Here is a 57,671-nt window from a genome sequence, read left to right as displayed (position 1 = left end):
GTCCCGCTTGCGTATACCTTCTCTGCATTAGACGGCCGCTGTCCCAGTTCAGTTTGGCCACAATGTTAGCGAGAGGCGATCCAAGGTCGGCCTTTGGTCATAATGAGCCTACCTATCCGCTACATGCAGTGCGGCTTTGCGCGTCTAAGCGGAAGTCATCCCGCACACGCGAATACGCTTGCTTGACAGTGACGAAATGACCCCATGTTCCGTATGAGCTCAAATCGATTTTCCGTGAGGTGGGTACGGCCGACTGGTAGACTTCTCAAACAATGCCGATCCGACGCGTGACCTGGCCGTTGCTTTCCCAGTATGTATGTTTCCTGGTAATCCATGGATCATCCATGGCAGGCTGGATTTGTCCCGCCATATCAGTGGCACGCGAGGTGACCGTGTGCTCGCCCTTTGCTGGGTCTTTCCAGTCGAGGTACCACACCTTCCAGGCGAATTCAGCTTCTTCACCATGGTCTATCGTCGCTTCAAGCCATGGGCCGTTATCAACCTTCACTTCGACCTTGGCGATTGGGGCCCCCCACGCTGCGCCGCTGATCCGGTATCCGGCATCGCTACGCGTCACTCTGGCAGGCGCCGACTTCAGCAATGCACGGCCGACCGAGGTCTCGGCCCACACCGTCTCGCCATTGTGCTCTTCCTCTCGGATGGTGACGTAGTCTCGTGCCATCAATTGACTCATGAAGCGCTTGTTGCGTATCTCAATGCGCTTAAGCCACTTGACGTTGGCGATGCCATACCATCCAGGGGCGATGAGCCGCACCGGGGAACCGTTGGGTGGCGGCAGCGCGGCTCCATTCATCTCGTAGCAGAGGATGTTGTTGGGGCTCATCGCATCGGCGAGCGACATGCTGCGGGCGAAATTCTGATGCATCTTGACGTCGCGGTTATTGTCCTTGAGAGCGATGTCACCGACGTCAGTGCCCCAGAAAACAACTTCGATGCCGTTTTCGTTGACCCCTGCCTCCTCAAGTATGGCGCCGAGCGGCGTGCCGGCCCAGCGGGCGTTGCCAATGCCGCCGGTAAAGAATGGAAAACCATGATTGCCCGAACATTCCACCGTGAAAGCCACTTCTTGGCGCGGCCGCGACTTGAGGTCGGCGAGCGACAGGGTCAGAGGCTTCTTCACCAACCCGTCAATTTCCAGCTTCCAGGCATTCACATCGATGCTTGGCCGATCAAAATGAGCGATGCTGAAGAACTTGTCATTTGGCGTCACCCATGAATCCATATCCTCCCAGACAAGCTGGCTCTGGATGACCGCGGGAACAGGATTGGGCTGCGGCTGGTCCAGCCACGGGATCACGGTCTCACCCGCCCGGCTTGGAAAGGCTTGGGCAAACTGTGAATTGAAGACCGCCAGTGCGGCAACGGCCGCGCTACCTTGAACGATGAATTCGCGGCGTGCAAGATGATGCATAATAGTTCCTCCTCCACTGTGAAAAGCTGTTTTCTCCTCCAGGCATAAAAGTGACAGCGGCCCGAATCGCACGAGGGGATGCCGGCCGAGGCGGGCAAATCTTGAGAGCGCTCGGATCTGGCGAGTAGAAGCGCGCCGTGTTTAGGCGGATTCTCCCGCTCTCAGTCGCAGGCTCTATCAGGTCCCAGCCAGCGATCCGCAAATGTACGCCTTATGTGCGTTCGTGGCGAGGGCAAACGTAAGGATCCGCTAATTAAGAAACGATTGGTACAATCAAGAAGGGTCTGTCCGCCGATTGCGCCCATCCTGTTCGGTGAGATCAGCGCTTGTTAGGTTGTAGCACCAGCTATTCTGGAGAGCCTCCTGGTTAATCACCCATCTCGTAGCTGCCACTAGCTCCTGCGCCGCAGTTCAACGCAATATACGCCATCGGCCGACAGGCTCGCACAGGTCGAAAGCGGAATGGCGGCTTCTGGCTGGTTCGCTCCAGAGCCGGATCGTCGGCTTCCGCGAACCAACCCGCCGGACCGCAACGCGCCCCTCATCGCTCGGCAAACTTTACCTTCGCTCGAAAGCGGACGGTCTGCCAAAGGTAAGATGAGTGCATGCTCGACGATGGGCCTGATCCAGCAATGACCCCGATGTTATGTCGATGATCATCGCCGCCGTCTTCCTACTGCTCACATACACCGAAATGCGGCGATGAGTTCTCGGACCGACTGGATCCTATAAAAAGCCGGCCTTTCTGAAGCCGGAGAGGAAGAGCTCGAAGGATGACGGGTCTGCGAAGGGAAGGTGGGCAAGGTAGCCAAGCGAGAGGTCCGGTTGCCGGCTCAGTGTAGCCTTGACTGCGACATGCGCGTTTTCCATCTCGCCAAGATGTGCGTAGGCCGCCGCAAGAAAGGCATGGATGAAGAACTGGTCGCCGGCCTTCCGATAAGCGTCGATTGCCTCGGTATATCGGCCGAGCAGGAAAAGCGCGCTGCCCTTCACCTCCCAGAACCAGACCGGGGGCAATGGGTCGAGCAGTATGGCCCTTTCGAGGACCGCCAAGGACTGCTGAGGCTGGCCGCCGTAGTTGAGCCAGCTTGCATAGTCTCCGGCAATGTTGACGTCGTGCGGATTGAGCGTACGAGCCTGCTGGAAATGCAGTCCGGCATCCCTATGCAGGCGCATATGTACGAGCACGAGACCCATGCTCTGGTTGCATATGCCGTCATTCCGGTCGAGCAGGAGCGCCGTGCGCGCAGACTGCAAGGCACTTTGCAGCGTACGAGGATCGCGGTCGTACCAGAATCGCGCAACCAGGCACTGCGCCAGATAGGCATGACCTTGAGCAAAAGCCGGATCGAGTTCGGCGCTCCGGGCGAACATGGATTCGCCCTTGTCCATTTCATACTGATGGTAGTGCGCGCGACCCTGCAAGTAGTAGTCGTAGGCGGCCCAATCGGCCGGCGGGGTTCGCCGCGAGCGGCTAGTCGCATCTGCCTCGGCAGCGCCTTGGACGGTTGAAGCCACGAGGGCCGCCACCTCCTCCTGAACCGAAAAGATGTCCTCAAGCGCCCTGTCGTAGCGTTGAGCCCATAAATGGAAGCCGCTGGCGCCGTCGATCAGTTGCGCTGTGATCCGGATGCGGTCCCCGAGCCGTCGCACGCTGCCCTCGACGAGGTAGCGCGCGCCGAGTTGCCGGTGGACTTCCGCGGGATCCGGCGCTGGTCCACGAAACTGAAAAGATGAATTGCGCGCGATCATCACGAGCGACCGGTATCGCGCCAGTTCGGTGATGATATCTTCGGTGATGCCGTCGCTCAGATATTGTTGGTCCTGATCGCCGCTCAAATTGGCAAAGGGCAGCACGGCAATGGTGGGTTTGCCGGACGGCGCGATCGGTCGTTGCACTGAACCTTCCACGCGCTCGACAGGAGCGGTGAAGCGGTAGCCGACGCGAGGCACGGTGGCGATCCAGTCGCCACCTTGATCGGTAGGGCCGAGCGCCTTCCTCAGTGTCGCAATCTGGACGGTAAGATTGCTTTCCTCGACCGCCAGGCCCGGCCAGGCGGCTTCCATCAGCTCGGCCTTGGTCAGGATGTCGCCGGGCCGGGCCGCAAGCGTGATGAGCAGCGTGATGCCGCGATGCCCGATGGAGATCGGTATCTCTTGCCGCAGGAGCGTCCCCTTCACAGGGTCGAGCACGAACGGACCAAAGGCGAGGTGATGCATCCCGCCATATTAGACGTTTCGGAATTTTTCGAAACAGTTTCGGCCGCGCTTTAGTACGCAGGTCCGCGCATCCGCCAAAGTAGCGTCATCGATTTAGCAGCACCAGGACGAGCCAAATGAGCACGCAACTTTCTCTTACCTCAAGATTCTACCAGTCTTTCTGGAGCGAACAGCCGACGTGGACGACTGGACCGGCATCGGTCTTGGCGAGACTCATCGCCCTGCGCGGCCTCTGGCGCGAGCGCATATACTATCGCGAGGAGCTGAAGCGACTGGCGGAAGATGGGCCTCAGAGGGTCGACGACGTCGGTCTCACCCTGGCTGCCGTCAAGGCGGAACTGCAAAAGCCGTTCTGGGAGGCGTGATTTGCATCCATAGTCTGAACTATTATCTGCCTGACTGTCGAAGCGCTTGCGGGCTTCAAATTCGGGGTGCCGCACTCGAACTGTAATCATTGCCGCTCAAAATGAGCCGCTGAGCAGCGGCTTTCGGGGAAGTGCGGGTGGGGCTTGGGAAGGTCCGGGATGGCGGTTGCTAGCGGCCATTTGGCTTGCATAGGCTAACGTCTGCTCCGCTACTATAGTCACAGCGGAAGGGCCAGTCCGCACGCGACCCCGCCGCAGTCAGCTCCATCTAGTTACCCCTCCCGCCCAATCAAGGCCGAGTAGAAATGAGATGGGTTACTCTCACTATGGTGCTGCGGCTCGTGGCCGTGCCGCATGGAATGCGGGAAAAGACCGTCGGAACGAAACGCCCTTTGACGCAGAAACAAATATGGGCAACCCGCTTCTTCTTGGATCGAGACGGGAGGGTTGCGACGCATTCTCTGCGCAGAACACAGGCTGCAATGATCTACAAGGCGACGGGCAATTTGCGCGCCATTCAGATCCTGCTCGGGCATACCAAGATCGAGAATATAGTGCGGTATTTGGGCGTCTATATCGAAGACGCTTTGCTCCTGGCAGAACGAACTGGAATCTGATGCCGTTGGGGGGCATCCGTGTACGCGGATGACCTCTTCGCTCGACGGTGTTGTTGTGCTGCGAGTTCGGGCTGGGGAAACGGGCCGCCAGGTTTCGTAATGTCTTCGCGATCCTGACGGACTTGGCCATAGTCGTGTCAGGTGTGGTCAAGAGCTACGAAGTCAACGCATAGCAGTAATAAAAGAACAGAGATGTTTGGGCCAAATGACTGAAAACTCTGATCCAGAACATTGATTGTGGCGGCTTCTAGATGGTCTATTTCTTGGTAAAAGGCCGCGAATTCCAATTTTATTGAGTGTTTTCGCTATCATTAGGTATATGAATATCAACCATTAAAAGGGTTGGATTGACAAAATCCACACCATAGCTGGTTGTCAGCAGTACTGACTTGAATTCGTATCACGGTGGCGTGGGATGGTGGGCGGGGAACCGGACGACGTGCGGGTGAAATCTGCCGGCACCGAGTGGGTAGTCCGCGCCGTCGAAAAGGGGACCGCAACCATTCACCTATTCATCAACAAATTCAGAGACTAGTCTTCATTTTAGTTTATCGAACTTTCTCATATGGTCTGTACCCCAAAATATTTGCCCTGCGCGTCCCCCGCCACCATACCCCCCTCCCTTGTGAACATCACGCAGCAACGTGGCCGAGCAGTCGGCCTCGACTTTACGAATGGTCGAGCCGATTAGTACCCATTGTCAATCGGTGGCTTCAGCACGACGGTCAGCGAAGAAGATCGGCAAGTCTCGATGACGCTCACTCAGGATCACTATGGCTATTTCCTGATTGGCTACTTCACCGGAAGCCCACAGATCTCGGTGAAGTCGGTTGCAAAGCAGACCGGACAGGAAACCATCTGCATCATCGCCCAGGATCCCAAGGGCGCCGGTGTGCTCAAAATCGAGGGGAACGCCAAGGTTACTGCCAACGGCTGCTCGGCCTATTCCGGCTCCTATGACAACAAGGGGCTCTCGGTCAAAGACAATTCGACCCTCATGACGAAGGTCACCTGCACGGTAGGAGGTTACGAAGGTTCCTCGAGGAACTACTCGCCAGCTCCAATCATTGACTGTCCCTGGATTTCTGACCCGCTTGCGGCACGGGCGCAGGAGGTGGACCAAACCTTGCCGAACGGCTGCGACTTTCATAAAACCGAAATCAAGAATGCTCAAGCAACGCTGACGCCGGGAACCTACTGCCAGGGTCTGAAGATTTCCGGAGGTGCAAAGGTTACGTTTTCACCGGGGCTGTACATCATTCGCAATGGCCAATTCAGCGTGGACGGAAAGTCGTCGATCAGCGGCGAGCAGGTGGCCTTCATCTTCATGGGAGAGCAGGCCACGTTGAACTTCGCTCATGACTCGAGCGTATCTCTATCGGCTCCTGAAAGGGGATCATGTCCGGAATCGTGCTCTACGCCCAGCCAGTCGGCATGAAGATCCGCGACTTCAAAATCCAAAGCAGGGACGCCGGTCGGATTATCGGTACAGTCTACCTTCCTAATGACAACCTCACAGTCGGAGGTGATAAGGATGGGGATGGCTTGTGCGACACTGACGAAACGATGACACTTTCGCAGCCTGTAGCGGAGCAGTGCCTTTCAGATGTTGGAACCGTCTCCGCCTGGACCGCGATCGTGACCTACAAATTGCACGTGACTGCTGGTGCTACCCTCGTGATCAACTCGAACTACTCGGCATCGAAAATACCGGCACCGGACGGCATTGGCCCTAACAGTGCGCGAATTGTGCTGGCGCAGTAACGGTGCGGTCCATTTTGTGAATCGAGCCAAGCGGATCGCGCCGGTCGACGTTGGGCAGTGCTGACGTCCGGCGTCCAGTCGCGGTCGGCCCCTTTCGTGCATAGTCTCCGAGCGGCGAGGCCACCCCTGGTCAAACCTCAGTTCCCCTCCTAAGACAGTGCGAGCCTGACTTATTCAGCTTTTCGCCGCAATGCGCGCGAGATCGGCACAGTGATCTGTTAAGGTCAGCTCGAATTCGCCCGGCAAGCCTTGAATGGGCGTCAAATAAGCCCGGTCATATATGGATCAGACGCAAGATCCGCGTGCCGATAGCCAGGACGAATTCACCACCATTGGCGGCCAGGTCCCAGCCGAAAAATGCCGCCCAGCAGGAGAGCAGAATAGTAAAGCGCATTAGACTATTCTAAAATACAGTAATTGATGGATCGTTAAGGTATGGAGAGCCCGGCTCGCGGCATCGAGAAGAGCCTCAATTGCAAGATGGGCGGACCGGGCCGCTTCGTAGTTCGGGTACGGAGGCGCACCGCCACACTTGCCGGGAAGATCCCGCCCTTCAATTTGCACAAATCCGATAACACGGGGATACCGCTGCAGGAGTGTTCCGCTTTGAGGGGGACTGGCTTCTTTCGGACGAGTAATCGTAGCTGCGGACGTTCAGCTCCGCCTGAGGCTGTGAATTGCATGAAGCATCGTCAACGGGGTTGCAACGAGACATTCGGTGTCGCGCGCAATTCATGTCGGTTACATAAATCCGTTGCGACGGTCTCGTACATGATGGGGACGGCTTTGTTTGAAGCCGTCCCTGGAAAAAAGGATGGAAAAATGTCGAAGCTCCCCGGCAAGACCGAAACGATCGAAGACGTCGAATCCCCCACCTTCGACCCGTCCAAAGCTACCGAGCAAGTTCGAGCTGTTGTCGACCAGGGCGTTGAGCAGTCGAAGCAAGCGTTTTCCAAACTGAGTTCGGACGCCGAAACAACACAAAAGGCTCTTGAGTCGACCTTTGAGGTGGCCAAGACCACCGGCAACGAGGTGTCCCTGAAGATGATTACGGCTCTGAGGGACAATGCCGAAGCCGGCTTCACACACCTTGAGGCGCTGGTTGCCGCGAAGTCGCTGTCCGAGTGCATCGAATTGCAGACCGCTTTCCTTCACAAGCAGATCGAAAAATCGGCCGAGCAGGCCAGAGACCTCCAGGCCGTGATGATGAGGGTTAGCGAGGACATGTCCATGCCGATCAAGAATGCCTTTGAGAAGGCTTTGAAGGAACGCAAGGCTGCCTGATTGCCTCAGACATCCGAGACCGAAGGTCGTGCCTAGTCTCTGGGCCCATTCCGCCGGTCTTCTTCCATTTGGTCGGACGGCTTTTGTCCGCCCGACCGCTTCGGCGTGCTATCGCTGGTTTCGAGGTTTCTCAGCCCGTGTCAGCGATAAGTTGCAGAGTGATCGGCAATCATTGGGACGCAAGGCTCGCCTCACTAAGCCTCGCCGCTCACTCGCCCTGCGATGGCGAATGCCTGTAGGTTTTTGACCTTTCCGTGGTCCTGGTCAGCGTTAGCGATAATCGAGAAGAACGCCGCGCGGACGATGTCTTTCTTTGACGCGTCCGGGTGTTCCTTCCTTGCCGCCTTCAACAGTTGTTTCGGCGTCATATCTGGCGTCACAATCCGCATCAGAGTGTCGCTGATCGACTGTAATTCCGTTGCATCCATTGGGAAACTCCGTCCCTGGCTCCCCACCAACAACTTTTGCAGAGCGCCATTGTTAGCTGAAACTAAATTCACGTTATAATGGGAGACGAGCCAGCGCGCGTCCCGGCTGTCTCATAAGGGCGAAAGCGCTTCGCTGCAACGGCGTCAACCAGCCAGCGCGTCCCAGTGCCGCTTGGAAACGGGGAAGCCGTGCCGACAATTCAGTCTTCCTTCAAGTCTTCGGCTTCGTCCCTGAGCTTGGTCCAGTCGGCACCATACTTTCGCAACAATGCGCGTGCCTGTTTCGGCGTGACGTCGGCAATTTCCGTCAGGTGCTCTACCTCCAGCTTTTGCCCCTTCGCCACGCGGCTCGCCTTCTTCTTTTTTTCTTTGGTAGCCATCTCCTATGTCCTTCTCTTGCATCCTCGGATGAACGAGAACTGACAGGTGTGGTTCCGGCTCGCGTATTGTCGTCTGTCGACTTGAGGTCCGGCTACAGTTGGTCGAGGCGAGCGGTTGTTTGTGACAGCTTTATGACGCACCATGCGAGTTGGGGTTCCCTTCGATTGTCGTGAAGTTGCGCGGCGCCGAGGACATCATGCAGGAAACGGAACTGAAGCTCGAGCTTTCGCGAACGGGTGCGGGATCGCTCCTCAAGAAAAATCCGTTCGGATCCTCGCCTACCGTTCTCCAGCAAAGATCGATCTATTTCGACACCCCGGGATGGGACCTGTCCAAGCGCGGCCTGTCGCTTCGCATTCGGCAATCGGGAAATGAACGGATACAAACCGTCAAAGCCAGCGATGACGCCGCGGCCGGATCGTTCGCACGCGAGGAATGGGAGCAACCGGTCGCCGGCGATATACCGATGCTTGACGATCCGGAGATCCGAGACCTGCTCGCCGGGGCTGGCCCCAAACTCGCGCCCCTGTTCGAGGTTCATGTCAAACGGCATCGTTGGAATGTGACGGACAGCGGCGCCACGGTCGAAGTCGCTTTGGATCTTGGCAAGGTCGTTGCAGCCGATCGCGAGGCGCCGGTCTGCGAGATCGAGTTTGAAAAGAAGGCGGGCTCACCGAGAGCGCTGTTTGCACTCGCCCGGAAAGTCGACCTGATCACGCCGGCGCATGTCGGGGTGCTGAGCAAAGCTGAACGGGGCTATCACCTGCTTGGCAGGGCACCCGGTGCTGTGAAGGCGGCTTCGACACTGCTCACCTCCGAGATGAGCGCGGCAACGGCTTTCGCGCGTATCGCCGCTGCCTGTCTCAGACAGTTTCGTCTCAATGAAAAGGTGCTGGGGTGGTCCCGCGATGCCGAGGCCCTGCATCAGGCCCGCGTGTCGCTGCGGCGGCTGCGCTCCCTTTGCTCGATCTGCAAGTCGCTGTTCCATGACAGCCGTTTCGACCACCTGCGAGAAGAATTGAAATGGCTCGCCTCGGAATTTGGCGATGCGCGCAATATCGACGTGATGATCGACCGCGCTTCGAGCGAGGCTCTTTCAAGCCGTCTTCAAAACGCGCGAGACGACGCCTATACGGCGGTCGAAGCATCGCTCTCCTCGGTGCGCGCCCGCTCCTTGATGATCGATGCTACCGAGTGGATCTCCATCAGGGACTGGCCGACCGACCAATCGGACGAAACGTTGCGCGAGCAGTCGTCAAGGGATTTCGCCTCCGGTGTATTTGAGAAATTTTGGAAAAAAGTGGCGAAGGGCGGCAAGAATCTCATCGATGCCGATGACGAGACCCGCCACAAAGTGCGCATCGCCGCAAAGAAACTGCGCTACGCTGCGGAGTTCTTCGAGCCGCTTTACAACAACAAGGCGGAAGCCAAACGCCATCGACGGTTCATCGACGCGATGAAGGGCCTGCAGGATCAGCTCGGTAATCTCAACGATATCGCCACCGCCCCCGATATGCTGGCAGCGCTGGAGCTTTCGGACGTGGCTGGTGCGCAGGATCTCTTCAGCGCCGACGACAAGTCCAAGCTTCTCAAAGAGGCCGCGGAAGCACACGACGCCTTTGTCAATACCAGGCGCTTCTGGCGTTGAGGCAGCATGCGGAGGGAGTGACTCCAGCACCGATATGCCCGCCGCTGGGTTCTCAAATGCAATGCCCGCTTCTCGCGCAAACTAAGCGTATTCCCGGCAATGTCCGCTTTCGGCGAATGGAGAAGTCCACGTAATGACTGACGTTGGGCGCGTTCCTGACTTTCAGTCGGGGAAAAGCGGATAAGGCGAATGGCGGCTGACCTCAAGACGACCCACGACTACCGAGGCGTGGACGACCGCTTTGCGCCCAAAACCGGTCGTTCAGAGGTGTTTGCCGACTACCCGGAAGCGGACATTTGCCCTTGGTGAAATCAACGTCCTCCTTGCCGGATTATCCGCGGTCATTCGTTTTGGACCGCCCGGCGCAACGACCCGAAGCGCAAGCGGTATTGCATCGGTGTAATACCGACCTTGCGGCGGAACAGGCGCCCGAAGAAACTCGTGTCCTCGTAGCCGACCTCATTGGCGATCGCCTCGATGGCCTCGTCGCTCGTTTCCAGCAGCCACTTGGCTTCTTCGAGCCGCAGCGCGTGAACATAGTCCAACGCCTTCATGCCCGTTGCCTTGGCGAAGCGACGCGCGAAGGAGCGTTCGGGCAAACCTGACAGGCGCGCCATGACGGCGACCGGTGCCGGCTTGCGGAAATTCGATTCCGCCCATTGCTGACTTTGCTTGATCACTGCGTCGCTGGTCTGCCGCGAGCGCGCCAGCGTGGCGAAGGGCTGCTGGCCGAGGTCGTGCCATTGCAGCATGTAGACCCTCGCCACCTCGATCGCCTCACGAAGACCGACGAAGCGCGCGATCAGATACAGAGCCAGATCCTGCCAACTCGATCCGCCGCCAGCCATGACGATGCGCTGCGCCTCGCCGCTCAGCACCAGCGACTGCTCCACTTTCACCTTTACGCCGGGATAGTTGTTCGTCAGCGTGTCGACATAGCCCCAGTGGATTGTCGCCTCGCGGTTCGCGATAAGCCCGGCTTCGCCCAGCAGCACCGCGCCTGAACAGGCGCTCGCCAGCAGCGCGCCTTCCTCATGCACGCGCTTCAGCCAGCGCGCTTCAGGGTCATACTGCCCGGCGACGCTTTCGCCCGGATTGACGAAGAAATCGGGGATGCAGACGATATCAGGACGCGGACAGTCGGCAATCGTGTGATCAGGGTGTACCCAGACGCCGTTCGCAGCGCGAAACCGGTCTGCTCCGCGCGCCACGACGTAGGGCCGCATCCGCTGGTCACCAGCCATGCCCTGCGTGATGAAGCGAAAGTCCCGCCCCGGCGAGGAGAACAGGTCGACCATCCCATAGAGCGCCGAAGCCGTGACCTCGGGCACGGCGAGGATCGCCACATTGAACGGAGCCACCTGTTCAGGCATGGCAGAAATGACCGTTTCGTTGCGTTTTCGACTTTAGCCGGCGCATTCGTTCCGCGCTAGCATTCTGGAAACGGAGGATGGGACGATGAACGCGACGACCACGCCTTCGCTTTCGCCAGCCAGCATCGAAAACCTTCGCTCCAGAATGCGCGGCGAGGTGCTGGTTCCGACGAGCGAGGCCTACGATGCCACCCGGGTCGTTTGGAACGGCATGATCAACCGAAGCCCAGCCCTCATCGCCCGCTGCCGGAACGCCGCCGATGTCATGGTCTCAGTAAATTTCGCGCGCGAGCACAGACTCGCCATCGCCATCCGTTCTGGCGGCCACAATGTCGCGGGTTATGCGGTCTGCGACGGCGGATTGATGATCGACATGTCGCCGATGAACGCGGTGCGCGTCGTGCCCGGCCTCGACCGCGCCATCGTCGGTGGCGGTGCGACCTGGGCGGATGTCGACGCCGCGACGACGCCTTTCGGCCGTGCCACGCCGGGGGGCCTCATCTCCGCGACCGGCGTTGCGGGCCTGACATTGTCCGGCGGCATCGGGTGGCTCCGCGGCACTCATGGCCTCTGCGTCGACAATCTCGTCGCGGCCGATGTCGTCACCGCCGAGGGCAAGCTGATCCGCGCCGACGAGACGGAAAACCGCGATCTTCTCTGGGCGCTCCGCGGCGGCGGCGGCAATTTCGGTGTCGTGGTGAGCTTCGAGTTCAAGCTGCACCCGATCGAATCTGAGCTGATGTTCTGTGGCCCCGCCTATCCCGAGGAACGCGCGGACGAGGTCATTGCGCGCTGGCGCGACTTCATGGAAACGGCACCGGACCGGCTGAGCGGACTCGCTGAATTCTCGACGCTGACTGACGATCCTTCCCTCCCCGAGCCCGCGCGCGGCCGGCGCGTAGTGTCACTTGCGCATGTGTATGACGGCCCGGCGGATAAAGGCGAACGGATCGTAGCGCCGCTCCGCGGTTTTGGCGAACCGCTGGTCGATTTCAGCGGCCGCATGCCCTATCGCACCATTCAGTCACTGTACGACGCGCTGTTTCCGAAGGGGCGCGACCGCTGCTACTGGAAATCAACCTATCTCTCCCGCCTCGACGACGGCGTCATTGCGGATATCGTGCGGCAGATGGCGAAACGTCCGTCCGAGATGACCTTCGCCTCGATCTGGAAATTCGGCGGCCACGTGCAGCGCGTGCCGGAAGACGCGACCGCCTTCGGCGACCGGTCCATGCCCTACATGCTGAGCCTCGACGCGATCTGGTCGAGGGCTTCGGACGACGACGCGAATATCGGCTGGGTGCGCACCTTCTGGCAGCACATGCAGCGACACTCGACCGGCCGGCTCTATCTCAATTTCCCAGGCCATGGCGAAGGCGCCGACCTCGTCCGCGATGCGTTTGGCCCTCAGGCTTACGGACGTCTTCAACAGGTAAAGCGGCGCTATGATCCCGAGAACATCTTCCGGATGAACCAGAACATCGATCCTGGAGCCGCATAGTGACCCTGGAGGCTGAATTTCCTCGACCGACGATCCTTCAAAACAAACTCTCCTGCGCCTTTTGGGGCTTCGATCAGCTCATCTAGCCGGAGGCCAAACGGCAGCTGTCCGCTAAACGCGCTCTGATAGCGGACCGACGGCTCTCGGCGCAAAACGCGACATCAGAACATCTGCTCTGCAAAGACCGCTTCTGGCGCATTTGCGACGTTCGTTGGCACCATAAGGTAGCTGGCTCGGCCCGGAAATGATTTGAAGATTTTTCGGACAGGGCGCTACCAAGGCTCATGTTTTTATTGTGATTTCAATAGCTTATAAGTAGGTTGGTAGCGGGAGAGCTACCGCCTTTCCCCCCACTCGGAGAGCATGCGATCTTTTACAGTGTCGGGCATGATGGCCTGTCTCGGTGCTGCAAAGACCGGTAGGGAACGGGAGAGTCTGACCCGAAAGCTATCCAGGACGCGAACGGCAGCTCTGCGCCTCATGTCGGTCATCGAGACCCATTTCTGCGGTCCCCGAAAGCGGACATTGCGAGTGCCAAGCGGCAGATCGCTCTCCAGAAGCTGCTAGTCCGCTTTCGTGAAGAGTTTCGGGCGCCGGCAGGCGTACGAAAGTCCCCGAGGAAGGAACCCGCGTTCCGTCATGGGGCGCTGCAGCCTTGCTCGTTACTCGGCATCGCCCGGGTACGTCGCGTCGAGCGTCACGATCTGCCGCCCTCTCCAACCACGTGCTCGAGCTGACGGCGGGCGGCGACGGGCAGTATCAGTCGAGCCCGGCTAGGCGCAATCCTTCGATATAGCGCGCGCGATCCTTTTCGTGGATGATGGGGTGGTATTTCTCGACCCAATCCACGGACACGGATGGATGTAGGCGCCGCGTTTGTGACAGCGCGTGGGTGGCGGCCGCGTGATCGCCCGCCATGCCTGCGGAGGCGGCGTAGGTGCGCCAGGCCGTCCCGAAATTCTGCCTGAGATCCACAGCCCGCCGCTCGAACTCGGCTGCCTCGACATAACGCCCGGCCATGAAATGACAGAGCCCGATGACGGAAAGGCTTCCCGCCTGCGTGAAGTCGCGCGGGCTGAGCCGGTCGGCAAGCGCGACATGGTGCAGGCCGTCGTCGGGCATGCCGGCATAGGCATAGGTCGATCCAAGGATCATGTGCGCGTAGGCGAGGCTCGGATTGAGGGTGATCGCCTCAGATAGGGCTTTCACGGCGGGATCGAAACGGCGCGAGGCCATATGCACGAAGCCCGCGGCGAAGTGCGTCCAAGGGTCTTCCGGATCGCTGCGGATCGCCCGTTGCGCCATGTCGTGGGCGGTCGGCAAGGTGGCTTCGGCATCAGCCAGTCCAAGCATCACCTTTGCGCCGAGGCCCCAGGCTACCAGGCAGTTGGCGCGTGGATAGTCGGGGTCGATGTCGATAGCTTTTTTCAGCAGCCGCTCGGCGATCTCGAAATCCGGCATCGAACCCCAGGTCCAGACATAGGGCATCGCCTTCATCACGAACCCCCAGGCGTCTAGGCTGCCGGGCGACCGGCTCTGGAAACGCTCCTGCTCGGCCACGTAGAGTCTGGGCTCGATGGCACCGATCACGCTTTGGGCGATCTCGTCCTGCAGCGCGAAGAAATCGGCGATTTCGGCATCATAACGCTCCGCCCATATCTGGCGCCCGGTGTTGGCATCGCTCAACCTGGCATTAATCCTGAGCCGCTGTCCGGAACGGCGCACGCTCCCATCGAGCACATAGCGCACGCCAAGTTCGCGCCCGATATGCTTCACGTCGACCGCTTTACCGCCATAGGTGAAGGAAGAGTTGCGGGCCGAAACGAAGAGCCAGCGCAGCCGCGCAAGGCGAGTGATGATGTCTTCGGCGAGACCGTCGCCGAAATATTGCTGCTCGGTGTCGTCACTGAGATTCGCAAAGGGCAGCACGGCAATGGAGGGCCCGGCCTCCTCCTTGTCGGATGGGGTCGAGGTCGCGTCGAGGGACTCTACCGCGCCGCCGAAGCGGTACCCGATCCGTGGGACGGTTGCGATCCACTCGGTATCGTCGGACGCCGGCCCAAGCAGTTTGCGCAGCAATGCGATTTGGACGGAGAGGTTGCTTTCCTCCACCGCCGCGCGCGGCCATGCCGCGTCCATGAGCTCTGCCTTGGACAGAACCTCGCCGGCTCGCATCACCAGCGCTGCCAGCAGCAACACACCGCGATAGCCGACGGGAACGGGAAGGCCTTGCCGGAGCAGCGTCCCTGCCTCCGGATTGAGCTCGAACGGGCCGAAGGCAAAACGCTTCCCCATCATGGAACAAACTAACATCTTTTTGGAGCTTCTCGGAACTATTCGGCCATGCGCCCGCGACCTTGCCGCGCGCCGGGCTCACCCTGTCGCAGTGTTTCGAGACAGGAGAGCCGAGATGTCCGCTGTTGTTTTCTACCGTATCGGGTTTGAGACCGAGACCACCCAGGTAACCCCGGTGAGCACTCCGCGCCCCCGCGTCGAAGAGTTTCGCGCAGCCCTTGATCACTATATGGCGGCCTACATCGCCTGTCAGAAGCGCCGCACGAAGGCCAGGAATGCCGCGTCTGTCGGCGGCCGCCGCGACCGTTCTTTCGCATGTCACCTGCGCAGCAATGGCCATCAAGATTGATATTGATCCGGTGACGGCTTTCGCCTGCTCGGCTTGGCTCCAAAAGGTTTTGCGTCTTTACGCGCGCCTGTCGAGCATTTGTCTCAACATATGAAGGACCAGCCGCAGGATAGGGCAGTGACGTCCCTCCTATGCCGAGGCGGGATGGCGCCCGGGCGTTCCGACCATGACGACGAGATGGAAAGGGGATGGCTTTTGCCATCCCCCACCAGTGGTCTCTATCTGTGGCCACGCTGCCCTATTCGAGCAGATCGGGTCGTTGCCTGAGGATGCGGTGGCAGAGCGGCTGGCATTGAAACCAGCCCGCTGTGGGCGTTCCGTTCACCGCGCGAGCGGCTCGGGCGTTGGCCGGATCGACCTGCAGCGGCGTCCCCACGCTCTCGGCGAGGAACTGCGCCTGGCAACAGCGTTCCATTGAAATGAACCACCAGACTGCTTCGTCGACACTCTCACCGACCGTAAGCAGACCGTGATTGCGCAGGATCGCCGCTTTGTGAGCACCAAGGCACTCGGCGATCCGCGCCGCCTCGATTGCCTCGGTGATCAGCACCCGCGTGTCATCGAAAAAGACGTGATCCTCATAGAACGCGCAGGCGTCTTGCGTGATCGGATCGAGCAGCCGGCCCACCGCCGACCACGCCTTGCCATAGATGGAGTGGGCGTGCGCGGCCGCGACGACATCCGGCCGCGCCGTATGGATCTGATGGTGAATGGCGAATGCGGCTACATTGACCGGCATCGTGCCCTCGACCACATCGCCGGAGCCGTCGACGCGAATGAGGTCCGAGACGGTGATATGTGCGAAATGCATGCCGAACGGATTGACCCAGAATGTATCGGCGAATTCCGGATCACGTGCCGTGATATGTCCGGCAACGCCTTCGCTGAAGCCCAACTCCGCGAATATGCGGAAGCCAGCAGCGAGCCGCTCCTTTCGGTGTTGCCGCTCCTGCTCCAGAGTTTCGAAGCGCGGCGGCCCCCGCCGTTTGAAAAACGGTTCATAGGCCTGCTGTTTGCGGATGGCTAAATCGCTTTCAGTGTCTGGAATTGACTTGACGACGTTCATGGCGCGCCCTCCTTGGGGTCTGCACCGTCGGCGTGACGGCACGCCTCAGATTGGGGAAGCTTCTTGCGCGCGTCTCGAAGGCTGCATCAAGTGTTCCGAATTCTTCCGAATGGATACCGAAAAGAGTTGAGTGTCGCGGCAATGATCTGAATTTCACCTTGCGCCGGATCGAAGCCACGCTTGCCGGCACCGGACTGTCGCGACGCGACATTGTCTCCTGCACCTGTTATCTCGTGCGCAAGGAAGACCTCCCCGGCTTCAACCAGGCGTATCACGCCTTCTTCAGTGAAGACACCCTGCCGGTCCGCACGACTGTGGTAGCCGATCTGGTTCTCGATGCGTTGCTCGAAATTTCGATTATCGCACAGTGCTCAGACAAGTGATTGCGCATGGGCGAGTTTGTCATCCTTGGCGCCGGCATGATCGGTATGACGACCGCGCTTGCACTGCAAGAATGGGGGAACGAGGTCATTGTCAGCGACCGTCGGCAACCCGGCGGTGGGGCAAGCTACGGAAATGCCGGGATTGTTCAGGTCGAGGTGATGGAGCCCTATGCATTTCTGCGGGCCCCGCTTGATGTACTGCGTTTGGCACTAGGGTTCGGCAACGATGTCAGGTACCATCTTGCGGCTTTGCCATCCGCGGCACTGCCGCTCGCCCTGTACTATCTCAACTCTGCCCCCCGAAGGTATCGGACAATTTCCGCAATCTATCGGCAATTGATTGGCCGCTGCGGCGCGGATCACGACAAGCTGATCGCGGAAGCCGGCGCAGAACACTTTTTCAGCAGGCGCGGCTATATCCAGATGCATCGCGACGCCCGTGAGCTCGATGCGGATGCCGCGCAGGCGGAACGCTACACCAAGGACTTTGGTGTTCAGTCGCACATCTTGAACAATCAGGCGTTGAGACGCGAGGAGCCCTGCTTGAAAAAGGATCTTGCGGGCGCTGTGCATTGGCAAGAAAGCCGAAGTTGCGCTGATCCGGGCGGGCTCGTCGCGGCGTATGCAGCGCTTTTTCGCCATCGCGGTGGCAACCTGCTGGAAGAAGAAGTGCAGTCACTGACGCAGCCTGCTTCCGGCTGGCACGCTCACTTGCGGAATGGGCGTCGCCTGTCCTCCGAAAACGTCGTCATTGCGCTCGGAGCTTGGTCGCCGTCGCTACTCAAGCCGTTGGCAGTTTCCATACCCATGGTTCGCAAGCGCGGTTACCACAGTCACTACCAGGCCGATCGCCTTCCAGGCAGGCCGTTGTTCGATGTCGCGGCCTCTGCCCTCTACTTCCCGATGAGACAAGGGCGCCGGTTGACGACGGGCGCCGAGATCGCGCGCTTCCCCTCGGCAAAGACGCCCCGACAACTGGCCCATGCCGAACCCATGGCGCGCGAGGCGATCGATTTCGGTGAAGCCGTCGAGCCTGAGCCTTGGGCAGGCTGGCGACCATGCATGCCGGACATGCTTCCGGTCGCTGGCGCCGTCTCGGAAAAGCCCGGCCTATGGTGTAATTTTGGCCACGGCCATCAGGAATTTACGCTGGGACCCACAAGCGCCCGGCTGTTATCGGAACTGGTACACGGCAGAGCCCAAGATAAGGTTTCTCAAGCTTTGTCACCTGGCCGATACCTCTGAACCACGGGCATGCCTGCGACAGGCATCCCGTCACTTTTGACTGTGTGCTTATATCTCTGATATCGCAGCGTCGGCTTGCTCTGAACAAGAACTAGATTAAACCTGACAGGGTTTTGGATGGTGCGCATTCTCTAGTCGTCGTGTAAATCTCCGGTCCGTGAAATCTCCTTCGACTGCTTTGGCGCGCTTCAAGCCCCGGCGAATCGCGGGTACCGTTGCTTTGAAGCTGCCGCGCGCCGAGGTGCGAGCTGGAGAGGGGAGCTCCGACTGGGGCACGTGGCCTCATCAACGCTGTGGATGTTCTCCGATGTGTCTGCGCCAATCCTCGATGAATGTACTTCGCTGGATTTCGTCCTGTGCGGCAAGAAGCGCCGGGCCGATGCGGATGGGGCGACCGATCCCCGAGTCAATCAATGCCTCGGGTCCGTCGACGCCGACGGGCAGGGGGGCGTCCTCGGCAAAGAAGAATGAAGCGTCCATCGCGACCTGCCGGCCGCGAGCCGACAGGAGATAGTTAAGGAAACGCTTCCCGAGATCTGGGTGGGCCGCAGCAGCGGGAATCAAGGCACCCCGCGACAGGATGAGCGCGTAGTCCCGGGGCAGCACGATGCGCAGATCTGGATTGGCGAGCACCGCCGCATAGGCGTAGGAGCCGAGCACGTTGTAGGCGATGCTGATCCGCCCCGCTGCAAGCTCGCCAAGCACTTCATTGTTGCAGCAGCGCACGATGGTTTCCACGCGGCTCAGAGCTTCGAGCAGTCGCCCGTTTGCTGTAGGCGCCTGGCGGGAATCGTAGAATGCCAAAAGATAGCCGATGCCGGAAGCTTGGATATCGTAGGTTCCTATGCGTGTGCGGTAGGCTTCGGGCTTTCGGCGCAGGAGTTCCAAAAGCGCGTCGTGACTTCTCGGCACATCCTCGGGCGGAACCCAGCGCCGGTCGTAAACGAACACGACGGGTTCGAACGTGAAACCGAAAACCTCGTCCCGCCAATTCGCCCAGTCTCGCACCCCCCGTGTTTCAGGCGAGTCGTGCCGTTGGGCGCAGCCATCGTTGGCGAGCCGAACCAACTGGTCGACCGACGAGGAGAGGAGGATGTCCGCCTCGGAGGTCCCCGCTCTGCATGCGTCCCGTGCCTCGCGGAAAAGATCGTTGGTGACGTAGTCTACGTAGTCGATCCGGATGTTAGGGTCGAGTGCCTGGAAATCGCGCAGCAGCGGTCGCATGGCCTCGAGATCCGTCGCCGCGTGGATCACCAGGTGGCCCGTCTCCTTCGCTCTCGCGGGGAAAGTCTCGCGTTCACCTTCCAGGGCGCCGGCAAGGGTGGGGACCACCAGCCAGGCGAGCCCGACGAGCGCGAGGGTGCGAATGCGCGCTGTCATGGCTGTCCTCCCACTAGCGGCAACTCCAGGTAGACACAAAACGGCTCGTTTTCAGATCGCTTACGGAAACCGAGCTGGCCACGCAAGACCGTCGCGACTTCCGACGCGATGGCGAAACCGAGCCCTGAGGACCCGCGCGCATCGGGGCTTCGCGAATAGAAGCGGCTGATGACATTCGGCCAATCGTCCTCCTTGATCCCCGGTCCATCGTCGATCACCTCGATTCGGCCGAAATTTTCTCGCTGACGCACACGCACCTCCAATTTGGCGATCGCGCCATGACGCAGCGCATTATCGATGACGTTGACGACCGCCTCCCGAAGGCTGAGGACGTCGCCCATCGCCATGAGGTCTTCATCTGCCGGCTCGAAGGAGACGATAATGTCGGGATCCACAGTGATCGGGACGGCGTTACGAAATGCCATGCGCGCGACATCGTTCAGCGAGACGGGCGCGAGCTGGACTGAGTCGAAGCGGTGGATGACCATTGCATGGTTGAGAAGCTGATTGGTGAAGCCCGCCAATTCGAGAGTGCGGCTTTGAACGCGCTTCAGATGGCGGCGATCTTCCGGCGCAAGCTTCTGTTCGTCGATCAGGCTCACCTGGGCGGAAAGCGCCGTCAGCGGCGTGCGGATCTGGTGGGCGCTGTCGGCGATGTAGCGCTGTAGCAGTTTAATGCGCTCGTCGAGGCGGATGATGAAGTAGTTGATGGACGTCACGAAGGGGGACAGTTCGTCGGGCACCGCGACCGTGAGAGGTGTAAGATCCTGCGGGTCGCGCTGCCGCAGCGCGGCGGCAAGGTCATCGACCGGTCGCAGCGAGTAACGCACCGCCAGCGCTGTCCCGGCGACGGCGAAGAGGCTCATCAGCGCGACCAGCATCGTCGCCCGCGCCGTCAGCTCCGAGGCGAGCGCATGGCGGGCCTCGACAGTCTGCGCCACGACGACATAGGCCCAGCCCGGCCCTTCGGGCATGCTCATGGCGTGCGACACGGTTACAGTGCGCACCGGGGCGCCCAGATAGGCGTCATCGCCGAAGATGGGGGCGGCACGGCTCGCGGAAAGGTCCGCCTTGGCTGCCAGATCGGCATAGCCGGTAAGGGTCGCGCCGGAAGGGTCGATGACCCGGTAGAAGATGCGGTCGTCATTGGCGAGCCCGAGAAGTTCGAACGCCGAGGGCGGAAGGATGAACCGGAGATTTCCGTCGGCGACGCTGAGGCTTTCGCTCATCTGGAAGGCGGCGCCGAGGAGCAGTCGGTCATAGGCATCGTCCGCGGCGGCGCGCGCGTAAATCCAGGCGGCGGTGATGAGTGTTCCCGCACCCAGCGCCAGAACGACGCCGACGCGCCCCATGAGGCGGGAGAACAACGAACTTCTATGCGGCATCGTCGGAGACCAGTTGATAGCCGCTGCCCCTGAGTGTGACGATCCGCGCGCGCGCGCCCTCCAGTTTCTTGCGCAGGCGCCCTATATAGAGTTCGATTGCGTTCTCGCCCGCAGCCTCCTCGAAGCCGAACAACTGGTCCAGCAGTTCATCCTTGCTGAAGACCTTGCCGGGGCGCGAAGCGAGGATCTCGAGCAAGACGATCTCGCGGCGCTTAAGCTGGATCTCGCGCTTGCCTACCATCACATTGCGGTTGGCGCGATCGAGGCTGATATCGCCGCAAACGATCACGTTGGTCGGCTCGCCGCCGCTTCGCCGTCGCAGAAGGACGCGCGCCCTCGCCTCCAACTCGCGAAAATCGAAAGGTTTGACCAGATAGTCGTCGGCGCCGAGATCGAGCGCACTGACCCGGTCGTCCACCTCGGAGCGGGCCGTCAGCACGAGGACGGGGACGCCGCTCCCGGACTGGCGCAGCTTCCTGAGGATGGAGAAGCCGTCGACGCCGGGGAGCATGACGTCGAGGATGACGAGGTCGTATTCGGTGAAGTTCAGGATTTCGGATGCGGCAACCCCATCGGTCTCCCAGTCGACGGTGTGGCCCGTCTGCTGAAAGCGCCGGCTAATGGCTTCGCCCACGTCATGAGTGTCTTCGACCAAGAGAATACGCACGTCTCATGATTGCACGCGTCCGGGCCTCCAACAAGTTGATGAAGGACCCGTTCGCACCTTCGGCAGGAGCGTGACAGGATGGTGACAGGAACGCGGGTTACTTCTGATCCTGCCGGCCCGGTGGAGAGCGAAGGGGCCGGTCCGGGAGGAAATCAGACATGTCCACTGACATGCCAGGCCAAATGGTCTGATGCAGTCAGCGGCGTGCGGAATTCTCTCGTTACCGCTCAAGATTCCGTGGGAGGAACCCTATGAAACAAGTTTTCAGCAGTGCCCTTTTTGGCGCGGCGATGGCCGCTCTGGCATTTGCAGCATCCGCAAAGGCGGAACCGACGAAGCCGGAATGCCTTGCCGGCGCTAAGCCCGGCGGCGGCTTCGACTTGACCTGCCGACTTGCGGCTAATGCTCTGCTCGAGACGAAGCAGATTTCCAAGCCCATGGCCGTCACCTACATGGAAGGCGGAGTTGGCGCCGTCGCTTACAATCACGTCATCGGCAAGCGCGGCAAGGACGGCAACGTGATCACCGCGGCGTCTTCCGGATCAGCGCTGCTTCTCGCCCAGGGCAAGTTCGGCCAGTATGATGAGAACGCCGTGCGCTGGCTCGGTGCGCTCGGCGCCGACTATGGCGTGCTCGTCGTCGCGGCGGATTCGCCCTACAAGTCACTCGGCGAACTGGTCGAGGCCTACAAGGCCGATCCGGCTAGCTTTGCAATTGCCGGTGGCGGCGCCGTGGGCTCGCAGGACTGGATGAAGGGTTCGCTGCTCGCCAAGGCGGCCGGCCAAGAGCCCAAATCCATGCGCTATGTCGCGCTTGAAGGCGGTGGCGCGGTTCTGACCGCCCTCGAAGGCGGCCATGTGAAAGTCGGTTCGGGCGATGCGGCTGAGATGGTCAAGCACCATGTTGCCGGCAAGATCCGCATCCTTGCGGTCATGTCGCCGGAACGTCTGCCGGGTGACCTTGCGGATGTTCCAACAGCGCATGAACAAGGCTTCGACATCGATTGGCCGGTCTGGCGCGGTTACTATGTCGGCAAGGACGTCTCGGATGCGGATTACGACTGGTGGGTGGATGCTTTCAAGAAAGCTTCCGAAACGTCGGAATTCGCCAAGGAGCGTGAAGCGCGGGGCCTGTTCGAGTTCACCCTGCTTGGCAAGGACTTCGAGGAGCGCGTGAAGACGGATGTCGCCCGCTTCAAGATCCTCGCCAAGGAAGCCGGCATGTAATGCGATGCCCTCGCATACTCCCGTCAAGACACAAGGCGGAGGACCCTCGCCATCGGCATGCCGATGGCGCGGGTCGGAAAGCGAGGAAGGCAGCGGACATCGGCCGCGGTCTCGGAAATAAAGGAATGCCCATGTCTGATGAATCGCATCCCTCTCCGCGGGCTGTGCAGGTGATCGGCCGCGGCGCAGCCACATGTCTGCTCGCGCTTGCCGTCGCCTACGGCATTGGCGGAGGCGTCATCGAATACTCCTTCTCCTCCGATCCCCTCGGCCCGCGGGTCTTTCCAATAGCGCTTGCCGTGGTGCTCGGCCTGCTTGCTGTCTGGTATTTCTTCTCGCCTGGCCCTGCGGAGGGTTTTCCGTCCGGCGCTCTGCTTGCCCGCGTGCTTGCGCTGCCGGTTCTCCTGGTCGTTTCCGTCGTCCTGTTCGAATCGGTAGGCTTTGCTGTTTCCATTTTCATCCTAACGCTCGGCTCCGCAGTTATCTTCGGTGCGCCGCCGGGTAAGGCGCTTATCGGAGCGGCCGGCCATGCCACCCTCTGGTGGGTCATCTTCTCCTACCTGCTGGAAGTCTACCTGCCGGTCGGCACGCTATTCAGAGGCTGAGACAGGTCGGAATCGGAAAGGTCAATTCCATGAACCTCGAATATCTCTGGCAGGGCTTTGGGGTCGCTCTGACCGGACAGAATCTGCTCATCGGCTTAATCGGCTGCTTCATCGGTACGCTCGTCGGCGCAATGCCAGCCATTGGCCCCATAAACGGTATAGCGCTGCTGCTTCCCATTGCCTATACGATGGGCCTGCCAGCGGAGAGCACCATGATCCTGCTCGCGGCAATCTATTGCGGCGCCGAATATGGCGGCCGCATTTCCTCGATCTTGCTGAATGTGCCAGGGGATGCCGGCGCCGTCATGACGGCAATGGACGGCTATCCCATGGCACGCCAGGGGCGTGCAGGAGAAGCACTCGCCCTCTCCGGCCTCGCCTCCTTTCTGGGCGGCATACTCGGTTCCATTGGCCTCGCGCTGTTCGCGCCCCTGCTGGCGGGTCTGGCGATCGGTTTTGGCCCCGCCGAATACTTTGTGCTGATGATGTTTGCCTTTGCGACACTGGGTTCGATGGTCGGCAGCTATCCTGCGAAGACGCTCATCGGCTGCACGCTCGGCCTGATGCTGGCAACGGTCGGTCTTGACGCAACGTCTGGCGCCTACCGCTTCACCTTCAGTGAGCCGGAGCTTGGCGATGGCATCGAGTTCGTCGTGCTCGTCATCGGCTTGTTCTCGATCTCCGAAGCGCTGATCATCCTGGAAAACCAGGGCCGCGGCATGACTGTAATCCGTGAACTGGGTCGGATGACCGCACGCATGAGCGACATCGTGAAATGCACCGGCACGACCCTGCGCAGCTCACTCATCGGCTTCGTCATCGGTGTTCTGCCGGGTACGGGCGCCTCGGTCTCCAGCGCCATCTCCTACACGACAGCCAAGCGCTTATCCGATACTGAAGGAACCTTCGGCAAGGGCGACGTGCGTGGCCTCGCCGCGCCCGAAGCCGCCAACAACGCGACGGCCTGCGGCGCCTTCGTGCCCATGTTGACGCTCGGTGTTCCCGGTTCGGGCACCACCGCCGTCATGCTTGGCGCGCTGATGCTCTACAACATCCAGCCGGGCCCGATGCTACTCACCGAACGGCCCGAGATCGTGGGCGGTCTCGTCGCCTCGCTATTTGTAGGCAACCTGATCCTGCTGGCGCTCAACCTCCCGCTCGTCCAGATATTCGCTCGCGTCCTGACCGTGCCGAACTGGCTGCTCGTACCGGGCATCCTGGTCCTGTCGGTGGTCGGCGTCTATTCCACTCACTCGTCGGTCTTCTCTATCTTCCTGATGATGAGCATCGGCATGGTGGGGTGGCTGCTGCGTAAGGCGGGCTTCGAGATGGCGCCGATCATCCTCGGCTTCGTACTGGGCCGGCTGATGGAGGTGAACCTGCGCAATGCTTTGGCGATCAGCGGCGGTGATCCGTCTATCCTCTTCAGCAGTACCATCTGCAACCTGCTCTGGGTTCTGGCCGCGGCCGTCGCCATCTTGCCTTTCTACCTGTCGCGGCGCTCCCGCCGGCGCAAGATGCTGATGGCCACCGAATGATGGGGCCGCCAGGCGAGCAGCGCCTTCCGTCAGCTCAAGTGGTCGATGCGCTGCGGTCGATCTGTCCAAGTTCGGGTTGGGTGCCGATTGGGCGGATCGGGATCGAGCAACTGCTTGCTCTCGTCAACGACGACAATGACAAGCATACCGGCTAGCGCGCGGGTGGGAATCTGTCATGTGTCAACCTTTGGTCTCCAGATATTCCAGAGATACCCCGTTGCCAATCAGCGGTTTCATCATTCATCAAGTCCAACCAGCGAGCGCATCAGCGTTGCTCTTGCCGAAGCCAGATGCGCTTCGCAGGCTCGCTCAATCCGCTCGCAGTCGCGGCTTTCAAGGGCGTCGATATAGGAGAGATGCTCAAGGATCGCCGCTTGGTTGCGCTGCTTCTCGTCCCGCTTGTTCCACTGATAGTGATAGTGAAAAATGAAGGTAATGATGTCATAGAAATCGTCGATAAAGCGGTTCGGCGAAGCTTCGTTTATGAGGCGATGAAACCGGTTGTCGAGACCCGAGAAGTCCTGAAAGCGGCTTTCAATCCGCTTTAGTAGTTCGGTATGGGCGCTCTTGAGCGCTGCGAGTTTTCCCCAAAGTGGCGAGTTGTCAGGCTGCCTTGAGAACAAATGCGCCGACCGCAACTCGAACATCACCCGAATCTCGAACAGTTCGAGGGCGAAGTCTTCTGTGAACCCCTTGAAGAGCCAGCCGGTATTCGGCCTTTTTTCCAGCAATCCAAATCGGCTGAAGCGGATGAGGAACTCGCGAATGCCGTTGGTCGCAACGCCGAATTGCCGCGCGAGCTCGAGTTCGTTGATGCTGGTGCCGGGTCTGGTGTCACCCCGCAGCATCCATTCCATGAACTGCTCTTCGACATGCTTGGCACGTGACGTGGTTTCGGCGTCGGGATAGTAGTCGCTATCCTCCACCGCACGGCCTGCCATCCTGACGCCGCTGCGCTCGGCGATAAGTTCGCGGTGAGCAAGTTCCTGCAGGACCTTTCGGACCGTCGTGCGGCTTACTCCCACTCGCCGTCTGAGCTCATTTTCTGAGGGCAGTTCGCCAGTCAATTGTCCATCGCGCAGCATGGTGGCGGCGCGGTTGAAAGCCTTCTTGTAGACAGTGTCTGTTCGCATCGGACTTGCCTCTCACCAACCTTGTTCTTTTTGCATGAACTTTATCCATAAAAAACAACTTGACCAAGTGGGGGTTGATTGTTTTTTATCGATAAGAGGAAGCTGAAATACAGTCTTGGTTCTGACGCTCCAAGCTTAGGTAAGCCTGGGCGGGGAGGGGGTTTTGCCCAAAACGGAAAACACCGGCACCGCTGTCAGCGAAGCCTCAATGCTGAGGCCGAAGAAGGCGGGCGCCCTCCCTGGCCTGGCGCTCGGCCTAGCATTGCTGAGCGCTGGTCCGGTCGTCATCTTGGTGTTGCTGATAATCGTCCTCAGCTTCCTGTCCCCGTATTTCCTGACAGGGCGCAATCTCAGCAACATCCTCGCCCAGACCGCCGTCATCTCGGTGGTTGCGATGGGACAGCATCTGGTCATCCTGACCCGCGGCATTGATCTTTCCGTTGGCTCGAACCTGGCACTAGCCTCCGTCGTGGGCGCCCTCAGCTTTCATGCCGGCGCCCCTGCTTTCGTGGTGATCGCGGTAATGATCGCCTCGGGTGCTGCGGTCGGCGCCATCAACGGGCTCTTCTACGTCTTCGGGCGGCTGCCGCATCCTTTCATCATTACGCTGGCGACATTGAGCATCGCCAAAGGCTTGGCGCTTCAACTGGCCGATGGGCGCGCCATTCCTGGAATGCCGGATTCGATAGATGCGCTTGGGCGCGATGCGGTCTGGGGTCTGCCCGGATCGGTTTTTGTCGTTGCAGGCGTTGCCGCGGTCCTTTTCGCCGTGGCCAAGACGATGGTCTGGGGGCGGTGGATTTACGCCGTCGGCGGTCGACCCGACGCCGCCTTGCGCATGGGCATTCCTGTGTCCTGGGTCCTGGTTTCGGTCTATGTAATCTCAGGGCTGTGCGCCGGCATCGGCGCGGTCCTACTCGCCGGTCGCACCGATGCCGGTTCCCCTTTGTTCGGCAATTTGCTCGAACTGGATACGATTGCGGCGGTGATCATCGGCGGCGCCAGTTTTCTTGGCGGCCGCGGCCATCTCGGCCATGCCTTGATCGGCGCCATCATGATTGGCGTCATCCGCAACGCACTCAACCTGCTCAACGTGAACGTCTTCTTCCAGCTCATTGTCATCGGCGTGGTCATCGTCATCGCGGTCGAGTCCGACGTGCTGCGCAACTATCTCGAAGGGCGTGTGCGTGTCATGCAGGCTGGGAGGCAGCCATGACCGCCGTTGCGGCCAACGCCGATCGTGCCGCCACTGCCGACCAACCCGTGCTGGCCGTACGCAGTGCTACCAAGCGTTTCGGTTCGGTTCTGGCCCTGGACGATGTCAATATCGAAGTGCGCCAAGGCGAGATCGTCGGCCTGCTCGGCGACAATGGCGCGGGCAAGTCGACGCTGACCAAATGCATCAGTGGTGTGCACCAACTCGATGCCGGCGCGATCCTTCTGGACGGTGCGCTAACGCAGATACGCTCCCCTGCGGATGCGCGCTTCGCCGGCATCGAGACCGTCTATCAAGACCTGGCGCTGTTCGACAATCTGACGCCGGGACAAAACTTCTTTGCCGGTCGCGAGTTGGCCTGGCCGCAATGGCTTCCTCGCGGCCTGCGATTTCTGCAGCAGCGCAGGATGGATGCCGAGACCCGCGTTCTGTTGGCAAACCTCAAGGTTTCGCTACCTCGATTGGATGCCGTCGTCGCCATGATGTCGGGTGGACAAAGGCAAGCCATCGCCGTGGCCCGGTCCACCGTATTTGCCCGCAAGGTGGTCATCCTGGATGAGCCGACCGCTGCACTGGGTCTGCGTGAATCACGCCAAGTGCTCAATCTGGTTGCAGCGCTCCGCGACCAGGGCAATGCCGTGATCATGATAACTCACAATATGGAGCATGTCGTCGAACTCGCCGATCGCGCCGTGGTGCTTCGCCAGGGCCGCAAGGTCGGCGAGCTGGTGCCGACAAGGCACAACAAACAAGAGCTGGTTTCCATGATCGTTGGAGCCTGATCCGTTCGAGATTTTGGGGACCGCTGCGGCCCTCAAATGCCTGAAGCGTTTCCCGCCGGGAGGCGTCTCAATTCAAGGGAGGAATGGAATGCCAATCAACTCAAAACTGTTCGCTGGGCTGGCGATCGCCATTGCGGTTGCGGTGCCGGCTTCGGCGGCCGACAAGATCAAGGTCGGCCTGATTACGAAATTTCCTGTGCCTTTCTACTCGACGATGGAGGATGCCGCCAAGAAATACGCGGCCGCTCATCCGGAGATCGAACTGGTCACCGGCCAGGGTCAGGCCGCGACCGACATCGAGGGCCAGATTGCGCTGATCGAGTCCATGATCACGCAAGGCGTCAAGGGCCTGGCTGTCACTCCGGTCGATCCGACGGTTGCGCCGGCGCTCGACAAGGCGGTCGCCGCCGGCATCAAGGTGGTTCTCGTCGACAACAGCATTCCCAACTGGAAAGGTCAGACGGCACTGGTCTCGACCAACAATCTCAACGGCGGCAAGATCGCCGGGGAGTACCTCAAGACCGTGCTGAAGAGTGGCGACAAGATCGGTATCCTGCAGGGCGTTCCCGGGGTGCCGGCACTGGACGACCGCGTCACCGGCATGATGCAGGGGTTGGGCGACGTCAAGGTCGACGTTGTCGGCAAGGGCGCAACCAACTGCACGCTCGAACTTGGCACGTCGGTGACCGAAGACATCCTCACCGCCAATCCCGATCTCAAGGCGATCTACTCGGCCTGTGGCCCGCCAATCCCAGGCGCCGTCAAGTCGATCAGCAATGCGGGCATGGCCAATCATAAGATCATACTGGTCGGCTTCGACGCCTGCTGCGGCGAGATCGAAGCGATCAAGTCGGGTGCGGAAGACGCCAGCGTAGCACAATTTCCGGCGAAGATGGGCGAGCTGGGCATCGACACTGTGGTCAAGGCGATCCGTGGAGAGGCCGTCGACGCCGATGTGGACACTGGCGCTGGCCTCGTAACGCCGCAGAACGTCAAGGACTTCGAATAGGCTCCCACACCTTGGCCCGGCGGTCTTCTCAACCGCCGGGTTCGTTTTGGAACACTCCAAGGAAGGTGATCCGCATGAAAGCGCTCGTTTGCCGACGACCCGGCGAACTGATCTTCGAAGATCGCTCCCCACCCGGCCCGCCGGAGGCAGGATGGGCGCTGGTCAGCATCAGCCATGTCGGAATATGTGGCACCGATTATCACATCTTCGAAGGCAAGCATCCCTATCTGGCCTATCCCCGTGTCATGGGGCATGAACTTGCAGGCACGGTGACAGCGATCGGGGAAGGCGCCCCTATCCGCATCGGCGAACGCGTCGTCGTAAATCCCTATTTTGCTTGCGGCAGATGCATAGCCTGCCGTCATGACAAGCCGAATTGCTGCACGGGGATCGAGGTGTTGGGCGTTCATCGCGACGGCGGTATGTGCGAAGAGTTGCTCGTGCCTGCCGACAATCTCTATCCGATCGGAGGATTGTCGCTCGACCATGCGGCAGCGATCGAATTCCTGGCCATCGGTGCCCACGCCGTGAGGCGCTCCAGGCTTGCTGCCGGTACACGTGCTCTGGTCATCGGTGCCGGCCCTATCGGACTCGGCACGGCTTTGTTTGCACGTATTGCCGGCCAGATAGTGACGATCATGGACGTCCGCCGGGAAAGGCTCGATTTCGCCGAAGGTCAACTCGGTTTTCCCGTTATCGATGGACTTTCGTTGTCACCCATCGACCTGGTGCGAGAGCGAACCGATGGCGAGTGTTTTGACCTCGTTTTCGATGCGACCGGCAATAAGGCGTCGATAGAGGCTGCTTTCGCTTATGTGGCGCATGGCGGCGCCTTGGTCATGGTCAGCGTCATCAAGGACGAGATCAGCTTTTCCGACCCCGAGTTCCACAAACGCGAGATGATGTTGATCGGCAGCCGCAACGCGCTTCGTGTCGACTTTGACCACGTCATGGCGGCAATGCACAATGACACCGTTCCCGTGGCCAAGCTTATAACGGACCGCACGACCCTGCGCGATAGCGTCCGCGATATCCCGCATTGGGTCAACCAAAAGTCGGGACTTATCAAGGCCGTGATAGCCGTTTAGCTGTTCACAGACGCTGCCTCCATCACAGATCCTCAAACCATTTGGCCTCGCCTGTCGAAGAAGTCACAGCCTCAAGAAAAACCCGCGCACGCCGTTGTGCGAGGCGAGCCAAGACGGGGCGCCTCTCAAGAGGCAGCCCCTGATTTATTTTCATGGGTGATGGTCAGAGCCGGCCTTGCGCGACTAGCTCGCGGGTGCGCTTCAGCGTCGACAGAAGGGCAGCCTTGTAGCCTTGGTCGCTGTCGAACTGCGCCTGTTCGGCCTGCTCCTCCGGGCCATCAGGCTCTTTGCCGCGCAGGCCGAGATAGCAGTAGAAGCGCAGATGGAGCGTGCCGTCGGCTTCCTCGAACAGTTCGTTGATGATCGCGCCCTCGCGCGGCCCGGTGGCTTGGAAGAATGTGACTTTGCTCTCCGGTTCCAGCGTGATGATCTCGCGCAGATCCGCACCCGCGATGGTCGCCTCGCGCACGAAATGCGTCGCGCTTTCTTCCACGACGTCGCAGCGCGTGCAGAGGCCGGGCGGCAGGAATTCGCGGGCGTCGCGAGCCTTGAGTTCCAGGCCGGCCCATGCTTGCGCACGGCTCAGCCTGGTCGCGCCTTCGGGATTCACCGGGACAGTGGCGGTTGAATAGATCATGGTCGTATCCTCTTTGTCGGGGTTGATGTCGGGTGGCAGGCTGCCCTTGGCGTCAGGCCGAGGCAGCGATTTCCGCAGCGAAGTCGCGATAGGTGCGCAGCGGACGGCCGAGCAACTTGGTCAGGCGGTCGACATCGCCGGCATCCGGCACCATGCCCTCGCTGATGAAGCGCTCGCCCATCAGGCGCATGTCGAGCGCCAGCCAGCCCGGCATGGACTGCCGCAGGTTCTGTTCGAAGCCTGCAAGGTCGTCGCCGGGGTAGGCGATCGGGCGACCCAGCACATCCGACCAGATCGCCGCGACGTCCGGGCCGGTCAGCGTGTCGGGACCGACGACGTTGATCCGTGTGAGCGGGAGGGCAATTTCGGCCTGCTCGCGGCGAAGCAGCTCGATCGCCGCGACCCCGGCTATGTCGCGCGCGTCGACCATTGCCAAGCCTTTGCTGCCGATCGGCATCGGATAGACGCCGTGGCCGAGGATCACGTCCTTGATCATGAACTCGTTGTTCATGAAGTAGGCGGGGCGAAGGATGGTGGCGTTGAGGCCCATCTGCTCGATCATGCGCTCGACCGCGAGCTTGCCGGCAAAGTGCGGCACGTTCACGTAAAGCTCGCCGTGCATCACCGACAGGTAGACGATCCGTTCGATGCCTGCCTCGCGGGCCAGGTTGAGCGCAACCAGCGCCTGGGTGAATTCATCCGCCACCACGGCGTTGAGCAGGAACAGGGTGGAAACGCCCGAGAAGGCGCTGCGCAGGGAATCGACGTCGAGCAGGTCGCCCTGCACGACGGCGGCGTCCGCAGGGAAGCTCGCCTTCGAGGGATCGCGGACAAGAGCACGGACGTCGGCGCCACGCTTGACGAGTTGGTCGACGACATGGCTGCCGACATTGCCGGTCGCGCCGGTAACGAGAATGGTCATGGGGTTCACTCCGGGTTGGGTCAAAAGACACCCTGTAAATGAGTGATCCACATTCGAACCGATAGACGCTATATCTGGACATGGCGTCTCAATGGTGGAACAGATGGATCTTCTCGCCCTCGCTGATTTCAACCTGGTTGCGCGGCACGGAGGGTTCGGCAAGGCGGCGCGCGCCGCGGGGCGCCCGAAAGCGACCCTGTCCCGCCGGGTCGCGGAACTGGAGGCCGCCCTCGAGTTGCGTCTGTTCGAGCGCGGGGCGCGCGCGCTGAAGCTCACCGAGGAAGGACGCGCGCTCTTCGAGCGGACGGGAGCGCTGCTGACCGAACTCGACGAAACCGCGACGGCGATAGCTTCGGGCGGACACACGCCGCGCGGCAGGCTGCGGATCAGCGCGCCGCTGCTCTTCTCCCAAACCGCCATGGGGAGGCTGGCCTCCGGGTTCGCGCTGAAATATCCTGAAGTCCGGCTCGAGGTCACGACGGAAGACCGGTCCGTCGATATGATCGAGGAGGGATATGACCTGGTGATCCGGGTAAATCCCGAGCCCGATGAAAGCCTTGTCGGACGGATTTTCCTGCGCGATCGGCTGGTCGTGGTCGCGAGCCCGGGCCTCGCCAGACCGCCCGACGATCTCGCCGTTCCGGCCATCGTGCGGGGGGCCGGCGACCGTATTGCAGCCTGGGACATCGTGGCGCCAGCCGGACGGTCACGCATCGCGATCGAGCCCGTCCTTCGCCTTTCGTCGCTCCTCATGATCCGCGATGCCGTGCGGACGGGAGTCGGCGCAGGACGTCTCCCGATCTCGCTTGTAAGTCACGATCTGGCAGCCGGAACGTTGATGCATTGGGGCGATGTCGACGGCCCAGACATCGCATTATGGACGCTCTATCCGTCCCGGCGCTTGCTGAGCGCCCGCGTGTCTGCGTTCCTCGGCCATTTGAAGGAAGCCTTTCCCAGGGGGACACCTGATGAATTGGCGGCCTACATCGGCGGATGAGACAGGATGATCGAAACGCCGTCTGGCGCTTCCGCCGGCGACCCTGTGTGGTTGGGAGCGGCAGCTTGTTGGTGGCCGGCCTAAAAGCAGACTGGCCGTTCCCGTCCAAAGGCGACATTAGAACATCTGCTCAGCAAAGACCGCTTCCGGCGCATTTGCGACGTACGTTGGACCACAAGGTAGCAGGCTCGGCCCTGAAATCATTGAAGATTTTTCGGACAGGGCGCTACCAAAGGCTAATGTTTTTACTGTGATTTCAATAGCTTATAAGTAGGTTGGTAGCGGGAGAGCGCTACCGCCTTTCCCCCCACTCATCCAGCTGCCAGTTCCGGCTTCGCTGCAACGGGTGAGTGGTTGAGGCTAGCGTATTTGGCTTTTAGATGCCATCAGCATCCAGAAATTGGCTTTGCGACGCACGACTCCGCGGCATTTCTCACCCGGTTTCATTTGGTATCGATCACATCGAAACCAGTATTGCTGGAACCGGACTGGTCGTCATCATATGGCGCCCTTCGCCGGGGGCTGTCGGTCCCGCATCCGCCTTACGGCGGCGCTATGCTGATGCTCCTTCGGCCGCCCCTGTTGAACCGGTCTCAGGGCCACGAACCTGCTCCAGCACCGAACTGACTTGTTTGCGCTTACGGACATTTCGGTGCCTCCACTTTGTACGCCCTTTTCACATTGGTCAGGAGAGCAGTGGGCTCTCCCGACGGAGAGTCCGAGAAGGGCCGGATTTTCAGCGACCGGTTGATAACGGAAAGAGAGGAGCAAAGCCTTTGCTCTCCTGCCGAAGAATTCCAGTACGGATCGCACCTACAGCGGAACCAACGTGCTTATCGTGGGGGGGTGCCGTCGTCGAAAGCGGATTTCCAACTCAAAGGTGTCTAACCTATCGACAGGGTCTCGCGCTCAGGAGGCGTACGGGGTGGCGATCTCGGCGCGAAAAATCATAGCTAGAGACCTTAGGTCGCTTCGGCCCGGCGAAGCAGAAGCTGCGCCGCCAGCCTGTCGAGGAAGGAGGCGATTGATTTAGCATCGGGGCCGCAGGCGCATCTGGCCGGCGCGCTAGCTGCCGGCGTTCAGGGCCTTTTCGATCTGTCGGGCCGAGGCCAGAGCATCATCAAAGCTCGGTGCCGCGCCGAAAATCATGGCGGTCGTGTTGGCGTAGTCGCGGGCGAGCGCATCCGCCATTTTTTTCGCAGGCTCGATCGCGAAGGTTCCGGGGACGGCGGAGGCCAGGTCGAAGTCCGGGCGATCGAAGAACATGCGGGCATGCCGCACGCAATCGGCGCCGAGATCGAGGTCGGCGAGCGCAGCCTTGCCGGTGTCCGATTGCACAAGGCAGTGCAGGTCGTAATAGTGGCGCGACACCCGCTGGCCCTCCTGTCGAAGTTCCCCGCGCTGCTCAAACCAGCGGCGCAACCCATGAGCAATGACCACCTTGTCCCAGAAGGTCCGCGCCGCCTCGATCGTCGTCACTTCGTGCACGGCCAGATCTGTGCCGGCCGCTTCCTCGGCGACATAGGGTGTGATCGTCAGCGGCCCGTGGGGATCGAGCGCCGATTTTGCGCCCGACTCGAGGCGTATGGCCGGTCGAACATATGCCCTGTCACGCGGCTCCACCTCTGGGTACCACAGCAGCAAGGTCTGTCCGTCGGGATCGGCGTCATCGACCTCCACGCGTCCTGCCCCATTGGTGACGTCGGCCAATTGAGCGGCGAGGAACGCGTTGAGCGGCCCGGTGATATAGGCGCGGCATGCGTTTCGAATGGCGTCGAGTTTGGCGCGGCGCTTTTTATTGGACAGCGCTTCGAGTTCTTCGACTGAGGCTGGCTCCTCGAGGTCGCCGCGGAACACGGTAACGTCGATGTCCTCGGAAAACCGCTTGATGAGGTCATAGCCTTTCGACAGCGAGGTGCCGCCCTTGAAGAGCAGCCGCGGCTCGCTCGCGGGCCGCTCGTGATAGAGCGCATTGAGTGTCCAGCAGACCCAGAAGTCTTTTTCCACATTGCCCACCGGAGCGCCAATGCGATTGGCCGTGGCGAGGAACAGGTCGAGCCTGTCGCGTGGTGGCGCGGCAATGATTTGGCGGTAAGCGTCAGTGCTCATGGCTTGCCTCGACCGAAGCATTGGGTACGAGCAACTCGCGCAAGAACTCCTGCATCCAGATCGGCACCGCGGAAAGCCCGCCGCGCAGGTCCTCGCGGATAGCCTCACCATGCTTCGGATCGTCAAGCAGGCGGCGCAACTCCGTGCGGATGCGTTCTCGTTCGCTCTCCTGGGCGAGCATGTCCTGCATCCAATGCAATGCCTGGACGACCCGCATCCCCGGCCGCCCAGACCAATAGAGGCGACTTGGCGCCGCGTATTTGAAGTGAATTTCCTGGGTGCCCAGCTTAATCGGTTTCAATCGCGCGTCGACCAGCACCTCGATCTTTGCCGGCACGGCCGTGGTGAGGCCCAAATCGTTGGCTGCCGTCATGCCATCGATGACGGCCCGCGCATTGTCGCGCCGGGTCACAGCCCGGATCACGGCCCGATAGTCGGGCACAGTCGCTCGCCCGGTCAGGCTGTTCGTCCGGGGTCGATCGTAGAGGCCACGATCGATCCGGCGCAGCTCATGGGCCGCCGCCAGCCGCTGCAGCGTCTTGTCGATCGCCGCACGCGCGCCCAGATCGGCGAAGTCCCCCGGCGTCCACACCTCGTCGGGCTTGGACTGGATGCGTGCAAGCACGCGCCTGCGAGTGTCGGTCTCAGGTGTCACCGTGATCATGTCCGAAATATGCCACAAGTTTCGGACAGCAGCAAGGGTTCAAAGTCCGAACAATGCAACAAGTTTCGGACAACGCTCGCGCAACGCCACGCTGCCCTGCCCGTGCCGAGTTCTACCACTGGGCCAAAGGTGGGCTGCGAGGTCGCCCGGTTCGCTCCGTTTGCGGAAATGGACATCGACGCGATGCGTGCAGTGGTCGCCGAGGGGGAGCGTCACCGAGACTGACGGTGGCGCGCCGTGCCGCTTGCGTGCCGCGCCCGGCAAGGGAAGCTGCGCCGCGGCGCAACCCGTCACTATCGCCGCGTTGCATGCCGCGCCCTTGCCCGCCTTGCTCTTCGCGGCCTCCTGTTCCTGCCCGAGTGTTTGGGCGAGAACCGAATAGAAGGGAAGCGCTGCAAAGGTGCGCGGGCGAAAATGGAAAAAGCAGAACTTGAAAGGCTGAAGGACAAGGTGCCCTGCGCTGCGGTGCTGGAGCGCGCGGGGTTCGCCCTCGACGTCAAGGAGAGCACGCGCAAGGCGATGAAGTATCGCCGTGAGGCGTCGATCATCATCGTCATCCATGACGGCAAGGGCTGGTTCGACCCGCTTGGCGACGACAAAGGCGATGTCTTTCGCCTGGTCGAACATCTCGAGAGGGTGCCGTTCGTCGAAGCAATGAACGACGTCGCCAGCCTCGTCGGGTTCGTGCCGTCCGCGCCGGTCTGGCAGCGGGTATCCCGCGAGCGGGAGCCTGACCTGTCGATACCGGAGCGCTGGCACGCACGGCGCAGGCCATGGCGCGGATCGGCGACCTGGCGCTATCTCACCGACGCTCGCCATCTTCCCGACTGCATCGTCCGCGCCGCAATCAGCGCCGGCATTCTGCGCGAAGGCCCGCACGGCTCGATGTGGGCTGCCCATGTCGACACCGACGGCACCGTTACCGGCTGGGAAGAACGCGGACCGGACTGGCGCGGCTTTGCCGCCGGCGGCGCCAAGGTGCTGTGCCGCCTCGGCCGTCCTGATGCGCTGCGCCTTTGCGTGACCGAAGCGGCGATCGATGCCATGAGCCTTGCCGCGCTTGAGGGCCTTCGCGCCGACACGCTCTATCTCAGCACCGGCGGCGGCTGGTCGCCGGCAACCGATGCGGCGCTCCGCGCGCTTGCCGCCAAGCCGGGTGTTGAGCTCGTCGCGGCTACCGACAACAACAAACAGGGCGACATCTATGCCGACCGCCTGCTCGGACTGGGGGAGGAAGCTGGGTGCGGCGGTGATCGCCTTCGACCTGTGGCGGACGACTGGAACGCCGATCTGAGAATGAAAGCGGAAGCAGAAGGGGAGGAAGGAGGGAGCTGCCGCATGCCCGCCGGTCGCCTCAAGGGTGAAGCTTCGCCCGGCTCGCGCCGGCCCTTGACCCGCCCGGGCGGAGAGGCGGCCGCGGGGGAGGGGTCCGGAAGAGCCGAAGAAGATGGTGATCCATAGGGGATGAACCGCGCTCCGGCCCGCACAAGGCCAGGAGCCTCCCCATGACCCAATCCTCCATCCGCAAGATCTACTTCGGCGTCGCCGATCGCCGGCAGATGTTCCGCCTCTTCGACCGCCACGCCCGGCGGCCCAATCGCTGGGAGAATGACGACAGCGGCCTGTTCGCCGGCGAGTGGTTCGAGATCGCGCGAGCCGAGCACGACTACATGCTCGACCTGCTGCCGCCGCTCCGGATGCGCGGCGAGATGTTCGCCCTGCGCGAGTTCCTGTCCGAGAGCGTGACCAGCGTCTTCTACACACTGCGCATCGACGGCAAGACGCGCTACTTTCACGCCTATTGCGACCTCGCGCGGCCGCGCTCGCCGGTCGAGATACGCGACGCCATCGTCGAGCGCGAGTCCTGGCCAGTGAAGGCGATGACGCGTGCGGAGCGCCTCGAGCATGTCTGGAGCGCGACCCATGACGAGTACCGCGGCTACGCCGGGGAGCGCTTCGGAGCCGAGCATCGCGGCAAACGCACCATCCTCGTCTACGGCCTGGGGACGACCGAGCAGAAGTTGCTCGATGACCTGACCGATGACGAGATCGCGGCCAAGCTGCCGGTGCATCTCAGGCACCTCCCCGTCCGCGCAGCGGCGTGAGGGAGGCGGCGATGTTTACCTTCCCGATCGTAGCGGTGCGCAAGGTCATAGAGCACGGAATTGAGGATGCCGCGGCCAATGGCGGCTTCCGCAATCCCTACCACGGCACCCGCCCCGGGGAGGGCGAGAGGCCGGGTCTGTGGCTGGTCGGCGACGAGGGCGTCTACATCATGTCCAACGGCAGGCTCGTCGAAGGGACACGCGCGCTCGTCATCTATGCCGAGCAATGCCACCCCAGGGGCGACATTGACTGGTGGGACTACAAGCGCCGCCACTTCGGCGCCGATGACGGCATCGAGTTCATCGAGGCCGAGCGTCTGCTTCCGCTGTTCGACCGCAACCTGCGGGCTACTCACCTCAACATCGAACTCACCGAGACCGAAATCGCGCTCTCGCTGATCACCCGCTGACTTCCCAACCCGCGACGTCGATCGCCTGGCCGACCCGCTCGGCCGGGGGCTCGCGCGCGCCTTCACGACGAGGATTTCTCCAGATGTCCAACGACGATCCATTCACGCTCGATCTGTTCAACACCGCCACGCTCTCGTCGGGCCTCGGTCTCGGCGTCACCGCCTTCGGCAACGACTTCGGCGCTGGCGAGCCCAAAACTAAAGAGACTCCGACGCCCGCCGTGCCGGAGCCACAGCCGGCCTCCCCGCCAGTCCACTCGCCGCGCCGCGCGGCCGGGCTCGGTGGCGATGACTTCGTCCTCCAGACCGATCGCGGTCTTGGCCGGGGCTGGAAGCAGCGAGCCCGCGATAATCTCGATGCGATGCGGCTCGCCGCCGAAATCGAGAGCGCCGATCGGCCGGCGACGCGCGAGGAACAGGCGCGGCTGATCCGCTTCACCGGCTTCGGTGCCTCCGAGCTCGCCAATGCCGTGTTTCGCCGTCCCGGCGACGATGGTTTCCGCGCCGGCTGGGACGCGATGGGCACCGAGCTCGAGGAGATGGTGTCGAGCACCGACTACGCCTCGCTCGCGCGCTGCACGCAGTATGCGCACTTCACGCCAGAGTTCATCGTCCGCGCGATGTGGGCAGGCCTCGTGCGTCTCGGCTGGCGTGGGGGCAGGGTGCTTGAGCCGGGTATCGGCACGGGATTGTTTCCGGCCCTGATGCCGGCAAAGCTGCGCGACCAGGTGCACGTCACCGGCGTCGAGCTCGATCCGGTGACCGTGCGAATTGCCAGGCTACTCCAGCCTCGGGCACGCATTCTCAACGCCGACTTCGCCCGCACCGACTTGCCGGCTGGCTTCGATCTCGCCATCGGCAACCCACCCTTCTCAAACCGTATCGTCCGCTCGGATCGTGCCTATAGGTCGATGGGGCTGCGCCTGCATGATTACTTCATCGCCCGCTCGATCGACCTGTTGAAGCCCGGCGGTCTCGCGGCGTTCGTCACCAGCTCGGGCACCATGGACAAGACGGATTGTTCGGTACGCGAGCACATCGGCAAGACCGCCGATCTCGTCGCCGCCATCCGCCTTCCCGAGGGCAGCTTCCGGGCCGACGCCGGCACCGATGTGGCGGTGGACGTCCTCTTCTTCCGCAAGCGAGGGCACGGCGAGGCCGAAGGCGATCTGTCGTGGCTCGATACCGACGAGGTCCGTCCAGCCCATGGCGACGATGGCGCGATCCGCATCAACCGCTGGCTCGCCCGGCAACCGGATTTCGTGCTCGGTACGCACGCAACGGCGTCGGGACCGTTCGGCGAGGCCTACACCTGCCTCCCCCGTTCTGGCGCCGACCTCGCGCGGGCGCTGTCGGACGCGGTCTCCCTTCTCCCGGAAGCCATCTATGACGGCGAGCCTGAGGAAATCGATCCAGATGCCGTCTGCGTAAGCGATACCCGGGATGGCCTCGGTGCCGACGGCGGCGGCATCCGTGAGGGCAGCTACTTCATCGCGGCCAACACCGCGCTGACGCAGATGGTCGACGGCGCGCCCGTGACCATCACCGTGCGCAAGGGCCGCGCCGCCGACGGCGTGCCCGACAAGCACGCCCATATCATCCGCAAGCTGATCCCGATCCGCGACGCGGTGCGCGAGGTCCTCAAGGCCCAGGAGCTCGATCGGCCGTGGAAGCCGGCGCAGGTGAAGCTGCGCATCGCCTGGTCCAACTTCGTCCGCGCCTTCGGCCCGATCAACACCACGGTCGTCTCGACCAGCGAGGACCCGGAGACCGGCGAGGTGCGCGAGACGCATCGCCGCCCAAACCTCGCCCCGTTCCTTGACGATCCCGATTGCTGGCTCGTCGCGTCCATCGAGGACTATGACCTCGAGACCGACACGGCGCGGCCGGGCCCGATCTTCACCGAACGGGTGATCGCCCCGCCCTCGGCGCCGATCATCACGTGCGCCGCCGATGCTCTGGCCGTCGTGCTCAACGAGCGCGGTCATGTCGATGTCGATCACATCGGCGAGCTGCTGCATGACGATGCGGATGCCGTCATCGCCGAGCTGGGCGAGGCGATCTTCCGCGATCCGGAAAGCGGCGCCTGGCGGACCGCCGACGCCTATCTCTCCGGCCAGGTCCGCGGCAAGCTCAAGGCCGCTGAAGCTGCCGCGGCTCTCGATCCCGCCTTCGAGCGCAACGTTAGCGCCCTCGTCGCTGTCCAGCCTGCCGATCTCGGCCCATCCGACATTACCGCGCGTCTCGGCGCGCCCTGGATTCCCGCCGCCGATGTGGTCGCCTTCGTCAAGGACACGATGGGCGCCGAGATCCGCATCCACCACATGCCTGAGCTCGCTTCGTGGACGGTCGACGCGCGCCAGCTCGGCTACATGGCGGCCGGCACGTCCGAATGGGGCACCGAGCGCCGGCATGCCGGCGAGCTCGTCACCGACGCGCTCAACAGCCGCATGCCGCAGATCTTCGACACCGTCAAGGACGGCGACAGCGAACGGCGCGTGCTCAATGTCGTCGACACCGAGGCGGCCAAGGAGAAGCTCACCAAGATCAAAACGGCCTTCCAAACCTGGATCTGGTCCGATCCCGACCGCACCGACCGGCTGGCGCGGGTCTATAATGACCGGTTCAACAACATCGCCCCGCGAAAGTTCAACGGGGACCATCTGCAACTTGCGGGCGCCTCACGCGCCTTTTCTCTTTATGGGCACCAGAAGCGCGGTATCTGGCGCATCATCTCGGCCGGCTCGACCTATCTCGCGCACGCTGTCGGCGCCGGCAAGACCATGACCATGGCGGCCGCCGTCATGGAGCAGAAGCGGCTCGGGCTGATCGCTAAGGCCATGATAGTCGTCCCAGGACATTGCCTGGCGCAGGCCGCGCGCGAGTTCCTGGCGCTCTATCCGACGGCCCGCATCCTCGTCGCCGACGAGACCAATTTCACCTTGGCCAAGCGGCGCCGCTTCCTCAGCCGCGCCGCCATGGCGAATTGGGACGCCATCATCATTACTCATTCCGCCTTCCGCTTCATCGGCGTTGCGTCCGCGTTCGAACAGCAGATGATTCAGGACGAGCTCGAGCTCTATGAGGTCCTGCTCACCAAGGTCGAAAACGGCGATCGCGTGTCGCGCAAGCGCCTCGAGCGGCTGAAGGAAGGCCTCAAGGAACGTCTGGAGGCCCTCGCCACCCGCAAGGACGACCTGCTTACCATCTCCGAGATCGGCGTCGACCAGATCATCGTCGACGAGGCGCACGAGTTCAGGAAGCTCAGCTTCGCGACCAATATGTCAACCTTGAAGGGGATCGATCCGAACGGCTCGCAGCGCGCCTGGGACCTATATGTAAAATCCCGCTTCATCGAGACCAGGAACCCGGGCCGGGCGCTCGTCCTCGCCTCCGGCACACCGATCACCAACACGCTGGGCGAGATGTTCTCGGTGCAGCGCTACCTCGGCTACGCGGCTTTGTCCGAGCGTGGCCTCCACGAGTTCGATGCCTGGGCTTCGACCTTCGGCGACGTCACTACCGACCTCGAGCTGCAGCCCAACGGCAAATACAAGCCGGTCACCCGCTTCGCCACCTTCGTCAATGTCCCTGAGCTGATCGCCATGTTCCGCACCTTCGCGGATGTGGTCATGCCCGAGGATCTGCGCGACTATGTCAAGGTGCCGACTCTCTCGACCGGCACGCGGCAGATCAGAACCTCCAAACCATCGGTCGCGTTCAAGCGCTACCAGGCTCTCCTCGATGCCCGCATCAAGGCGATCGAACAGCGCGAAGCGCCACCCGAGCCCGGCGACGATATCCTGCTCTCGGTCATCACCGATGGTCGCCATGCCGCGATCGACCTCCGCCTCGTCGATCCGGACAATGACAATGAGCCGGGCAACAAGCTCAACGACCTCATCGTCAATGCCTACCGCATCTGGCGCGACACCGCAGACGCAGCCTATGTCCGGCCGGACGGCAAGCCGTTCGAGCTGACTGGCGCCGCGCAGATGATCTTTTCCGATCTTGGCACGCTCAATGTTGAGCGGACGCGGGGCTTCTCGGCCTATCGTTGGATCCGCGACGAGCTGGTGCGCATGGGCGTGCCGGCGGCCGAAATCGCCTTCATGCAGGATTTCAGGAAGTCGGAGGCCAAGCAGCGGCTGTTCGGCGATGTCCGCGCGGGTAAAGTCCGCTTCCTCATCGGCTCGTCCGACACGATGGGCACCGGCGTCAATACCCAGCTCCGGCTCAAGGCGCTGCATCATCTCGACGTGCCCTGGCTCCCCTCGCAGATCGAGCAGCGCGAGGGGCGCATCCTGCGGCAGGGCAACCAGCACGACATCGTCGACATTTTCGCCTATGCCACCGAAGGCTCGATGGATGCCCAGATGTGGCAGAACAACGAGCGCAAGGCTCGCTTCATCGCCGCGGCACTTTCTGGCGACACCTCGGTGCGCCGGCTTGACGACGTCGGCGAAGGGCAGGCCAGCCAGTTCGCCATGGCCAAGGCGATTGCCTCGGGCGACCCGCGCCTGATGCAGAAGGCCGGCCTCGAAGCTGATATCGCGCGGCTCGAGCGGCTCCGGTCCGCGCATCAGGACGACCAGTTCGCCATTCGCCGGCAGATCCGCGATGCCGAGCGCCACATCGAACACTCGACACGCGGCATTGGCGAGATCGGCCAGGACCTCGCGCGGCTGGTTCCAACGACGGGCGGGGCGTTCCGCATGAGCGTGGGCGACGCGACATACGTCGAGCGCAAGCTCGCCGGCCGCGCCCTGATGACCGAGATCCTGACCAAGGTGCAGCTCCAGCATGCTGGCACCCGCGCCATCGCCGCGATCGGCGGGTTCGAACTCGAATATTGCGGCGAGCGCTTTGGCCAGGACGGCTATCGTTACGCCACCATGTTGCTGCGCACCGGCGCGGCGACGGAAGTCGAGTTGCCCGTCACCACCACGCCGCTCGGCGCGATCGCAAAGCTCGAACATATCCTTGGCAATCTGGAGGCAGAACAGGAGCGCGCACGCCACCGGCTCGCGGAGGCCGAGCGGCGGCTCGCGTCCTATCGCTCTCGCGAGGGCAGCACCTTCGCCTTCTCGGACGAGTTGGCCGACAAGCGCCGCCAGCTCTCCGAAATCGAAAGTTCGCTGTCGCAAGACATCGACGGCGTACGGCCCGCTGAGGTGCGGGCGGCGTAACCTGTCCCCAAGGTTCTGAGCGGCCTTCGCCGGCTCGGTGGAGGGCGTTCCAGAAGGGAGCAGGGAAGCGAAAAAGCAAGGAGGACCGCTCGCAGATCGGGTGGTCCGCCGACGCTGACGCTCAATCGCGCCCGTCGCAATCCCGGCCCGTCATTCTGCGCAGGGCTGAAGAAGCCCCGCTTGGCCAGCCGGGCAGGGATGCTCCAGCGCAATTGCCCCGTCCCGCCCGCTCCGCGGGCCGGGGGATGTCTTCGGAAAGAAGACGAGAAAGGACCGGCGACGGGCCTGTCCATAACCCTCCAAGGAGCATTCCCATGGAACTGAAGTTTGTCGATCCGCGCTCGCTCAAGGACAATCCTGACAAGGCGCGGCGCGCCAAGTCCAGCCCTCAGGCCGACGCCTTGCTGCTGGCGACGATCAAGGCCATCGGCGTTGTCGAGCCGCTGATCGTCTTCGCTGAAGCCGATGGCGGCAATGGCTTCGTCATCGATCAGGGTCATCGGCGCGCGAAGCAGGCGGTCGCTGCAGGTCTCGAAGAGATCGCCGTTCTGGTCGTGCCTCGTGCCGAGGACGGCGGCGCGATGCGCTCGCTGGCCACGTCGATCACGCACGAGCAGCTCAACCCGGTCGATCTGTGGCGCGCCATTGAGCGTCTCGTCGCGCTGAACTGGACCGAAGAGTCCATTGCGATCGCCCTCGCGCAGTCGGTACGCCAGGTCAAGAAGCTGCGGCTGCTCGCCAATGTGCTGCCGGCGATGCTCGACGCCATGGCCAAGGGGGATATGCCGAACGAGCAGCAGCTCCGCACTATAGCGGCCGCTTCGCTTGAGGAGCAGAAGGAGGTCTGGAAAGCCAGAAAGCCCAATAAGGGCGATCCGCAGGTCTCGTGGTGGAACATCGCTAACGGTCTCACCAAGCGACGCATGTACGCGCGCGACGCAAGCTTTGGCGACGAGCTGCGCGAGGCCTACGGCATCGCCTGGGTGGAGGATCTGTTCGCACCGGCCGACCAAGACAGCCGGTACACCACCGACGTCGACGCCTTCCTCGGCGCCCAGCAGGAATGGATGACGCAGAACCTGCCCAAGAAGGGCGTCATCACCGAGTCGAACACCTATGGCGAGGTGAAGCTGCCGCCAAAGGCGGAACGCGTCTATGGCACGCCGAAGAAGTCGGATCACGCCGCGATGTATCTCGACCGCGAGGGAAAGGTGAAGACCGTCCACTTCCGCTTGCCCGAGGCCAAGAAGAAGGCCAACGCGACGGAAGCCGCCGAGGCGGTGGTCATGCCGAAGTCGCGTCCCGATGTGACCCGTAAGGGGATCGAGATGATCGGCGACCTGCGCACCGATGCTCTCCATGAGGCGCTGTCGCGGGCGCCGATTGAGGACAATACGCTGTTGGCGTTGCTCGTTCTCGCCTTCGCTGGCCAGAACGTGCGCGTCGATTCCGGCGCCGGCGGCGATCATAGCTTCGGTCGCCGTATGCCTCGGCACGCCGCCACCCTCTTCGATGCCGAGGGCAAGTTCGCCTTCGACCCCGAGACTTTGCGCATCGCGGCCCGGGGCGTCCTGATCGATGCGCTGTCCTGCCGCGAGGGCATGAGCAAGTCGGGCGTGGTGGCGCTCGTCGCCGGCGGCGCGATCGGGGCAGACGGCTTCCTCGCCAATATGGGCACCGAGGACTTCCTCTCCTGTCTGTCGCGTCCGGCGCTTGAGGGCTCCTGCGCCGACACGCCGGTTCTGCCGCGGGCGCGCGTAAAGGACACGCGCGCCGCGCTCGTCGAGCACTTCAAGGAGGGCCATTTCGTCCACCCGGCCGCGCTGTTTGCTCACGACGCGACGAGCCTGACCGAATGGCTGTCCAAGAGCACCATCACCGAGGCCGAGGATGATGCTGGGCCTGAGGTCGACGGCCTGAGTGGAGAGGACCAGCCTTCCGAGAAAGACGGGTCCGAGGAGGGCTATCGCGAGGCCGCCGAATAGACCTCGCCTGCCTCTTAATCGCTTCGCCGCCGTCAGGTTCGCCTGGCGGCGGCATCGTTTTCAACCTTGACCGTGGTGTGCGTGCCGAGACACCTCCGGTCGGTGAATCGGCAGGTGGTCATGATCACCTGTCCTTCGTTTCCAATGTCGAGGTCGAGGCCCCGTGCCGGTCCTCACTCGGGCTTCATGCGGTCCTGAACCGGCGGCCATCCGCTTCAAGGTCGCGTTCCGCGCCGCGGGGCGGCCGGATCGGTCCGGTCTCGACATGGCAGGCCCGCGTCCCGCGCGAGGGCTGAAGAAAGCCCTGCTTGGCCGCAAACCTTCCATGCTCGTCTCGGCCCGCCCGTACCCTGAAGCGCCCGTCATTCCGCCGGTTCTTTTGGTCCGCGCCCGAAGGAGGGCCGGCACGGAGCCGGTCCTGGCCGGAGAACCTGAAGAAAGGACATGCAATGACCAAGAAAGCCGTCAATACCCGCGCAACCGCCCGCGTCGCTCCGCTCCGCAAGGGCACTACCCTCCAAATGATCCGGCTCGTGTGTCCCGACGCCGCACAGTGCTCGCTCATCTCGGAGAGTTTTGGCCTCCCGGTGCTCGACAGCGACGGCATTCGCGACTTGCACGAAAAGCTCATCGTGGACACGGCCGCAGCGCTCGACGAGGGGCTTGGGGAACGCGCCATGCAGATACACCTGCAACGCATCGTCGGTGCCTTTGTCGGGTCCGCCTACGGGGCCGGCCAGTTCTACAGCCGGGCGGTGTCCGACGCACGGGACGCGACGGCCAAGTCGGCCTGCGACGATCGGGATGAAGACGTCGCAGGTCCGGTCGGCTTCGACAGTGCTGCCCAGCGCAAGCGTGAGTTCGCCGCCGATATGGCACTACAGGCCCATGCGCTGCGCGTGGCGGCGGAGGGAGCGACCGCAGCCTACGAGCAGGTTGTAGGCGAGGTCTGGAAGCCGTTCGAGCGCCCGGTCGAAAACCCCGGCCAATCCGTCGACCGCAAGGCAGCCGAATTGCAGATGGCGGCTCTCGGGTGAACGCCGAGGGCGGGGCTCCGGTCCCGCCCTCCTTCATGGCGAGCACGCCCGGCTCATTCGTCCGTCGCATCAACTGCGCGGGGCCTAGCCGTCGCGAGTGCCGTCTCCTGGCGGACGAAGGGAGAGACGACCTGCTGCCATGCGGTGCGCCCGAGCAAATATGGCCGCATCGTCTGCCAATTTTCCGCCCGTGGCGGCCACCTCGACACGGCAAGTCTTGTTCCAGCGATTTCATGTGCGCGACTTTTGCACCGGGGTTCGGACGTCGCTTCCGGCGCATGATGCTTCAAGGACGGCCGCCGATACCAGCTCCTTTCGCCAGCCTCGGCCCGATCGGTAGGCCGGGCTCCTTCACGCCCAATCCCGCTCTCTCGTGATGGCTTTCCTGGTGCGGCTTCGGATCTTTCCGATCAACCCGCAAGGGGTCCGCTAGCATGCTGCGGCCGCTCGGCTGACGCCTTCGGGTGATCGCGCCCGCCTCCGCACACTGACGGAGCCATCAAGCGGGAATTGGCCCGCTCCAAGATGGAGCCCTCAGATGTCACACGATCTCATACTCGCCCAAAAGGCCGCCTGGTCCCTCGCCCGCACTCTCATGGTCCCGGTTATCCTCTTCCAGGTCGACAACGAATTTGGTGTCATGCCAGCCGATGAGCTCGACGACGCCGATGTCGAAATCCTCTTCGAATACGATCCCTATAGTGGTGGCCGGTCGGTTCATTGAACCGACCTTCTCCCGACTGCATTCAGGTGGCGGCCAGCGCCGCCTTGCTAGTTTATGACGCCCGCTCGCGCCCCGTCCTGCCCCGAGGTCCTGGCGGAGCCAGGCAGTCAGCGCAACGGCTTCGCCGTCCTCCGCTGTCGCTGCGGCCCATGACCACCCCATCGTGCGAGCACGACGGGACCCCGGTCGGGTGCGCGGCCCGCCTTCCTGCTCCGCCCAAGCGGACCCCGTGACGGGGCCGCGATCGGCGCGGCCTCCAACTGGAGGTTCATGAAATGACCAGGAAAGAAAATGCAGATCGCATCGATATCTATGCGCGCATCACCGAACGCATCGTAGCCGAGCTGGAGAAGGGCATCCGTCCCTGGATGCAGCCGTGGCAATCGAGCAATGCCTCCGGCCGCGTCACCCGGCCGCTCAGGCATAATGGTCTGCCCTATAACGGCATGAATGTGCTGCTGCTTTGGTCGGAGGCTGTCGTCCGCGGCTTTTCCAGCCCGATGTGGATGACATTCAAGCAGGCGCTGGAACTTGGCGGCGGGGTTCGCAAGGGTGAGACTGGCTCGATGGTGGTCTTCGCCAGCCGCTTCACCAGGACGGAGACGGACACCCAGGGCGAGGAAATCGACCGCGAGATCCCGTTTCTCAAGGCGTATTCCGTTTTCAACATAGCGCAAATCGATGGCCTGCCGGACCAGTTTTATCGACGGCAGGCGGAGCCGGTGCGCGATCCGGTCGCCCGGATCGAGCATGCCGACCAGTTCTTTGCCAATACTGGGGCGCTAATCCGGCATGGCGGGGATCGCGCCTACTTCGCCCCGGTGACCGACCATATCCAGATGCCGCCGTTCCAGACGTTCCGGGACGCCGCGTCATACGTTGCCACGCTCAGTCACGAGGCCACCCACTGGACCTCGGCGCCGCATCGCGTGAACCGCGACCTTAGCCGCTACGCCAAGGATCGCAGCGAGCGAGCGCGCGAGGAACTGATCGCCGAGCTCGGAAGCTGCTTCCTCTGCGCCGATCTTGGTATCGCGCCGGAGCTCGAGCCCCGGCCGGACCATGCGAGCTACCTCGGCTCATGGTTGAAAGTCCTCGCCGACGACAAGCGCGCGATCTTTTCGGCCGCTGCCCATGCGCAACGCGCCGTCGCTTTCCTGCATGGTCTTCAGCCCGAGGCCGCAGAAGAACGCGAGGCCGCCTGATGTTCACGCATCAACATTCGGAGAGGGGAGGCCATGTGTCTCCCCCTCTGTTTCGCTCGGCCGTGCCGGCCGATGACTATGCCGGAGAAGCTTTCAGATAAATCGCGAAATCGATCCCCACACGGGCTGATCCAGAGCCGGCGGCCGATTTCCTTTCCGCGGCCATCCTAAAGTTCCAGCCGAAGTTGCCGTTGTTCCGGCGGCAACACATCGCCTAGCGACGAAAGCGTGACGCCCAACAGCCGGATTCCCTTCTGTACTGGAAACACCGAACTCAGGAGATCGGCTGCGAGACGGTCGAAGTCAGAGAACTCGAGTGGCACCGACACGGTACGACTGCGCGTGATCTGCTGGAAATCGGCAAATTTGACCTTCAGCGTGATCGTCCGGCCCCGGATGCCCTTGCCTTCACAGTGTCCCCAGACCTTGGCTGTCAGCGGCTTAAGTTCGGCGATTGCTGCAGCGAGCTCCAGGATGTCGGCAGCGAACGTGTCCTCGGCGCCGATCGATTTGCGCGGCCGATCCGGCTCGACCGCGCGTTCGTCAATGGCGCGCGCGATCTGATGGTACCAGAGCCCTGACTTTCCGAAATGCTGCTGCAGGAAGGGAAGCGAGCGGTCCTTGAGATCGGCGCCGGTCTCGATGCCCAGCGCCTCCATCTTGGCGGCCGTCGCGGGACCGACACCATGAAATTTCTTGACTGGCAACGTCTCCACGAAGCCTGGGCCCATGGCGGGGCGTGATGACGAACTGGCCGTTTGGCTTGTTCTGGTCGGACGCCATCTTGGCGAGGAATTTGTTGTATGAGATGCCGGCGGAAGCGGTGAGACCGGTCACCAGCAGGATCTTCGCCCTGATCATCTCGGCGATCGTCGTGGCAGACGAAATGTTGAGCCTGTTCTGCGTCACGTCGAGATAGGCCTCGTCAAGCGAGAGCGGTTCGATGAGATCGGTATGTTCGGCGAACACCTCGCGGATCTGGGCCGAGACGGAACGGTAGACGTCGAAGCGGGGCGGCACGAAGACCAGCTCGGGGCATTTGCGCTTTGCCGTGACGGAAGGCATCGCGGAGCGAACGCCGAAGGCGCGGGCCTCGTAGCTTGCGGCAGCCACCACGCCGCGCGCAGCGGCCCCGCCAACGGCAAGCGGCTTGCCGCGCAGGGCCGGATTGTCGCGCTGTTCGACCGACGCGTAAAACGCATCCATGTCGACATGGATGATCTTACGCTGGTCGGCGCTGCGGTCAGGGGCCATATGCCTGCAATGCACTTCGCAAGGATATGAGCTTGTGCTACCGGATATACAGCTCTCAGATCGCAAATTCAGCCTGCGCGCGCCCCTGATGGAGGCAGGAAATCCGAAAACTGCCCCCGGAAAGGGGACGAAGCACTTCGTGCTCGGGACGCGTCATGTCCAGCCACGCCGAGCGCTGGTCTCGGCGCAGCACTGCCATCTGGCGATCATGGTAAGGCGCGATGTCGTCATTGGCCTGGATCGTGAGGATTGCGTAGGCTTCCGGCCAATCGCGCGTCGCCGGTCGCCAGATGCCGGCGAAATAGAACCAGTCATCGTTGGCGAGGCGAAAACTGTAGTTCTTCCCCTGGCTGCGGTGCCGGAATTCGGACGCCGGCACGAGGCAGCGATGGCTCGGGAATAATCGATCCTCTGCGCGCACCACAGTAAAGGGGCGCCCGCCTGGTTCCTTCGGTTGAAGTCCCCACGGCAGCTTGAGCATCTCAACATCGCCGCCGTAGCGTCTTATGATGACGCGGGGTTCATCGAGCGGGGTGTCGGAATCGAAAACTGTTGCGCGCATCGCCAAAAGAACATAACAGGAACACAGCCGCCGCGCAATGCCGCAGAGACAGGTGAGACATGTGCAATGATTATCGGCTGATGGTGGACGTCGCCTCGATCGTGGAGGATTTCGCCGATCTCAAGATCAAGATCCGCTTCAGTGAAGGAGCGCCGAACATCCAGGCGCGCGAGGACATCAAGATAACGGATATCGGGCCGATTATCCGCCCCGTCGACGGCGCGAGCGGCGAGGGCGACCTTGTTCAGCGCCGGTGGAGCTGGCCCGGACAGAACAAGAGGCCGGTCTACAACTTCCGCTCGGACGGTCGCGAGTTCGCCTCGAACCGCTGCCTGATACCAGCCGACGGCTTTTACGAATTCACCGAACCGACAGAGAAGGGCAAGAAGCGCAAGGACAAGTGGCTCTTCACCAAGCGCGACGAGCCGATCTTCTGCATTGCCGGGATCTGGCGCGAGACCAATGATGTCGGGGAGGCGTTCACCATGCTCACGATGGAACCCGGTCCGGACATCGCCCCGTATCACGATCGGCAGATCGTGATCCTGGAGCGCAAGGATTGGGCGAGCTGGCTTGATCCCTCGGTGTCCGCCAAATCGCTGATCAAGCCGCTTCAGGCGGGGACGCTGGTCGTGGAGCAGGTCGGGTGATGCGAGGTGCGCGCTGCTGAATGCCGTCGCGATTTGGGGTAGGCCCGTCGGCGCCGCAGCTATGCGGCGGAAGGTTTCATCATTGGCGAGCAACCAACGCCCTGGGCTGCTTCGTTCGTTAGGCCTTCGAACGGCCGCGAGGCGCTGCCTTTTCCGAGAGCTCGATCCAGACCGGCGCGTGATCACTGCTCTTTTCCCAGCCGCGCACCTCGACGTCGACCTGGGCGTCGATCAGCCGCTTCTTGAGTGACGAGCTCAGCAGAAGGTGGTCGATACGCAGACCTGCGTTGCGGCCGAAGGCGTTGCGGAAATAATCCCAGAACGTGTAGATCTTCTCACCGGGATGACGCACGCGCAGCGCGTCGGTCCAGCCTTGTTTGAGCAGCGTCGCGTAGGCGGCGCGCGCCTCCGGCGCGAACAGAGCATCGTCCAGCCAGCGCTCCGGCTTGTAGACATCGAGTTCGGTAGGCATGACGTTGAAATCGCCTGCCAGCACCACCGGCTGTTTGGACGCGACGAGTTCGGCTGCATGGTCGATGAGGCGGTCGAACCAGCGCAGCTTGTAGTCGAATTTCGGGCCGGACCTTGGATTTCCATTGGGAAGATAAAGGCATCCGATCAGGATGCCGTTGACTGCTGCTTCGATGTAGCGGCTATGGCTGTCGTCGGGGTCGTCGGGGTCGTCGGGGTCGTCGGGGTCGCCGGGGAGGCCGCGCCGCGTTTCGTGGATGTTGCCGACCCGGCTCAGGATCGCGACGCCGTTCCAGCTTTTCTGGCCATGCCAGACCACGTCATAGCCGAGGTCGCGGATCGGCCCTTCCGGGAACTTCTCCTGCAGCGCCTTGAGTTCCTGGAGACAGGCAATGTCCGGCGCTGCCTCTTTAAGCCAGCGCAGCAGCACTGGCAGGCGGCCATTGACGCCGTTGACGTTGTAGGTGGCGATCCTCATGGCTTCATGAGGTCCGGCAGGAACTGATCGGCCCGGCCCCAGCCCGCGAGGGCCTTCGATGCGGCGCGCTTCTTCAGCTCGGGCGCATCGCCGACATGGAAATGCGAGGGCGCATAGATCGTCTTCATTTCCGCCCAGGTGACAGGTGCCGCGACCGGGGCGTCCGGCCGCGACCTGGCGCTATATGGCATGACTGCCGTGGCGCCGCGCTGGTTGCGCAGATAGTCGACGAAGATCCGCCCCTTGCGTTTGGCCTTCGACAACACGGCCGTGAAGTGGCTGGGGTCGCTCTGCGCGACCGCCTGAGCAAGCCCGGAGGCGAAGGCCTTCACCTCGGGCCATTCAGCGCGCGGCGTGAGCGGCGCGATCACATGCACGCCCTTGCCGCCCGTCAGCATCGGGAAGGAGGTCAACCCAATGGATTTCAGAATATCCCGGAACTGGAATGCGGCAGCGCGGACCGCCTCGAAATCCAGTCCCTCGTCGGGGTCGAGGTCGAACACAAGGCGGTCGGCCTTCTCGACGTCTTCGATGCGCGCTCCCCATCCGTGGAATTCGATCGTTCCCATCTGGACACAGGTTAAAAGCCCCTCGGCATCGTCGACGTAAAGGTAGGGCTCCTCATGGCCATCCTTTTCGGTGATCCCGACGTGATGGACCTTATCGCCGAAGCTACCGGCGTCATGCTTCTGAAAAAAGCATTTCTTGGCGCGCCCCTGCGGGCAGCGGACCAGGCTGATCGGCCTGCTGCCGGCCCAGGGAAGCATGATCGCGGCAATGTCGGAATAATAATCGGCAAGCTGTCCCTTGGTGATGTTGGATTCGGGGTAGATGACGCGAGCGCGATTGCTGATCGCGACCGCGTTTGTCGCCGGCGGCGGCAGGGTCGCTGTGCGGTGTTCCGTCTCGAGCACAACCGCTTCCGGCTTCTTGTCCTCGCGCAGGCCGAGATAGCTTGGATGGCGCAGTGTTCCTTCATTGGTCATCTCGGTGAAGGCGATCTCGGCCACAAGCCTGGGACGCAGCCAGTGCGCGCCGCGGACCTCCGCACGCGGCGCCTCGACCGTGGCCGCCTTCTGCTCGAGCGGCGCCATGGTCTTCATGAGCCGGGCCATCCCGGCGGCATCGAAACCGGTCCCGACCTTGCCGGCATAGCGCAGCTTTCCGCCGTCATGGACGCCGAGGATCAGCGATCGAAACGCGCGATCCTTGTCTGACGGCGTCCAGCCGACAAGCACGAATTCCTGACGCTTGATGCACTTGATCTTCAGCCAGCTTCCATCGCGGGCGCCCACATAGTCCGAATCCGCCAGCTTCGAGATAACCCCCTCGAGCCCGGCGTCGCAGAAGCGGTTCAGCAATTCTTCGCCGCGGCCCTGAATATGATCGGAGTAGCGGAGGACGGGGTGCTTCGCCGGCAGGATTTTCTGCAGTTTCCCCTTGCGCTGCAGGAGCGGCAGCCTCGTCAGGTCTTCCCCATCAAGCTGGAGCAGGTCGAAGGCATAAAAATCGATGCTCGCGGGAGCGCCCTTCAACGCGTTCTGCAGCGCCTGGAAACTGGATCGGCCCTCGGTGTCCATGACAACCGCCTCTCCGTCGATGAGGGCGGAGCCGACCTTGAGCTTGCGCGCCTCCGCCAAAATGGACGGAAATCGGTCGGACCAGTCCAGCCCGGAGCGCGTATAGGCGCGCGCCTCGCCGCCGCCCACAGCGACAAGAATGCGGTAGCCATCGTATTTCATTTCGTGGATCCAGCGGTCGCCAGGGGGAACCGTGTCCACCAGTTTTGCAAGCTGGACCGGCCGGAACGCGGGTGGCGCGAGTTTGGCTGCGCCGCGCGAGGCTGGCTTCGCAAGGGTAGTTGAAGATCCTTTGATCGTGGGCCGACGCAAAGCTGACTTGCTCACCTGACCTGACTCAAACAAAACCCAACTGCTCGATACGCCATTCGCAATCCGCAGCCTATTTCTTCAGTTTCTCCGCGGCGGCATTGAGCTTGTCGCGGTCGTTGCCGACCCGCTTGATCAGGGCTTCGGCCTGCTCTCTGCTGATACCGTGCTTGCGGGCGAAATAATTGACCTCGTAGCCTTCACCGCCGGAGACCTGCCGACGGTCTGCGGCGCCTCGCTTCGATTTGTTGTCTGCCATTATCGTCTCCTGTCCCATGGCCGCGCGGTTACGACGTTCGATCTGTAACGCTTTGGGTCGTCCTGCGATCCTGAGCCGGGCCAGAAATTCGGCGTTTCACCTGAAATCCCGCGTCTTGACCTTGATGTTGTCGATGTGGAGGTCGGGTATGTAGATGTCGCGGCTGCGCAGCCCCTTGGGCGGCAGCTCGCGCGGATCGGGTGCCGAGCCGCCATTGCGCACCTGGTCGCCGCGGGCGTGCGGCACGGGAAAGCTGCCCTCGCGTTCGCCGACGCCGGCGAGCTCGGCTGATAGATCGCTGATCTTGCGGCCCACGAGGTGGACCACTTCGCCCTCACGCTGGATGCGGCCCCTTACCGCGATCATGCCCGCCGACAGAACCGTGCGCCGGTGCTGCTCGAACACTTTGGCCCAGACGACGAGGTTCGCGATGCCGGTCTCGTCCTCAAGGGTGATGAACATCACGCCCTTGGCCGAGCCCGGCCGCTGCCGGACGAGCACTATGCCTGCCGCTTCCAGCCAGCGGCCGTCGCGCGCCTCCATCGCCTCTGCGCAAGAAACGATGCGGCGGCGACGAAGATCTTCGCGCAGGAAAGAGATCGGATGGCTGCGCAGCGTCAAGCCTATGTGGCGGTAGTCTTCCACGACCTCGCCGCCCGCCGTCATCGGCCGAAGCGCCACCGCCGGTTCGTTGATCTCGGGCACCAACTCCGCTTCACGAGCCGATGCGGCCGCAAACAGGGGCAGGGGCTCGTCGCGCAGGGCCTTGATCGCCCACAGCGCCTCGCGCCGGGCGAGACCAAGCGCTGGCCGGAACGCGTCCGCCTCGGCGAGATGGACAAGTGCTGCCTGCGGCACGCCGGCGCGGCGCCACAGATCGTCAATGGAGGCGAACGGCTGGTCGGCGCGCGTGGCGACGATCATGCTTGCGTGGGCATTTGCCAGACCGCGCACCATGCGCAACCCAAGCCGGACGGCGAAGCGGCCGTCGTCGGCGACGGGCTCGAGCGTGCAGTCCCAACGCGAGGCGTTGACGCAGGCCGGCCGGATCTCGATCCCGTGCGCGGCAGCGTCGCGCACGATCTGCGCCGGCGCGTAGAAGCCCATCGGCTGGCTGTTCAGCAGCGCCGCGCAGAAGACGTCGGGGTGCCAGCATTTGAGCCAGGCCGAGGCATAGGCGATCAGCGCGAAGGAAGCCGCGTGGCTCTCCGGAAAACCGTAGGAGCCGAAGCCTTCGAGCTGCTTGAAGGTCTGCTCGGCGAAGGCGCGCTCGTATCCATTGTCCACCATCCCGTCGATCAGCTTCGCCTTGAAGGACGAAACGCCGCCGGTGAACTTGAAGGTGGCCATCGACTTGCGAAGCATGTCCGCTTCGCCCGGCGTGAAGCCCGCGCATTCGATGGCAACCCGCATCGCCTGCTCCTGGAACAGCGGCACGCCCAGCGTCTTGCCAAGCACCTTCTCGAGTTCGGGCTTCGGGTAATGCACCGGCTCGATGCCTTCCCGGCGGCGAAGATAGGGGTGGACCATGTCGCCCTGGATCGGCCCGGGGCGCACGATCGCGACCTGCACCACGAGATCGTAAAAGGTCCTTGGCTTCAGCCGCGGCAGCATCGACATCTGCGCACGGCTCTCGATCTGGAAGGTGCCGAGCGTATCGGCCTTCCTGATCATGGCGTAGGTGCGCGGGTCCTCCGCCGGGATGGTGGCAAGGTCGAGCCGGATGTCCTTGCAGTCGGCGAGCAGATCGAAGCCTTTCTTCATGCAGGTCAGCATGCCGAGCGCCAGCACGTCGACCTTCATGAATTTGAGCGCGTCGATATCGTCCTTGTCCCATTCGATCACCTGCCGGTCCTTCATGCTCGCCGGTTCGATCGGCACCAGATCGTCGAGACGGTCATGGGTGAGCACGAAGCCGCCCGGGTGCTGGCTGAGGTGACGCGGCGCGCCCATCAGCTGACGCGCGAGGTCGAGCGTCAGCCGGAGGCGGCGATCGGCGAAGTTGAGATTGAGTTCCTCGACCTGCCGCTGTTCGACGCCCTCCTCGGACCAGCCCCAGACCTGGCCGGAGAGCGTGCGGATGAGATCCTCCGGCAGGCCGAGCGCCTTGCCGACATCGCGCAGCGCCCCCTTAGTGCGGTAGCGCACCACCGTCGAACATAATGCCGCGTGGTCGCGTCCATAGGTGTCGAACACCCACTGCATGACGATCTCGCGCCGCTCATGCTCGAAATCGACGTCGATGTCGGGTGGCTCGCGGCGCTCCTCGGAGACGAAACGCTCGAACAGAAGATCGTTGCGGCCGGGATCAATCGAGGTGATGCCGAGCACATAGCAGACCGCCGAATTGGCGGCGGAGCCGCGGCCCTGGCAAAGGATGTCCTTCGACCGCGCGAAGCGCACGATCGCGTTCACGGTCAGGAAGTAGGGTGCATAGTCGAGCTTCTCGATCAATCGCAATTCGTGGCGCAGCGAGCGGACGACACCGTCCGGCACGCCGTCCGGGTAGCGCGTCGCGGCGCCCTGCCATGTCAGCTTTTCCAGCGCCTGCTGCGGTGTCAGCGATGGATCGTCCCGCTCCTCCGGATATTGGTAGGCAAGCTCGTCGAGGGAGAACCGGCAGCGATCGGCAATCTCGATCGTGCGCGCCAACGCCTCGGGATAGCGTGCAAAAAGCCGGTGCATTTCCTGCGGCGGCTTGAAGTGACGGTCGGCATGCCGCTCGCGGCGCTCGCCGAGCGCGTCGATGGTGACATTGTGCCGGATTGCGGTGACCAGGTCTTGCAGGATGCGGCGGCCCGGCTCATGGAAGAGCACGTCGTTGGCGACGACGGACGGTACCTTCATCTTGAGGGCAAGCGTGGCCAGGTCATGGATGCGAAGCTGATCGTTGGGCCGGCGCCTCAGCGTCAACGCCATATAAGCGCGGTCGCCGAATGCCTCGCGCAGATGCCGCAGGCGCAGCGCCAAGGTCTCATCGGCCAGATCGGGCAAAAGCACGGCGATGAGGCCTTCGCCATAGGCGACGACATCGCTCCATTCCAGATGGCATTTTCCCTTTCCGGCGCGTCCCTTGCCGAGCGAGAGCAGCCGGCATAGCCGGGAGTAGCCGTCGCGGTCGGTTGGATAGACCAGCAGCGATATGCCGTCGGTGAGGTCGAGGCGGCAACCGACGATGAGGCGCACGCCGGTGGTCTTGGCCGCCTCATGGGCGCGCACGATGCCGGCGAGGCTGTTGCGGTCGACGACGGCGAGCGCCTCGATGCCGAGCAGGGCTGCCTGTGAAAACAACTCCTCGGCCGAGGAGGCGCCGCGCAGGAAGCTGAAATGCGAGGTGACCTGCAGCTCGGCATAACGGACGCCGCTCATCCGAACACTCCATGCAGGAACCACCGGTGCGAGCCCGTCGCCGCATCCTCGCCATCGCCGGCGCGAAAGAGCCAGTAGCGCTCGCCGGCGTCGTCCTCGACCCGGAAATAATCGCGCACCGCCACCGACTCGGCGTCGCGCTTCCACCATTCGCCGAAGACCCGCTCCGGACCGTCCGCGCGCTTCACGCGCCGGCGCACCCCGCGCCAGGTGAAGGACACCGGCGGATGGTCGGGTAACAGCGCTACCGTCTCGACCGGATCCGGCTGCGGCAGCAGGCGCGATGGCCGTGGCCAGTGGCCTGGCCAACTCGCGCACGTATCGGCGGCCGTTGCCGGAATCTTGGCAACCGAACGCTCCGGCACGTCGCTGGCG

General features: G+C 62.3%; 49 protein-coding genes and 1 pseudogene (2 of these 50 only partly in view). 28 read left to right on the top strand and 22 right to left on the bottom strand.

What is annotated here, in order from left to right:
- Window positions 1–31 carry part of the coding region annotated (locus tag FJ418_RS32165; protein ID WP_210243138.1) for a helix-turn-helix transcriptional regulator on the top strand (this coding region is incomplete at its 5' end). 340 nt of the annotated region lie to the left of the window's left edge, so 31 of the 371 annotated nt are shown.
- 234 nt (window positions 32–265) lie between these two features.
- Here the strand turns inward: FJ418_RS32165 and FJ418_RS02955 are convergent.
- Both FJ418_RS02955 and FJ418_RS02950 read right to left on the bottom strand, forming a co-directional pair.
- On the bottom strand, window positions 266–1,432 hold the full coding sequence (locus FJ418_RS02955) for a sulfite oxidase (protein WP_140863427.1): 1,167 nt from the start codon (window positions 1,430–1,432) through the stop codon (window positions 266–268).
- A gap of 726 nt (window positions 1,433–2,158) precedes the next feature.
- Window positions 2,159–3,652, bottom strand: a complete 1,494-nt coding sequence (locus FJ418_RS02950) for a winged helix-turn-helix domain-containing tetratricopeptide repeat protein (protein WP_140863425.1) — start codon at window positions 3,650–3,652, stop codon at window positions 2,159–2,161.
- A 203-nt stretch (window positions 3,653–3,855) separates the two neighbouring features.
- Between FJ418_RS02950 and FJ418_RS02945 the strand changes: the two genes are divergently transcribed.
- The 5 genes from FJ418_RS02945 (at window position 3,856) to FJ418_RS02925 (ending at window position 7,682) form a co-directional block, all read left to right on the top strand.
- Window positions 3,856–4,017, top strand: a complete 162-nt coding sequence (locus FJ418_RS02945; protein ID WP_246682907.1) for a hypothetical protein — start codon at window positions 3,856–3,858, stop codon at window positions 4,015–4,017.
- Window positions 4,018–4,343: 326 nt separating this feature from the next.
- Complete coding sequence (locus FJ418_RS02940) at window positions 4,344–4,634, top strand: tyrosine-type recombinase/integrase (RefSeq protein WP_246682905.1); 291 nt, start codon at window positions 4,344–4,346, stop codon at window positions 4,632–4,634.
- 751 nt (window positions 4,635–5,385) lie between these two features.
- Window positions 5,386–6,072, top strand: coding sequence for a hypothetical protein (locus tag FJ418_RS02935; RefSeq protein WP_140863421.1), 687 nt, complete (start codon window positions 5,386–5,388; stop codon window positions 6,070–6,072).
- Entirely contained in the window at window positions 6,069–6,398 is a 330-nt protein-coding gene (locus FJ418_RS02930; RefSeq protein WP_181166818.1) for a hypothetical protein, read from the top strand. Before FJ418_RS02935 ends, FJ418_RS02930 begins: the two co-directional genes overlap by 4 nt.
- An 822-nt stretch (window positions 6,399–7,220) precedes the next feature.
- Window positions 7,221–7,682 (top strand): phasin, encoded by a 462-nt coding sequence (locus FJ418_RS02925; protein ID WP_140708305.1) that lies wholly within the window; start codon window positions 7,221–7,223, stop codon window positions 7,680–7,682.
- 194 nt (window positions 7,683–7,876) lie between these two features.
- Here the strand turns inward: FJ418_RS02925 and FJ418_RS02920 are convergent, their stop codons facing one another.
- Complete coding sequence (locus FJ418_RS02920; RefSeq protein WP_140708303.1) at window positions 7,877–8,110, bottom strand: hypothetical protein; 234 nt, start codon at window positions 8,108–8,110, stop codon at window positions 7,877–7,879.
- Between the two features lie 200 nt (window positions 8,111–8,310).
- Window positions 8,311–8,490, bottom strand: a complete 180-nt coding sequence (locus FJ418_RS02915) for a hypothetical protein (protein WP_140708301.1) — start codon at window positions 8,488–8,490, stop codon at window positions 8,311–8,313.
- Window positions 8,491–8,687: 197 nt separating this feature from the next.
- Here FJ418_RS02915 and FJ418_RS02910 point away from each other — a divergent pair, with 197 nt between their 5' ends.
- Entirely contained in the window at window positions 8,688–10,139 is a 1,452-nt protein-coding gene (locus tag FJ418_RS02910; RefSeq protein ID WP_140863417.1) for an inorganic triphosphatase, read from the top strand.
- Window positions 10,140–10,480: 341 nt separating this feature from the next.
- On the opposite strand, the gene FJ418_RS02905 is transcribed toward FJ418_RS02910, so the two are convergent.
- Window positions 10,481–11,485 (bottom strand): helix-turn-helix domain-containing protein, encoded by a 1,005-nt coding sequence (locus FJ418_RS02905; protein WP_246682902.1) that lies wholly within the window; start codon window positions 11,483–11,485, stop codon window positions 10,481–10,483.
- A 112-nt stretch (window positions 11,486–11,597) separates the two neighbouring features.
- Here FJ418_RS02905 and FJ418_RS02900 point away from each other — a divergent pair, with 112 nt between their 5' ends.
- Complete coding sequence (locus FJ418_RS02900; protein WP_140708294.1) at window positions 11,598–13,013, top strand: FAD-binding oxidoreductase; 1,416 nt, start codon at window positions 11,598–11,600, stop codon at window positions 13,011–13,013.
- Between the two features lie 759 nt (window positions 13,014–13,772).
- Here the strand turns inward: FJ418_RS02900 and FJ418_RS02895 are convergent.
- A complete protein-coding gene (locus FJ418_RS02895) occupies window positions 13,773–15,311 on the bottom strand; it encodes a winged helix-turn-helix domain-containing tetratricopeptide repeat protein (RefSeq protein WP_181166817.1) in 1,539 nt (512 codons plus the stop codon).
- Between the two features lie 112 nt (window positions 15,312–15,423).
- Here FJ418_RS02895 and FJ418_RS02890 point away from each other — a divergent pair, with 112 nt between their 5' ends.
- The gene (locus FJ418_RS02890; RefSeq protein WP_140708290.1) at window positions 15,424–15,657 is read left to right on the top strand and encodes a hypothetical protein; all 234 of its coding nucleotides are present in this window, start codon (window positions 15,424–15,426) and stop codon (window positions 15,655–15,657) included.
- A gap of 238 nt (window positions 15,658–15,895) precedes the next feature.
- On the opposite strand, the gene FJ418_RS02885 is transcribed toward FJ418_RS02890, so the two are convergent.
- Entirely contained in the window at window positions 15,896–16,723 is an 828-nt protein-coding gene (locus FJ418_RS02885; RefSeq protein ID WP_140708288.1) for a class II aldolase/adducin family protein, read from the bottom strand.
- 32 nt (window positions 16,724–16,755) lie between these two features.
- On the opposite strand from FJ418_RS02885, the gene FJ418_RS02880 reads away from it, so the two are divergent.
- Both FJ418_RS02880 and FJ418_RS02875 read left to right on the top strand, forming a co-directional pair.
- Window positions 16,756–17,106 carry a RidA family protein gene (locus FJ418_RS02880; protein WP_140863413.1) on the top strand — a complete coding sequence of 117 codons (351 nt, stop codon included), beginning with the start codon at window positions 16,756–16,758 and terminating at the stop codon, window positions 17,104–17,106.
- A gap of 6 nt (window positions 17,107–17,112) precedes the next feature.
- Complete coding sequence (locus FJ418_RS02875; protein WP_140708284.1) at window positions 17,113–18,351, top strand: FAD-binding oxidoreductase; 1,239 nt, start codon at window positions 17,113–17,115, stop codon at window positions 18,349–18,351.
- 285 nt (window positions 18,352–18,636) lie between these two features.
- Here the strand turns inward: FJ418_RS02875 and FJ418_RS02870 are convergent, their stop codons facing one another.
- Genes FJ418_RS02870 through FJ418_RS02860 form a run of 3 tightly spaced genes read right to left on the bottom strand, consistent with a single transcriptional unit; the run spans window position 18,637 to window position 21,783 of the window.
- Window positions 18,637–19,731 (bottom strand): ABC transporter substrate-binding protein, encoded by a 1,095-nt coding sequence (locus FJ418_RS02870; protein ID WP_140863411.1) that lies wholly within the window; start codon window positions 19,729–19,731, stop codon window positions 18,637–18,639.
- The gene (locus tag FJ418_RS02865; protein WP_226892137.1) at window positions 19,728–21,098 is read right to left on the bottom strand and encodes a sensor histidine kinase; all 1,371 of its coding nucleotides are present in this window, start codon (window positions 21,096–21,098) and stop codon (window positions 19,728–19,730) included. The genes FJ418_RS02870 and FJ418_RS02865 overlap by 4 nt, the downstream gene beginning before the upstream one ends.
- Window positions 21,099–21,105: 7 nt before the next feature.
- Window positions 21,106–21,783 carry a response regulator transcription factor gene (locus tag FJ418_RS02860; protein ID WP_140708278.1) on the bottom strand — a complete coding sequence of 226 codons (678 nt, stop codon included), beginning with the start codon at window positions 21,781–21,783 and terminating at the stop codon, window positions 21,106–21,108.
- Between the two features lie 251 nt (window positions 21,784–22,034).
- On the opposite strand from FJ418_RS02860, the gene FJ418_RS02855 reads away from it, so the two are divergent.
- From FJ418_RS02855 to FJ418_RS02845, 3 genes are all read left to right on the top strand, one after another.
- A complete protein-coding gene (locus FJ418_RS02855) occupies window positions 22,035–23,009 on the top strand; it encodes a tripartite tricarboxylate transporter substrate-binding protein (RefSeq protein ID WP_140863410.1) in 975 nt (324 codons plus the stop codon).
- 131 nt (window positions 23,010–23,140) lie between these two features.
- Complete coding sequence (locus tag FJ418_RS02850) at window positions 23,141–23,614, top strand: tripartite tricarboxylate transporter TctB family protein (RefSeq protein ID WP_140863408.1); 474 nt, start codon at window positions 23,141–23,143, stop codon at window positions 23,612–23,614.
- Window positions 23,615–23,643: 29 nt separating this feature from the next.
- Window positions 23,644–25,152, top strand: a complete 1,509-nt coding sequence (locus FJ418_RS02845) for a tripartite tricarboxylate transporter permease (protein WP_140863406.1) — start codon at window positions 23,644–23,646, stop codon at window positions 25,150–25,152.
- A gap of 236 nt (window positions 25,153–25,388) precedes the next feature.
- Here the strand turns inward: FJ418_RS02845 and FJ418_RS02840 are convergent, their stop codons facing one another.
- Entirely contained in the window at window positions 25,389–26,285 is an 897-nt protein-coding gene (locus tag FJ418_RS02840) for a GntR family transcriptional regulator (protein ID WP_140708270.1), read from the bottom strand.
- Between the two features lie 208 nt (window positions 26,286–26,493).
- Here FJ418_RS02840 and FJ418_RS02835 point away from each other — a divergent pair, with 208 nt between their 5' ends.
- The 4 genes from FJ418_RS02835 to FJ418_RS02820 all read left to right on the top strand — a co-directional run bounded on the left by FJ418_RS02835 (window position 26,494) and on the right by FJ418_RS02820 (window position 30,380).
- The gene (locus FJ418_RS02835) at window positions 26,494–27,501 is read left to right on the top strand and encodes an ABC transporter permease (protein WP_140708403.1); all 1,008 of its coding nucleotides are present in this window, start codon (window positions 26,494–26,496) and stop codon (window positions 27,499–27,501) included.
- Window positions 27,498–28,283 (top strand): ATP-binding cassette domain-containing protein, encoded by a 786-nt coding sequence (locus FJ418_RS02830; RefSeq protein ID WP_140708268.1) that lies wholly within the window; start codon window positions 27,498–27,500, stop codon window positions 28,281–28,283. The genes FJ418_RS02835 and FJ418_RS02830 overlap by 4 nt, the downstream gene beginning before the upstream one ends.
- An 88-nt stretch (window positions 28,284–28,371) precedes the next feature.
- Window positions 28,372–29,292 carry a sugar ABC transporter substrate-binding protein gene (locus tag FJ418_RS02825; RefSeq protein WP_140863404.1) on the top strand — a complete coding sequence of 307 codons (921 nt, stop codon included), beginning with the start codon at window positions 28,372–28,374 and terminating at the stop codon, window positions 29,290–29,292.
- A 74-nt stretch (window positions 29,293–29,366) separates the two neighbouring features.
- Entirely contained in the window at window positions 29,367–30,380 is a 1,014-nt protein-coding gene (locus tag FJ418_RS02820; RefSeq protein ID WP_140708266.1) for a zinc-binding alcohol dehydrogenase family protein, read from the top strand.
- Between the two features lie 163 nt (window positions 30,381–30,543).
- Here the strand turns inward: FJ418_RS02820 and FJ418_RS02815 are convergent, their stop codons facing one another.
- On the bottom strand, window positions 30,544–31,017 hold the full coding sequence (locus tag FJ418_RS02815) for an SRPBCC family protein (RefSeq protein ID WP_140708264.1): 474 nt from the start codon (window positions 31,015–31,017) through the stop codon (window positions 30,544–30,546).
- Window positions 31,018–31,069: 52 nt separating this feature from the next.
- Window positions 31,070–31,939, bottom strand: a complete 870-nt coding sequence (locus tag FJ418_RS02810; RefSeq protein WP_140863402.1) for an NmrA/HSCARG family protein — start codon at window positions 31,937–31,939, stop codon at window positions 31,070–31,072.
- A gap of 103 nt (window positions 31,940–32,042) precedes the next feature.
- Between FJ418_RS02810 and FJ418_RS02805 the strand changes: the two genes are divergently transcribed.
- Entirely contained in the window at window positions 32,043–32,936 is an 894-nt protein-coding gene (locus FJ418_RS02805; protein ID WP_140708260.1) for a LysR family transcriptional regulator, read from the top strand.
- Window positions 32,937–34,001: 1,065 nt separating this feature from the next.
- Here the strand turns inward: FJ418_RS02805 and FJ418_RS02800 are convergent.
- Window positions 34,002–35,045 (bottom strand): nucleotidyl transferase AbiEii/AbiGii toxin family protein, encoded by a 1,044-nt coding sequence (locus FJ418_RS02800; RefSeq protein WP_140708258.1) that lies wholly within the window; start codon window positions 35,043–35,045, stop codon window positions 34,002–34,004.
- Entirely contained in the window at window positions 35,035–35,709 is a 675-nt protein-coding gene (locus FJ418_RS02795; protein WP_181166816.1) for a DUF6088 family protein, read from the bottom strand. The genes FJ418_RS02800 and FJ418_RS02795 overlap by 11 nt, the downstream gene beginning before the upstream one ends.
- A 414-nt stretch (window positions 35,710–36,123) precedes the next feature.
- On the opposite strand from FJ418_RS02795, the gene FJ418_RS02790 reads away from it, so the two are divergent.
- From FJ418_RS02790 to FJ418_RS02755, 8 genes are all read left to right on the top strand, one after another.
- Window positions 36,124–37,170: a DUF3991 and toprim domain-containing protein gene (locus FJ418_RS02790; RefSeq protein WP_140863400.1), complete on the top strand. Its 1,047-nt coding sequence runs from the start codon at window positions 36,124–36,126 to the stop codon at window positions 37,168–37,170.
- A gap of 44 nt (window positions 37,171–37,214) precedes the next feature.
- On the top strand, window positions 37,215–37,814 hold the full coding sequence (locus tag FJ418_RS02785; RefSeq protein ID WP_140863398.1) for a DUF1419 domain-containing protein: 600 nt from the start codon (window positions 37,215–37,217) through the stop codon (window positions 37,812–37,814).
- 11 nt (window positions 37,815–37,825) lie between these two features.
- Window positions 37,826–38,224 (top strand): DUF3085 domain-containing protein, encoded by a 399-nt coding sequence (locus tag FJ418_RS02780; protein ID WP_140863396.1) that lies wholly within the window; start codon window positions 37,826–37,828, stop codon window positions 38,222–38,224.
- Between the two features lie 83 nt (window positions 38,225–38,307).
- Window positions 38,308–43,413, top strand: coding sequence for an N-6 DNA methylase (locus FJ418_RS02775; RefSeq protein WP_140863394.1), 5,106 nt, complete (start codon window positions 38,308–38,310; stop codon window positions 43,411–43,413).
- Between the two features lie 314 nt (window positions 43,414–43,727).
- On the top strand, window positions 43,728–45,398 hold the full coding sequence (locus FJ418_RS02770; RefSeq protein ID WP_140863392.1) for a ParB N-terminal domain-containing protein: 1,671 nt from the start codon (window positions 43,728–43,730) through the stop codon (window positions 45,396–45,398).
- A gap of 449 nt (window positions 45,399–45,847) precedes the next feature.
- Window positions 45,848–46,435 (top strand): hypothetical protein, encoded by a 588-nt coding sequence (locus FJ418_RS02765; protein ID WP_140863390.1) that lies wholly within the window; start codon window positions 45,848–45,850, stop codon window positions 46,433–46,435.
- Window positions 46,436–46,973: 538 nt separating this feature from the next.
- Window positions 46,974–47,159 carry a hypothetical protein gene (locus tag FJ418_RS32305; RefSeq protein ID WP_140863388.1) on the top strand — a complete coding sequence of 62 codons (186 nt, stop codon included), beginning with the start codon at window positions 46,974–46,976 and terminating at the stop codon, window positions 47,157–47,159.
- Between the two features lie 275 nt (window positions 47,160–47,434).
- Entirely contained in the window at window positions 47,435–48,364 is a 930-nt protein-coding gene (locus FJ418_RS02755) for a zincin-like metallopeptidase domain-containing protein (RefSeq protein ID WP_140863386.1), read from the top strand.
- A 167-nt stretch (window positions 48,365–48,531) separates the two neighbouring features.
- Here the strand turns inward: FJ418_RS02755 and dinB are convergent.
- Window positions 48,532–49,618: pseudogene (dinB, locus tag FJ418_RS02750) on the bottom strand (DNA polymerase IV).
- A 55-nt stretch (window positions 49,619–49,673) separates the two neighbouring features.
- A complete protein-coding gene (locus FJ418_RS02745; protein WP_140863384.1) occupies window positions 49,674–50,180 on the bottom strand; it encodes an SOS response-associated peptidase in 507 nt (168 codons plus the stop codon).
- 59 nt (window positions 50,181–50,239) lie between these two features.
- On the opposite strand from FJ418_RS02745, the gene FJ418_RS02740 reads away from it, so the two are divergent.
- Window positions 50,240–50,830 (top strand): SOS response-associated peptidase, encoded by a 591-nt coding sequence (locus FJ418_RS02740; RefSeq protein WP_140863382.1) that lies wholly within the window; start codon window positions 50,240–50,242, stop codon window positions 50,828–50,830.
- 118 nt (window positions 50,831–50,948) lie between these two features.
- On the opposite strand, the gene xth is transcribed toward FJ418_RS02740, so the two are convergent.
- The 5 genes from xth to FJ418_RS02715 all read right to left on the bottom strand — a co-directional run.
- A complete protein-coding gene (xth, locus tag FJ418_RS02735) occupies window positions 50,949–51,779 on the bottom strand; it encodes an exodeoxyribonuclease III (RefSeq protein ID WP_140863380.1) in 831 nt (276 codons plus the stop codon).
- Window positions 51,776–53,686, bottom strand: coding sequence for a DNA ligase D (ligD, locus tag FJ418_RS02730; RefSeq protein WP_281407554.1), 1,911 nt, complete (start codon window positions 53,684–53,686; stop codon window positions 51,776–51,778). The genes xth and ligD overlap by 4 nt, the downstream gene beginning before the upstream one ends.
- A 55-nt stretch (window positions 53,687–53,741) precedes the next feature.
- Window positions 53,742–53,927, bottom strand: a complete 186-nt coding sequence (locus FJ418_RS02725; RefSeq protein WP_140863378.1) for a DUF3606 domain-containing protein — start codon at window positions 53,925–53,927, stop codon at window positions 53,742–53,744.
- 96 nt (window positions 53,928–54,023) lie between these two features.
- A complete protein-coding gene (locus FJ418_RS02720) occupies window positions 54,024–57,296 on the bottom strand; it encodes an error-prone DNA polymerase (RefSeq protein ID WP_140863376.1) in 3,273 nt (1,090 codons plus the stop codon).
- A protein-coding gene (locus FJ418_RS02715; RefSeq protein WP_140863374.1) for a DUF6504 family protein crosses the window boundary here: on the bottom strand, window positions 57,293–57,671 show its 3' end. Its footprint extends 1,142 nt past the window's final position; only the last 379 of its 1,521 coding nucleotides appear in the window; the start codon falls outside the window, past its right edge; it ends in the stop codon at window positions 57,293–57,295. Before FJ418_RS02715 ends, FJ418_RS02720 begins: the two co-directional genes overlap by 4 nt.

The sequence above is a fragment of the Mesorhizobium sp. B2-8-3 genome (genome assembly GCF_006440815.1).
In the GTDB taxonomy this organism is placed as follows: domain Bacteria; phylum Pseudomonadota; class Alphaproteobacteria; order Rhizobiales; family Rhizobiaceae; genus Mesorhizobium.
The sequence above is the reverse complement of the archived record's forward strand: the minus strand, read 5'-3'. Positions and strand labels throughout refer to the sequence as shown.

Bases quoted from the DNA above. Each gene is read 5' to 3' on its own strand.
- FJ418_RS02825 (WP_140863404.1), top strand. From the start codon at position 28,372: ATGCCAATCAACTCAAAACTGTTCGCTGGGCTGGCGATCGCCATTGCG.
- FJ418_RS02725 (WP_140863378.1), bottom strand. From the start codon at position 53,927: ATGGCAGACAACAAATCGAAGCGAGGCGCCGCAGACCGTCGGCAGGTC.
- FJ418_RS02895 (WP_181166817.1), bottom strand. From the start codon at position 15,311: ATGATGGGGAAGCGTTTTGCCTTCGGCCCGTTCGAGCTCAATCCGGAG.
- FJ418_RS02940 (WP_246682905.1), top strand. From the start codon at position 4,344: ATGGTGCTGCGGCTCGTGGCCGTGCCGCATGGAATGCGGGAAAAGACC.
- FJ418_RS02770 (WP_140863392.1), top strand. From the start codon at position 43,728: ATGGAACTGAAGTTTGTCGATCCGCGCTCGCTCAAGGACAATCCTGAC.
- FJ418_RS02740 (WP_140863382.1), top strand. From the start codon at position 50,240: ATGTGCAATGATTATCGGCTGATGGTGGACGTCGCCTCGATCGTGGAG.
- FJ418_RS02885 (WP_140708288.1), bottom strand. From the start codon at position 16,723: ATGAACGTCGTCAAGTCAATTCCAGACACTGAAAGCGATTTAGCCATC.
- FJ418_RS02935 (WP_140863421.1), top strand. From the start codon at position 5,386: ATGACGCTCACTCAGGATCACTATGGCTATTTCCTGATTGGCTACTTC.
- FJ418_RS02800 (WP_140708258.1), bottom strand. From the start codon at position 35,045: ATGAGCACTGACGCTTACCGCCAAATCATTGCCGCGCCACCACGCGAC.
- FJ418_RS02720 (WP_140863376.1), bottom strand. From the start codon at position 57,296: ATGAGCGGCGTCCGTTATGCCGAGCTGCAGGTCACCTCGCATTTCAGC.
- FJ418_RS02745 (WP_140863384.1), bottom strand. From the start codon at position 50,180: ATGCGCGCAACAGTTTTCGATTCCGACACCCCGCTCGATGAACCCCGC.
- FJ418_RS02780 (WP_140863396.1), top strand. From the start codon at position 37,826: ATGTTTACCTTCCCGATCGTAGCGGTGCGCAAGGTCATAGAGCACGGA.
- FJ418_RS02820 (WP_140708266.1), top strand. From the start codon at position 29,367: ATGAAAGCGCTCGTTTGCCGACGACCCGGCGAACTGATCTTCGAAGAT.
- FJ418_RS02930 (WP_181166818.1), top strand. From the start codon at position 6,069: ATGAAGATCCGCGACTTCAAAATCCAAAGCAGGGACGCCGGTCGGATT.
- FJ418_RS32305 (WP_140863388.1), top strand. From the start codon at position 46,974: ATGTCACACGATCTCATACTCGCCCAAAAGGCCGCCTGGTCCCTCGCC.
- FJ418_RS02835 (WP_140708403.1), top strand. From the start codon at position 26,494: ATGCTGAGGCCGAAGAAGGCGGGCGCCCTCCCTGGCCTGGCGCTCGGC.
- FJ418_RS02955 (WP_140863427.1), bottom strand. From the start codon at position 1,432: ATGCATCATCTTGCACGCCGCGAATTCATCGTTCAAGGTAGCGCGGCC.
- FJ418_RS02805 (WP_140708260.1), top strand. From the start codon at position 32,043: ATGGATCTTCTCGCCCTCGCTGATTTCAACCTGGTTGCGCGGCACGGA.
- FJ418_RS02850 (WP_140863408.1), top strand. From the start codon at position 23,141: ATGTCTGATGAATCGCATCCCTCTCCGCGGGCTGTGCAGGTGATCGGC.
- FJ418_RS02920 (WP_140708303.1), bottom strand. From the start codon at position 8,110: ATGGATGCAACGGAATTACAGTCGATCAGCGACACTCTGATGCGGATT.
- FJ418_RS02855 (WP_140863410.1), top strand. From the start codon at position 22,035: ATGAAACAAGTTTTCAGCAGTGCCCTTTTTGGCGCGGCGATGGCCGCT.
- FJ418_RS02915 (WP_140708301.1), bottom strand. From the start codon at position 8,490: ATGGCTACCAAAGAAAAAAAGAAGAAGGCGAGCCGCGTGGCGAAGGGG.
- FJ418_RS02910 (WP_140863417.1), top strand. From the start codon at position 8,688: ATGCAGGAAACGGAACTGAAGCTCGAGCTTTCGCGAACGGGTGCGGGA.
- FJ418_RS02755 (WP_140863386.1), top strand. From the start codon at position 47,435: ATGACCAGGAAAGAAAATGCAGATCGCATCGATATCTATGCGCGCATC.
- FJ418_RS02810 (WP_140863402.1), bottom strand. From the start codon at position 31,939: ATGACCATTCTCGTTACCGGCGCGACCGGCAATGTCGGCAGCCATGTC.
- FJ418_RS02775 (WP_140863394.1), top strand. From the start codon at position 38,308: ATGTCCAACGACGATCCATTCACGCTCGATCTGTTCAACACCGCCACG.
- FJ418_RS02785 (WP_140863398.1), top strand. From the start codon at position 37,215: ATGACCCAATCCTCCATCCGCAAGATCTACTTCGGCGTCGCCGATCGC.
- FJ418_RS02950 (WP_140863425.1), bottom strand. From the start codon at position 3,652: ATGCATCACCTCGCCTTTGGTCCGTTCGTGCTCGACCCTGTGAAGGGG.
- FJ418_RS02875 (WP_140708284.1), top strand. From the start codon at position 17,113: ATGGGCGAGTTTGTCATCCTTGGCGCCGGCATGATCGGTATGACGACC.
- FJ418_RS02815 (WP_140708264.1), bottom strand. From the start codon at position 31,017: ATGATCTATTCAACCGCCACTGTCCCGGTGAATCCCGAAGGCGCGACC.
- FJ418_RS02765 (WP_140863390.1), top strand. From the start codon at position 45,848: ATGACCAAGAAAGCCGTCAATACCCGCGCAACCGCCCGCGTCGCTCCG.
- FJ418_RS02795 (WP_181166816.1), bottom strand. From the start codon at position 35,709: ATGATCACGGTGACACCTGAGACCGACACTCGCAGGCGCGTGCTTGCA.
- FJ418_RS02790 (WP_140863400.1), top strand. From the start codon at position 36,124: ATGGAAAAAGCAGAACTTGAAAGGCTGAAGGACAAGGTGCCCTGCGCT.
- FJ418_RS02845 (WP_140863406.1), top strand. From the start codon at position 23,644: ATGAACCTCGAATATCTCTGGCAGGGCTTTGGGGTCGCTCTGACCGGA.
- FJ418_RS02900 (WP_140708294.1), top strand. From the start codon at position 11,598: ATGAACGCGACGACCACGCCTTCGCTTTCGCCAGCCAGCATCGAAAAC.
- FJ418_RS02890 (WP_140708290.1), top strand. From the start codon at position 15,424: ATGTCCGCTGTTGTTTTCTACCGTATCGGGTTTGAGACCGAGACCACC.
- FJ418_RS02870 (WP_140863411.1), bottom strand. From the start codon at position 19,731: ATGACAGCGCGCATTCGCACCCTCGCGCTCGTCGGGCTCGCCTGGCTG.
- xth (WP_140863380.1), bottom strand. From the start codon at position 51,779: ATGAGGATCGCCACCTACAACGTCAACGGCGTCAATGGCCGCCTGCCA.
- FJ418_RS02840 (WP_140708270.1), bottom strand. From the start codon at position 26,285: ATGCGAACAGACACTGTCTACAAGAAGGCTTTCAACCGCGCCGCCACC.
- FJ418_RS02830 (WP_140708268.1), top strand. From the start codon at position 27,498: ATGACCGCCGTTGCGGCCAACGCCGATCGTGCCGCCACTGCCGACCAA.
- FJ418_RS02925 (WP_140708305.1), top strand. From the start codon at position 7,221: ATGTCGAAGCTCCCCGGCAAGACCGAAACGATCGAAGACGTCGAATCC.